The sequence below is a fragment of the Halobacillus aidingensis genome (assembly GCF_900104185.1).
GTDB lineage: Bacteria > Bacillota > Bacilli > Bacillales > Halobacillaceae > Halobacillus > Halobacillus aidingensis.
Genome location: NZ_FNIZ01000002.1, coordinates 172511 through 230181 on the forward strand (window position 1 = coordinate 172511; position 57671 = coordinate 230181).

The 57671-nt window shown below is 44.7% G+C and carries 56 protein-coding genes, 1 pseudogene and 1 other annotated feature (1 of these 58 cut by a window edge); of the genes and pseudogenes, 41 read left to right on the forward strand and 16 right to left on the reverse strand.

Features of this window, described 5'->3' with window-relative positions; all coding sequences use genetic code 11:
• Positions 1–111: 111 nt before the first annotated feature.
• From BLS23_RS02680 to BLS23_RS02690, 3 genes are read right to left on the reverse strand one after another with little or no spacing between them, the layout of a single operon-like run.
• On the reverse strand, positions 112–1905 hold the full coding sequence (locus BLS23_RS02680) for an LTA synthase family protein (RefSeq protein ID WP_089650983.1): 1794 nt from the start codon (positions 1903–1905) through the stop codon (positions 112–114).
• On the reverse strand, positions 1902–3491 hold the full coding sequence (locus tag BLS23_RS02685) for an aminotransferase class V-fold PLP-dependent enzyme (protein ID WP_089650984.1): 1590 nt from the start codon (positions 3489–3491) through the stop codon (positions 1902–1904). Before BLS23_RS02685 ends, BLS23_RS02680 begins: the two co-directional genes overlap by 4 nt.
• Positions 3488–4057, reverse strand: a complete 570-nt coding sequence (locus BLS23_RS02690) for a glycerol-3-phosphate acyltransferase (protein ID WP_167355988.1) — start codon at positions 4055–4057, stop codon at positions 3488–3490. The genes BLS23_RS02685 and BLS23_RS02690 overlap by 4 nt, the downstream gene beginning before the upstream one ends.
• 255 nt (positions 4058–4312) lie before the next feature.
• Between BLS23_RS02690 and BLS23_RS02695 the strand changes: the two genes are divergently transcribed.
• Positions 4313–4969 (forward strand): YdeI/OmpD-associated family protein, encoded by a 657-nt coding sequence (locus BLS23_RS02695; RefSeq protein WP_089650986.1) that lies wholly within the window; start codon positions 4313–4315, stop codon positions 4967–4969.
• Between the two features lie 42 nt (positions 4970–5011).
• Here the strand turns inward: BLS23_RS02695 and brnQ are convergent, their stop codons facing one another.
• Both brnQ and BLS23_RS02705 read right to left on the reverse strand, forming a co-directional pair.
• Positions 5012–6394 carry a branched-chain amino acid transport system II carrier protein gene (brnQ, locus tag BLS23_RS02700; RefSeq protein ID WP_089650987.1) on the reverse strand — a complete coding sequence of 461 codons (1383 nt, stop codon included), beginning with the start codon at positions 6392–6394 and terminating at the stop codon, positions 5012–5014.
• Between the two features lie 244 nt (positions 6395–6638).
• On the reverse strand, positions 6639–6818 hold the full coding sequence (locus BLS23_RS02705; protein ID WP_089650988.1) for a hypothetical protein: 180 nt from the start codon (positions 6816–6818) through the stop codon (positions 6639–6641).
• 318 nt (positions 6819–7136) lie between these two features.
• On the opposite strand from BLS23_RS02705, the gene BLS23_RS02710 reads away from it, so the two are divergent.
• The 3 genes from BLS23_RS02710 to BLS23_RS02720 are packed head-to-tail and all read left to right on the forward strand — an operon-like array spanning position 7137 to position 9173.
• The gene (locus BLS23_RS02710; RefSeq protein ID WP_089650989.1) at positions 7137–8222 is read left to right on the forward strand and encodes a hypothetical protein; all 1086 of its coding nucleotides are present in this window, start codon (positions 7137–7139) and stop codon (positions 8220–8222) included.
• A 35-nt stretch (positions 8223–8257) separates the two neighbouring features.
• Complete coding sequence (locus tag BLS23_RS02715) at positions 8258–8737, forward strand: GNAT family N-acetyltransferase (protein ID WP_089650990.1); 480 nt, start codon at positions 8258–8260, stop codon at positions 8735–8737.
• Positions 8738–8759: 22 nt separating this feature from the next.
• Positions 8760–9173 (forward strand): FAS1-like dehydratase domain-containing protein, encoded by a 414-nt coding sequence (locus tag BLS23_RS02720; protein ID WP_089650991.1) that lies wholly within the window; start codon positions 8760–8762, stop codon positions 9171–9173.
• A 165-nt stretch (positions 9174–9338) separates the two neighbouring features.
• Here the strand turns inward: BLS23_RS02720 and BLS23_RS02725 are convergent, their stop codons facing one another.
• Positions 9339–10094 (reverse strand): DeoR/GlpR family DNA-binding transcription regulator, encoded by a 756-nt coding sequence (locus tag BLS23_RS02725; RefSeq protein ID WP_089650992.1) that lies wholly within the window; start codon positions 10092–10094, stop codon positions 9339–9341.
• 181 nt (positions 10095–10275) lie between these two features.
• Between BLS23_RS02725 and BLS23_RS02730 the strand changes: the two genes are divergently transcribed.
• From BLS23_RS02730 to BLS23_RS02750, 5 genes are all read left to right on the forward strand, one after another.
• Positions 10276–10986 carry a ribulose-phosphate 3-epimerase gene (locus BLS23_RS02730; protein ID WP_089650993.1) on the forward strand — a complete coding sequence of 237 codons (711 nt, stop codon included), beginning with the start codon at positions 10276–10278 and terminating at the stop codon, positions 10984–10986.
• Positions 10979–11539, forward strand: coding sequence for a 6-phospho-3-hexuloisomerase (gene hxlB / locus BLS23_RS02735; protein WP_089650994.1), 561 nt, complete (start codon positions 10979–10981; stop codon positions 11537–11539). Before BLS23_RS02730 ends, hxlB begins: the two co-directional genes overlap by 8 nt.
• Positions 11540–11780: 241 nt before the next feature.
• The gene (locus BLS23_RS02740) at positions 11781–12944 is read left to right on the forward strand and encodes a mannitol-1-phosphate 5-dehydrogenase (RefSeq protein ID WP_089650995.1); all 1164 of its coding nucleotides are present in this window, start codon (positions 11781–11783) and stop codon (positions 12942–12944) included.
• Positions 12945–12964: 20 nt separating this feature from the next.
• Positions 12965–13402, forward strand: a complete 438-nt coding sequence (locus BLS23_RS02745; protein ID WP_089650996.1) for a PTS sugar transporter subunit IIA — start codon at positions 12965–12967, stop codon at positions 13400–13402.
• A 66-nt stretch (positions 13403–13468) separates the two neighbouring features.
• Positions 13469–14914 carry a PTS mannitol transporter subunit IIBC gene (locus tag BLS23_RS02750; RefSeq protein ID WP_089650997.1) on the forward strand — a complete coding sequence of 482 codons (1446 nt, stop codon included), beginning with the start codon at positions 13469–13471 and terminating at the stop codon, positions 14912–14914.
• Between the two features lie 348 nt (positions 14915–15262).
• On the opposite strand, the gene BLS23_RS02755 is transcribed toward BLS23_RS02750, so the two are convergent.
• The gene (locus BLS23_RS02755; RefSeq protein WP_089650998.1) at positions 15263–15844 is read right to left on the reverse strand and encodes a helix-turn-helix domain-containing protein; all 582 of its coding nucleotides are present in this window, start codon (positions 15842–15844) and stop codon (positions 15263–15265) included.
• 92 nt (positions 15845–15936) lie between these two features.
• Here BLS23_RS02755 and BLS23_RS02760 point away from each other — a divergent pair, with 92 nt between their 5' ends.
• The 3 genes from BLS23_RS02760 to BLS23_RS02770 all read left to right on the forward strand — a co-directional run bounded on the left by BLS23_RS02760 (position 15937) and on the right by BLS23_RS02770 (position 18204).
• The gene (locus tag BLS23_RS02760; RefSeq protein WP_089650999.1) at positions 15937–16911 is read left to right on the forward strand and encodes a DMT family transporter; all 975 of its coding nucleotides are present in this window, start codon (positions 15937–15939) and stop codon (positions 16909–16911) included.
• Between the two features lie 656 nt (positions 16912–17567).
• On the forward strand, positions 17568–17750 hold the full coding sequence (locus BLS23_RS02765; protein WP_089651000.1) for a hypothetical protein: 183 nt from the start codon (positions 17568–17570) through the stop codon (positions 17748–17750).
• A gap of 136 nt (positions 17751–17886) precedes the next feature.
• Positions 17887–18204, forward strand: coding sequence for a hypothetical protein (locus BLS23_RS02770; protein ID WP_089651001.1), 318 nt, complete (start codon positions 17887–17889; stop codon positions 18202–18204).
• A 148-nt stretch (positions 18205–18352) separates the two neighbouring features.
• On the opposite strand, the gene BLS23_RS02775 is transcribed toward BLS23_RS02770, so the two are convergent.
• The 5 genes from BLS23_RS02775 to BLS23_RS02790 form a co-directional block, all read right to left on the reverse strand.
• Positions 18353–18655 (reverse strand): hypothetical protein, encoded by a 303-nt coding sequence (locus tag BLS23_RS02775; protein ID WP_089651002.1) that lies wholly within the window; start codon positions 18653–18655, stop codon positions 18353–18355.
• 73 nt (positions 18656–18728) lie between these two features.
• Positions 18729–18872 carry a hypothetical protein gene (locus BLS23_RS21655; protein WP_167355989.1) on the reverse strand — a complete coding sequence of 48 codons (144 nt, stop codon included), beginning with the start codon at positions 18870–18872 and terminating at the stop codon, positions 18729–18731.
• A gap of 247 nt (positions 18873–19119) precedes the next feature.
• Entirely contained in the window at positions 19120–20466 is a 1347-nt protein-coding gene (locus tag BLS23_RS02780; protein WP_089651003.1) for a GntP family permease, read from the reverse strand.
• Positions 20467–20490: 24 nt separating this feature from the next.
• Positions 20491–22029, reverse strand: a complete 1539-nt coding sequence (gene gntK / locus BLS23_RS02785) for a gluconokinase (RefSeq protein WP_089651004.1) — start codon at positions 22027–22029, stop codon at positions 20491–20493.
• Positions 22022–22756 (reverse strand): GntR family transcriptional regulator, encoded by a 735-nt coding sequence (locus BLS23_RS02790; RefSeq protein WP_089651005.1) that lies wholly within the window; start codon positions 22754–22756, stop codon positions 22022–22024. Before BLS23_RS02790 ends, gntK begins: the two co-directional genes overlap by 8 nt.
• 309 nt (positions 22757–23065) lie before the next feature.
• Between BLS23_RS02790 and BLS23_RS02795 the strand changes: the two genes are divergently transcribed.
• From BLS23_RS02795 to BLS23_RS02830, 8 genes are all read left to right on the forward strand, one after another.
• The gene (locus tag BLS23_RS02795) at positions 23066–24046 is read left to right on the forward strand and encodes a Gfo/Idh/MocA family protein (protein WP_089651006.1); all 981 of its coding nucleotides are present in this window, start codon (positions 23066–23068) and stop codon (positions 24044–24046) included.
• Between the two features lie 167 nt (positions 24047–24213).
• Positions 24214–25422, forward strand: a complete 1209-nt coding sequence (locus BLS23_RS02800; RefSeq protein ID WP_089651007.1) for a Bcr/CflA family efflux MFS transporter — start codon at positions 24214–24216, stop codon at positions 25420–25422.
• A gap of 184 nt (positions 25423–25606) precedes the next feature.
• Entirely contained in the window at positions 25607–26182 is a 576-nt protein-coding gene (locus BLS23_RS02805) for a TetR/AcrR family transcriptional regulator (protein ID WP_089651008.1), read from the forward strand.
• Positions 26183–26262: 80 nt separating this feature from the next.
• Positions 26263–29418, forward strand: coding sequence for a bifunctional cytochrome P450/NADPH--P450 reductase (locus tag BLS23_RS02810; protein ID WP_089651009.1), 3156 nt, complete (start codon positions 26263–26265; stop codon positions 29416–29418).
• 287 nt (positions 29419–29705) lie between these two features.
• Entirely contained in the window at positions 29706–33047 is a 3342-nt protein-coding gene (locus BLS23_RS02815) for a phosphodiester glycosidase family protein (protein ID WP_089651010.1), read from the forward strand.
• A gap of 208 nt (positions 33048–33255) precedes the next feature.
• Entirely contained in the window at positions 33256–34356 is a 1101-nt protein-coding gene (locus tag BLS23_RS02820) for an NADH:flavin oxidoreductase (protein ID WP_089651011.1), read from the forward strand.
• Between the two features lie 349 nt (positions 34357–34705).
• On the forward strand, positions 34706–35542 hold the full coding sequence (locus BLS23_RS02825; protein WP_089651012.1) for an STAS domain-containing protein: 837 nt from the start codon (positions 34706–34708) through the stop codon (positions 35540–35542).
• A gap of 150 nt (positions 35543–35692) precedes the next feature.
• Complete coding sequence (locus tag BLS23_RS02830; RefSeq protein ID WP_089651013.1) at positions 35693–36046, forward strand: DUF2200 domain-containing protein; 354 nt, start codon at positions 35693–35695, stop codon at positions 36044–36046.
• 83 nt (positions 36047–36129) lie between these two features.
• On the opposite strand, the gene BLS23_RS02835 is transcribed toward BLS23_RS02830, so the two are convergent.
• The gene (locus tag BLS23_RS02835; RefSeq protein ID WP_089651014.1) at positions 36130–36999 is read right to left on the reverse strand and encodes a DMT family transporter; all 870 of its coding nucleotides are present in this window, start codon (positions 36997–36999) and stop codon (positions 36130–36132) included.
• A gap of 444 nt (positions 37000–37443) precedes the next feature.
• On the opposite strand from BLS23_RS02835, the gene BLS23_RS02840 reads away from it, so the two are divergent.
• From BLS23_RS02840 to BLS23_RS02850, 4 genes and pseudogenes are all read left to right on the forward strand, one after another.
• Positions 37444–38805, forward strand: a complete 1362-nt coding sequence (locus BLS23_RS02840) for a DUF2254 domain-containing protein (protein WP_167355990.1) — start codon at positions 37444–37446, stop codon at positions 38803–38805.
• Positions 38806–38933: 128 nt separating this feature from the next.
• A pseudogene (locus tag BLS23_RS21260) lies at positions 38934–39122 on the forward strand (N-acetyltransferase); the annotation flags it as partial.
• A 92-nt stretch (positions 39123–39214) separates the two neighbouring features.
• Positions 39215–39634 (forward strand): NUDIX hydrolase, encoded by a 420-nt coding sequence (locus BLS23_RS02845; RefSeq protein WP_089651016.1) that lies wholly within the window; start codon positions 39215–39217, stop codon positions 39632–39634.
• 155 nt (positions 39635–39789) lie between these two features.
• Positions 39790–40161 (forward strand): VOC family protein, encoded by a 372-nt coding sequence (locus BLS23_RS02850; RefSeq protein WP_089651017.1) that lies wholly within the window; start codon positions 39790–39792, stop codon positions 40159–40161.
• A gap of 190 nt (positions 40162–40351) precedes the next feature.
• On the opposite strand, the gene BLS23_RS02855 is transcribed toward BLS23_RS02850, so the two are convergent.
• Entirely contained in the window at positions 40352–41050 is a 699-nt protein-coding gene (locus tag BLS23_RS02855) for a YetF domain-containing protein (RefSeq protein ID WP_089651018.1), read from the reverse strand.
• Between the two features lie 280 nt (positions 41051–41330).
• Positions 41331–41578 (forward strand) — a binding site (T-box leader).
• 66 nt (positions 41579–41644) lie between these two features.
• Here BLS23_RS02855 and BLS23_RS02865 point away from each other — a divergent pair.
• The 5 genes from BLS23_RS02865 to BLS23_RS02885 all read left to right on the forward strand — a co-directional run bounded on the left by BLS23_RS02865 (position 41645) and on the right by BLS23_RS02885 (position 45021).
• On the forward strand, positions 41645–42865 hold the full coding sequence (locus BLS23_RS02865) for an MFS transporter (RefSeq protein ID WP_089651130.1): 1221 nt from the start codon (positions 41645–41647) through the stop codon (positions 42863–42865).
• Positions 42866–42989: 124 nt separating this feature from the next.
• A complete protein-coding gene (locus tag BLS23_RS02870; RefSeq protein ID WP_244157044.1) occupies positions 42990–43469 on the forward strand; it encodes a VanZ family protein in 480 nt (159 codons plus the stop codon).
• Positions 43462–44013, forward strand: a complete 552-nt coding sequence (locus tag BLS23_RS02875) for an AAA family ATPase (protein WP_089651020.1) — start codon at positions 43462–43464, stop codon at positions 44011–44013. The genes BLS23_RS02870 and BLS23_RS02875 overlap by 8 nt, the downstream gene beginning before the upstream one ends.
• Before the next feature lie 50 nt (positions 44014–44063).
• Positions 44064–44252 carry a hypothetical protein gene (locus BLS23_RS02880; RefSeq protein ID WP_089651021.1) on the forward strand — a complete coding sequence of 63 codons (189 nt, stop codon included), beginning with the start codon at positions 44064–44066 and terminating at the stop codon, positions 44250–44252.
• Positions 44253–44478: 226 nt separating this feature from the next.
• Positions 44479–45021 (forward strand): TetR/AcrR family transcriptional regulator, encoded by a 543-nt coding sequence (locus tag BLS23_RS02885; RefSeq protein WP_089651022.1) that lies wholly within the window; start codon positions 44479–44481, stop codon positions 45019–45021.
• Between the two features lie 72 nt (positions 45022–45093).
• Here the strand turns inward: BLS23_RS02885 and BLS23_RS02890 are convergent, their stop codons facing one another.
• The gene (locus BLS23_RS02890) at positions 45094–45495 is read right to left on the reverse strand and encodes a carboxymuconolactone decarboxylase family protein (protein ID WP_089651023.1); all 402 of its coding nucleotides are present in this window, start codon (positions 45493–45495) and stop codon (positions 45094–45096) included.
• Positions 45496–45511: 16 nt separating this feature from the next.
• Positions 45512–47056 carry a BCCT family transporter gene (locus BLS23_RS02895; RefSeq protein WP_089651024.1) on the reverse strand — a complete coding sequence of 515 codons (1545 nt, stop codon included), beginning with the start codon at positions 47054–47056 and terminating at the stop codon, positions 45512–45514.
• 363 nt (positions 47057–47419) lie between these two features.
• Between BLS23_RS02895 and BLS23_RS02900 the strand changes: the two genes are divergently transcribed.
• The 12 genes from BLS23_RS02900 to qoxC all read left to right on the forward strand — a co-directional run.
• Positions 47420–48310, forward strand: coding sequence for a beta-keto acid cleavage family enzyme (locus tag BLS23_RS02900; protein ID WP_089651025.1), 891 nt, complete (start codon positions 47420–47422; stop codon positions 48308–48310).
• A 2-nt stretch (positions 48311–48312) separates the two neighbouring features.
• Complete coding sequence (locus tag BLS23_RS02905) at positions 48313–49266, forward strand: 3-hydroxyacyl-CoA dehydrogenase NAD-binding domain-containing protein (protein WP_089651026.1); 954 nt, start codon at positions 48313–48315, stop codon at positions 49264–49266.
• A gap of 13 nt (positions 49267–49279) precedes the next feature.
• Positions 49280–49747, forward strand: a complete 468-nt coding sequence (locus BLS23_RS02910) for a thioesterase family protein (RefSeq protein ID WP_244157045.1) — start codon at positions 49280–49282, stop codon at positions 49745–49747.
• A 142-nt stretch (positions 49748–49889) separates the two neighbouring features.
• Positions 49890–50306 (forward strand): hypothetical protein, encoded by a 417-nt coding sequence (locus BLS23_RS02915; RefSeq protein ID WP_089651028.1) that lies wholly within the window; start codon positions 49890–49892, stop codon positions 50304–50306.
• A gap of 159 nt (positions 50307–50465) precedes the next feature.
• A complete protein-coding gene (locus tag BLS23_RS02920) occupies positions 50466–50846 on the forward strand; it encodes a hypothetical protein (protein ID WP_143015211.1) in 381 nt (126 codons plus the stop codon).
• Between the two features lie 235 nt (positions 50847–51081).
• Complete coding sequence (locus BLS23_RS02925) at positions 51082–51618, forward strand: GNAT family N-acetyltransferase (protein WP_089651030.1); 537 nt, start codon at positions 51082–51084, stop codon at positions 51616–51618.
• Positions 51619–51631: 13 nt separating this feature from the next.
• Positions 51632–52135, forward strand: a complete 504-nt coding sequence (locus BLS23_RS02930) for a DUF4188 domain-containing protein (RefSeq protein WP_089651031.1) — start codon at positions 51632–51634, stop codon at positions 52133–52135.
• A 184-nt stretch (positions 52136–52319) separates the two neighbouring features.
• Positions 52320–52760, forward strand: a complete 441-nt coding sequence (locus BLS23_RS02935) for a GyrI-like domain-containing protein (RefSeq protein WP_089651032.1) — start codon at positions 52320–52322, stop codon at positions 52758–52760.
• A gap of 101 nt (positions 52761–52861) precedes the next feature.
• Positions 52862–53896, forward strand: a complete 1035-nt coding sequence (locus tag BLS23_RS02940) for a zinc-binding dehydrogenase (protein ID WP_089651033.1) — start codon at positions 52862–52864, stop codon at positions 53894–53896.
• A gap of 431 nt (positions 53897–54327) precedes the next feature.
• Positions 54328–55275, forward strand: coding sequence for a cytochrome aa3 quinol oxidase subunit II (gene qoxA / locus BLS23_RS02945; RefSeq protein WP_089651034.1), 948 nt, complete (start codon positions 54328–54330; stop codon positions 55273–55275).
• Between the two features lie 24 nt (positions 55276–55299).
• Entirely contained in the window at positions 55300–57243 is a 1944-nt protein-coding gene (qoxB, locus tag BLS23_RS02950) for a cytochrome aa3 quinol oxidase subunit I (RefSeq protein ID WP_089651035.1), read from the forward strand.
• A 1-nt stretch (position 57244) separates the two neighbouring features.
• A protein-coding gene (gene qoxC / locus BLS23_RS02955) for a cytochrome aa3 quinol oxidase subunit III (RefSeq protein ID WP_089651036.1) crosses the window boundary here: on the forward strand, positions 57245–57671 show its 5' portion. Its footprint extends 179 nt past the window's final position; the window shows 427 of its 606 coding nt (coding positions 1–427); its start codon is at positions 57245–57247; its stop codon lies off the right edge, out of view.

Below are 57671 nucleotides of genomic sequence, written 5' to 3' on the forward strand. Positions count from 1 at the left end.
GAAGAGTGAGACGCGCGCAGGAAGAGTGAGACGCGCGCAAGAAGCGGTGGACCGCACGCAAGAAATCCCGAACCGCGCACATGAAAAAAGGAGCCATGATTTTATGGCTCCTTACTCTTTGTACCGCAGCCAATCTCCTTTGATCACTTGATCAGAGAGCTGCAGTTCGCTTCTGGCTTTGCTTCTTCCTTTTTCACATGCCTGGTTGGATAAGGGGGTACCTTTTTCTGTATCAAGGCATTGTCCTTTGACATACATCGTAGATTCAGAGATGTAATTGCCGTTGCGGAAGGTGACGAAGGCGTCGTGCTTCCGGGTGAGCAGGTTCTCGCTAAAGCTCATATAGTTCGCGCTCCGTTTTCCAAGAAGGTGTAGAACGGTCGCACGGATATCGATCTGGCCGGCGATTTCATCAAACACTTCTCCCTGTAGTCCGGGAATATGGATCAGGACAGGCACGCGCTGGTTTTTGATGTGGGAAAAAGTCGTCTCTGGCTGGTCGAGCAGTTCAAATAAACCATCCTCATATTCCGTCGAAACCCCGTAATGATCTCCATAAAGGATGAACATCGTATTTTCATACATCCCTTGTTCTTGCAATTTCTCCATAAAGGTTTCAACGGACTGATCCAAGTAGTGGACCGTTGACAGATAGCGGTTCACGACGGGTTCTGAGGTCACGTCCGTTTCAAACGTCTGATCCTCTTCATGGAGTAAAAAAGGGAAGTGGTTCGTCAACGTGATGAATTTGGCTAAATAAGGCGTGTCCAATTCCTTCAATTTAGGAATGGACTGCTCGAAGAAATGGTGATCCTCAAGACCATAGTTGATGGAGTTTTCTTCGGTGACCTTATAATCTCTTTCTGAAAAAAAGCGGTCATAGCCTAACGTTGCATACATTTCCGTCCGGTTCCAGAACGAACGCTCATTGCCGTGAAAAACGGCCGATTGGTAGTTTCCGAGAATCTCGGGAAGTCCGTGAAACGCATTGTCGGGACGGCGGACGAAGACGGAACCGCCGTCGAGCGGGTAGAGGCCGGTATCGATCATGAACTCGGCATCGGAACTTTTTCCCTGAGCGGTTTGTTCATAGAGGTTGGAAAAATAAAAGCTCTCGTTCTTGATTTTGTTTAAGAACGGGGTCACTTCCTGGCCATCAACTTCTAAGTCCAGTACAAAATTTTGTACGGATTCAAGCCCTATGAAAACGACATTCATTCCTTCAGCTTCCCCGAACCATTCGGTCATCTCCTTTTCCTGCTCCTTGACGTGTGCCTGCATCGGCTCCGCATCTCTAGGGTCTGACATCCATTTGAACAGCGGGGAGCGTATAGAATGTCCGACATCGAATAATTGATAAGTGAACAAACTCATTGTCTGCACAAATTGGGTGCGGTTGTAATTTTCCTTGAGAACATACGGCTTGTAGAGGAGGCCGGCCGCAAGCATGGTGATGGTCAAAAGACTTGCGACTCCAAGGTACCACTTTTTCGGGGGCAACTGGAATGTTTCTTTTTTGAACAACACCCAACCGACCACAAATATATCTAAAAATAAAAGTAGATCCCACGGGGAAAAAAGCTCCCACGTACTGCGGCTCAATCCGCCGACATTCCCGATTTGAAGCAGGATCGTCAAGGTCATAAAGTCTTCATAAAAACGATAGTACAGGAGGTGGGCATACATCCAGAACGTCGTGAGAAACAGGAGTGCAGGAGATACCCACTTCCTGTACCGGTCAGGTGTAAAAAGCGGCACGCTGAAAAGAAGCATCACAGGACCGATGATAGTCAGAATCATTAAAAGGTGCCCGGGCCAATGTGTCGGCTGCAGCTGAAAACCGATGTACATAAGAAGGATGATTTTGACCCAATAAAAGGCGATCAGTCCCGTGTACGCCTTCATGAAGAAATCCTTTTCTGTTCGGTCTCTTTCAAGCGTTTCATGGCATCAAGCAACCGGGTGATGTTCACATGAGAGACCGTTCCCATCAGGGCAATCTGCATCCAGTTCTGCTCTCGCAAATAGCTGCTTTCATAATTAACTAGAATCCCCTGCTTCTTCAACCGATCCCCATAGGTGACAGAAGATTGTGTTGAAGGGAGGGCGATGGTGATGATTCCATTTGAGTACGTCTTATCCCCAAGAACCGTCCAGCCTTGGTTTTCCAATTCCGATCGCAGCAGCCCCATCCATTCTGCCTTCGCTGGTCCATCAAGCTCCAATGCTTTTTTCAAAGCAAACAGAGAGTTCGATGAGTGGGTGAACGGTGTGCTTTTGTTTGATGCGTACAATCCTAAGTCCAAATATCTTGGAATCGTAGAATTCGGGAATGGCTTGTGATGATGAAAGACGATGGCGAGGCCGGGATAAGAGCCAAGCCCTTTCCCGCTCACACTTGAAGACAGGTACACACTACCAAGGTCCACCTCATCGACACCGAGGGAGCTGCATGCATCGATACATAGGTGAACATCATAGTCGGCTGCTACTTCTTTCAGTGTTCCAAGGTCATATAAATAGCCGGTGGACGTTTCGCAATGGACCGTCCATATCCAGCGGATGGTCGGGTGCTCATCCAACATGGAACGGACTTCTTCCATGGCGATGGCCGTGTTCCACTCTTTTTGGATGGTATGAAAAGGGAGGCCTGCTCTTTTAGCGTGATCGATCAGCCGCTCTCCGAACTCTCCATTGGACAAAATCAGTCCGTCCCCTTCAAGCTGCTTGATTTGCTGGGCCACAACATCATTGGCCAGTGTCCCCGTTCCAACAAGGATGGAAGCATGACGGGCGTTCGCTTTTTCAGTCAATAGAGACTGTACACTCGCCATCAGTTCCAAAAATTCATGGGAACGGTGCGATTGTGTCGCTCTGCTCAGTGATTGAGCCACATCTTCGTCCATCGGAACAGGTCCGGATAAAAAAGAAATCGGCTCGTAGCGGGCGAGAATGCGTTGATACGCCTGTGTCGCCTTGACGAAATTCTCTTTCGTCAGCTTCATCGGCTGAAATGCAGCTTCTTTCGTCCCTACAGTATGGGCAAACGGTTCAAAGCCCAGCTTTCGATACAAGACGTGCTCGCGTTCGGTACCGGAAATGAGCGCGACATCAAATTTTTGTTTCAGGCAGTAGCTTGCCAGCTGGTCAATCATACCGAAAAAGGTCGTCCGCTTCCGGTATTCCTTTTTCACCGATAACAAACGAATTTCACAGGGAGTGGATTCCTCTTCCAAATAGTCATCAATATTCGGTAACTTATGATCGAGAGAAAAGGGACGCTCCCCCCGGACGGCAATCATGCCGATGACTTCCTTTTCCTTTTTTGCAATAATATATGTATTTTCATTATGAAATTTATCTGTAAGTCTGCGAGATTCGTTCTGGTTATGTTGGGGAATCTCTTCGACGAAGGTCGCGTAATTCAACTGATGGATCTGTTCGTATTCTTCTTCTGTTGAAGCCACTTTATAGATGAACGGTTGTTTCATAGATGTTCCTCCTCTTTCATGCTGCCTGGATGTACAGGGTATAGATGGGAAAGGACGACCAATCCATACCCAATCAAAAGTCCGAAGCTTATACCTGGATTTCCTCGGAAAAAGGCACTGACCACAGGAATGATCATGGCGACTACCATCACTTTTGAAAAAGAGACGGGTAGGTATTTCGCGAGTAAAGCGGCTCCTCCAAAGATCAAAAGTCCCGGCCACTCCAGGACAAGTGTGCAGGCGAGATAGGCGACAACGCCCTTGCCGCCACACCCCTTCAGCCAAATCGACCAAATATGACCAGCCACCGCGGCAATGATCATCGCCGCAAGGATAACAGAAGAGATGCTTAGGTAAAGAGCAAGGCTGAGAGGAAGAATGGTTTTTAGTGCATCGATGACCACGGTCCAAATGAACGCCTGTTTACCCGCTACCCTTCCTGCATTCCTTGCCCCGCCTGTTCCACTTCCAAGCGTTGTAATATCTTTCTGGAGCTTATATTTCGTCATCACGTATGCGCCATTGATTCCAGCGAGCAAATAGCTGATGATCGGCCAAACCCACATGTCCCCACCCCTCATGGTTTCCAACATCTATCATACGATGCAGCCCTTCAAATCGTTTCATAACATGGAAAATTTATACGGTGACACCTGACATTTTACAATTATTTCAAAATGTCAGGTGGATGACAAAAGATTTGCTTTTCGGCAGCAGCCAGCTACTTTTTCTGGAAATATTCTTTATAATAGAAAGATAATAGTCGGGGAAAGGCGGATGCAGAAGGTCATTCCCTTTGACCTGAAAAGGAGGGGTTAATCGTGCCAACGATCAAGGACAAGTTAAAGTTATCGAAATATAAGAATCTGGCTGTCCTTCACCAGCCGGAAGACTATCATTTATTTGATGAGCAACCGACAACACTTTCTGAGCATCATGATGCGATTTTCATTTTTGTGAAAAACCTGGAGGAGATGAAAGAACACTTGCAAACGCTTCTTGATCATGAGGGAGTTTTAACAGAGAAAGGCTATGTTTTCTTTGCCTATCCGAAAAAGGGAAATACACGCTATGATACGTACATACACAGGGATGACATGTTTCCGGCATTGAGAATCGGGGAGGATAAGTACGTCGAAGGCAGTGACATCAAGTTTTCGCGTATGGTCAGTATGGATGACGTGTTCACGGTTGTCGGCATGAAGCGGGAGAAGAAAAAAGCACCGAAAACCACTCCACCCAGTCAGTGTGTCTCAGACTATGAACACAAGATAGAGGAAGTCGAAAACTTACTAAAGGATCATCCGTTCGAACAGGAATTTTACAGGAGCTTGACGCCAGGTTATAAACGCGATTGGGCGCGCCAGGTCTTTTCTGCGAAACAGCAATCGACTCGTGATAAACGGGCAAAACAGATGATTGAAGTCTTAGTGGAAGGATATAAATCACTGGATTTGTACCGTCGTAAGAAAAAATAGCTTAAAAAAAGACCAAACCCGTGGGGCTTGGTCTTTTCTTTATTAATGAGATAGGTGCTCAGCCTCACGCGTAAGGACAGAGGATTCGGATTTGTTTCCTTCTTTCAACAAGTAACCGATGACGGCGCCCATTAACGCGGGTAGGATCCAACCCAGTCCGATTCCGTATAAGGGAAGGTGTGAGCTATAAAAGCTGCTGATGGACTCCATCAGAGGATTAGCTGCACCTGGGATTGTTCCCAACAAAGCGTTATAGCCATCGATCGTACTGACGAAAAAGGTCAGCGTCATGGCTCCGGCATAGACCGTACGTTTATTCTGGAACAGTTTGGAGCTGAGCCCCAAAAGGATCAGGACGATCGCCATTGGGTATAAGAACATCAGCACAGGGATCGCGTACTGGATGATGTTCGTCAGACCGAAGTTTGCGATCATGAACGACATCAACGAAAGGAGCAGCACGAATGTTTTGTAGCTGATTTTCGGATAAACCGTATGGAAAAATTCACTACAGGCGATGATCAGTCCGATACTTGTTTTCAAACAGGCGAGGACAATGATGATGGCAAGTAAAATCGCTCCATAAGGACCGAAATAATGCTCGGCTACTGCAGCAAAGGTCAGACCACCATTCTCAAGATTCCCGACGACAGAAACGCTGGAGGCGCCCATGTAAGCAATGAGTCCATAAATGAGCATCATGAGCACCATGGCGAAAATTCCTGATTTCCATGTGGTTTGGGCGATTGCCTTCGTATCAGTGATTCCCATATTACGAATCGCAGTGATGACGACAATTCCAAGCGCCAACCCACCGAGGGCATCCATCGTATTATAACCTTCTGTGAACCCTGTCATGAAAGGGACCGAAGCATAATCGCCAGTCGGGGCACCGAAACCACCCATCGGTTTGACGATGGTGGTGATGATGAGTATGGATAAAAACAGTAAGAAAGTCGGTGTTAAATATTTTCCGACGATATCCATGACTTTAGCTGAGTTCAAAGAAAAATAATAAACGAGTGCGAAAAAGATAAAACTGAACACAGCAAGCCATAGTTGGGTCTGATCGGGTTGAATGAATGGCTCAAAGCCGACCACGAACGGGACAGTTGCAGTCCTTGGAATGGCGAAAAACGGTCCGATGGTCAAATAAAGTACGACGGCAAATGTCATGCCGAATAAAGGATGGACACGACCGGCCAGATCATTTAACCCGCGGCTTCCAGACAAAACGATCGCGAGAATTCCCATGAGAGGAAGAGCGATGGCTGTCACGAGAAAGCCGATTAATGCGGGCCAAAATGAAGTCCCTGCCATTTGTCCAAGTTGAATAGGGAAGATTAAATTACCAGCACCGAAGAAGAGGCCGAATAGCATCGTCCCGATGACGGCATAGGTAGAGAATGAGTTTTTCTGTTTCATAGGTTTGTTCCTTTCTTGATGTATTGGTTTGCTTTAAAGGAATAAAGATAATGCTAACAAGAATCTCCACAAGGGACAATAGACTTTCAGATATTTTTAGAAAATGTCCAGGTGACATCGCTTTCTTTATAAATGGAGGAGTTCATTTCTTAAATAAAAGTAAAAGGACTTCCTGATTAAGGAAGTCCTTTTGCTCTATTTGCTCATTATTAATGACAAGACTATGGAAAAGATCGCCCATCCTCTATTCATCTTTTTGAGTTAATTGATGATCATTGTTTCCACATTGTGGACACTGTGTCCAGATAACATAAGCCGTTTTATCTTCAAATTCTTTCGGAACGACTTTGATTACTTTTAGAACATTATGGTAGCAGCTTGTGCATCTTTCCATGATGGACTGCCCCACTTTTAATTCTGACATACGCTCACTCCTGATCACTATTTTTTATGAGTACCGAAGCCTCAAGAGTTTTTCTAGTATAACGTTTAAGAGGGAAAGAGTCAAAAAGTATATTTCTTCTAAATCATTTAAAGACGATAGGGAAGTTTTTTATGTTTCTTTTAGTGAAACGTTTAATTTAATTCAGATAATTCCGAATTCTATGTTAAAATATGTAAGGTTGCTTTACTTTCCTTTCCTGAATCATAGGGAGAGATTGGTCGAGATTAGAACAAAAACAAAAAGAAGTCTGCTGACATCAATCATAAGACACTTTTAATGAAACGAGGAGACGGAAACGTGGGATTTTTGACGAAACAATCGGTCACAGAGTTAGAACAGATTAACCGTGCGCTGGAAAACGAAGGGTTAAACTTATTGTCTGGAGAATCTGATATCAAACGCTTAGGGGAGGGCTCCTGGCATTATGCTTACTTGATTGAGAGTGAACAGCTTGTCCTCCGCATTCCGAAGAAGGTCGCTTATGATGAAGCCGTCGCCTTCAACCGTGATCAGTTGAAGGCGGAATATGGGTCTACCGAAGCTTTTTATAAGATAGCCAACGAAGCACAGAATGGCATGTGTCCTGAACAATTCCATTATTTCATTGATGAAGACCTTACTTATACGATTGAATCTTATGTGGGTAAAACGTTGGGGCTGGAAGGGCAGACGCAGCAGCAATCGAAGCAGTACGGAAGAGACATCGGCGAGTTCTTTCGCGCTCTTGAAGAGATCGATCCCCCTTATGAAGGGATCGGATATTTGGAAGTCGGAGAAAACGGGGAATTAAAAGGCGGCCTCGACATGGAATTGAGAGCGTGTATCGTCGAAGAGAGAGGAGAGTATGAAGAAGAATTTCATGCCCTGCTATCATATGCTCATGGATTCAATAAAGAAAGAGTTTCTGTCATCGGAAACGAATTAATCCCAAACCGGTCCATCGATCGGGAGAAGCAGATCTTTACCAATCAGGATACATCACCTGAAAATTTGATCTTCACGAAGGACGGCGTGAAAATGATCGACCCTGTTCCGCTTCTCTACACAGGAACATCCCTTGCCGCCAATCATGTCTTCAATTATCACACCTTTTTCCATACCGTCCACGACACACGAAGATATGGGAAAGGAAACTACCGTCGTCATGTCCCTCTTCTGAGAGCCCATGCGGATGGATTTGTGGAAGGATATACGCAAGATTCAAAACAGAAACGCATGGACTTACATATCGAAGTGTTTTTGAAACTTGTGACGATGGCTCATACTCATCTTGAGCTGCTGAAGGAAGAAACGTTAACAAAGGAACAGATCATCCGCTTTGGAACAAAAGACCAAATCGAAAAGCGTCTACACATCTATCTAACCGAATTAGAGAGTTTTTAAGGTGAAAGTGACAATTGGAGAGGGGGCGACGCCTTTTGAACAAAGAGGAAAACAAGCAGATCCTCTCCCTGGACATCCAGCCCTTACATGAAGCGGTTGAGGACGAAGCTAGAAATCTCATATTAGCGGGTTTTTTAGAGCGTTTTGGGTTCATTGATCATTCTCTCAATCCTGATCTGAAAGATATGATGGGTGCCTATAATAAGGAAGGAAATGGATTCTTTGTTGCTTTGGCTGAAGGTGAGCTTGTTGCGACAGGGGCCGTTACGAAGGAAGGTCATCGGGTGGGGAGAATTGAACGGATGTCGGTGAAGGGTACTTATAGAAGAAAGGGAATCGGGCAGAGGATGCTGGCGAAGCTTGAAGAAGCTGCTCGATCCAGTAAGTATGAAAGACTTGTGTTGGAGACGAACAACAGTTGGGAAAGTGCGATACAGCTTTATACATCGAATGGCTATCACCTTGTTTCGGATGATGGTCAGCGTTATCATTTTGAAAAAACATTAGAGGTCTGAGTTTGATAAGGAAGAATGGATGATGAAATGGACTGAATACCAATCATGTAAAGGGGAGAGGTCTTTGAAAACAGGGGATGTATACACTTGGAAGCGCACGTTTACGAATGAGGAAGTATTGGAGTTCGGTCGGATCTCCGGAGATCAGGGGAGACATCATGTAGAGCCTGATGAAGAGGGAAGGTTGATGGTCCAAGGCTTACTAACGGCGACCATCGGAACGAAGATCGGCGGCGATTTGCACTATATTGCAAGAGATATGGCCAATGAGTTTCTCCGCCCGGTTTTTACTGGAGATACGATTACCTGTGACGTGAGCTTGGAAAAGGTTGTTCAAGCGGATGGGCATAAGAAAGTGGAAATGAAGTCTGTCTATCGCAATCAAAAAGGGAAAGAAGTGTTGATTGGTTCGAGTCACGGTATCATACGGGATTAAAAATAAAAGCACATGGGAACCAGGCAAATGTTTATTACTCTTGATCCTAGCTACCACTTCAAGGAATAATCAATATGGAAAAAGCCAACCCTTTTAGGGTTGGCTTTTTTGAGGTTCATTTTTCTCAAGAATAAAGATCCTGACTTAGACTTCGAAGATAAATGGTTATGCGTGATCAATAATGTCTATGCCTTGTTTTTCATATAAGCGTTTAATTTCTGGATGCACATTTTCTGTGATTAAGTATGTTAAATGGTCGGTTGGACAGACAATATGATTGGAAACCGTATCTAACTTATCATTGGTCACCATACTTAACACTTCGGTGGAAATAGACGCCATTTTCCGTTTGATGAGTGCTTCTGACGAACGGGGGATGCTGATCCCTATTTCAGGATCTATGTTGTAAATTCCCATAATATAAAGATCGGCCCTCATCGAATTCAAAGCTTCATAGGTGTCGATTCCTAAATTCACCATCGACTGTTTAAATAAGGTGCCTCCGATCATGATGACCTCAATATCATTGTGGTTGGAAAGGGCCATCGCAATCGGAGGGCTGTTAGTAATGACGGTACCTTTTAAAGACAAAGGGAGCTGATGGACCAATTGTAAATTCGTTGTTCCTCCGTCAATCAACAGGACCATGTCATCTTCAATATATTGTAAGGCTTTGTTCGCTAGATTCGACTTCGTTTCATTGTAAATTTCCTGTCTTGTTGAAAAATCCTGGACGGGGGGGCCTTTTCTCAACGCCCCGCTGTGAACTCTCTTGATCACTCCTTGGCTGTCCAATTCTTTCAAGTCTCTTCTAATCGTATCTTCTGAAACAGACAGCCGTCTGCTTAAGTCGCTGGCAATGACTTTGTGCTCTTCATTAACGATATCGATAATGGTTTGTTGGCGTTCTTGTTTAAGCATACACAAAAGACTCCTTCTCTTAATTTCTTCCAGTATATCACGGATTTTTCCTTTCATAAATCGAAAAACAGCATCAAAGTGCAAATAAAAGCAAAAACATGCAAGAAAACGCTTTACTTTTTCTTGTTTGTGCCTTATTATTTTGACAAAGGCGCATAAACACAAACAAGGAGGCACAAACATGCAACGAAATATTACAATTGCACCGTCCATCATGTGTGCGGATCTCTGCAATCTTGAGAAAAGTGTCAGAGAAATAGAAGAAGCGGGCTTGGATACGTTACACATTGACATTATCGATGGAACCTTCAGTCCAAGCATGCCCTTGGGAATCGAGACCATTGAACAACTAAGAAAAATAACGGATATGAAATTCGATGTTCATATTATGGCCAATACGAATGAATTTTTCATACAAGAGATGCTGCGGATCGGGGTGGAACAAATCACCTTTCATGTGGAAACAAGTGTACACATAGACCGCTATATCAATTTAATCAAAAAGCATGACACCAAAGTAGGAATCGCCCTGAACCCAGCCACTCCATTATCGGTACTGGATTATGTATTACCGCAAATAGACACGGTCCTTCTAATGCTGATCAATCCTGGATTTGCAACAGATAAAGGAGAGAAGCAAGTGTCGTACGCTACGAAAAAAGTAGAGGATCTGGCTAGGTTGATCCGGTCCAAAGATTTGGATACGAAGATTGAAGTGGACGGCCGCGTGTCATTGAATACGATTCCGACACTGGTCAGAGCCGGGGCAGACATCTTAGTGGCTGGAAGCACGAGTTTGTTTGAAAAGAGCAATGGTTTGAAAGACAACAAAAAATTGATGGAATCACTGATACAAGAAGGATTGCATGAGGAGGTTGGAATCAATGGTTAACTATAAGGAAGCAGCAGGGGTCATTACAAATGAAATCACATCCACATTAACCAACGTGGACAGCCAGGAGATTGAACGATTGATCGAGCAAATCAATCAAGCAGAAAAAGTATTCTTCGTAGGCGTAGGGCGGGTGCTTTTATCATTGCAATCAATCGCTAAACGATTAGCGCACCTCGGTGTTCAAACTTACGTCGTTGGCCAGATCACAGAACCGGCCATGACGGAGAAGGACCTGCTGATCGTTGGATCTGGAAGCGGCGAAACAGCTTTTCCTCTCATCATTGCAAAAAAAGCGAAAGAACTAAACGCAACGGTCGCTCATATCGGTACGAACCCAAATAGTTCGATGAGCCAATATGCAGATGTGTTCGTCCGTCTCCCAATAAGCTCCAATCCGGAGACAGTAGAAGAAGTACAATCCCAGCAGCCGATGAAGAGTCTATTTGAACAGAGTCTTCTACTACTGGGAGATACCATCGCGTTAATGATTGTAAAAAAAGAGAACATCGAACTGCATTCGCTTTGGGAATACCATGCGAACTTAGAATAGTAGAAGGATGCAAATCCAAGCCCCTTTGATATAGAAAGGAAGATCAGAGGGGCCGGTCAAGGGAACCTCAGGCAAGTCCCAATCTATGGAAAAGATTATTGGATAATTTGTAAAATTATACAAAAAGGGTTATTTTTCTTTTTTCTCTATAGACGCTCTCCCATTGTCATATTATACTGATTTTTATGGTTTATTGGCGTTTGGGCGAATGAAGAGAACCTGACTTAAAGGAGGTCCACAAATGAAAGCGCTGCATTTTGGAGCGGGTAATATCGGGCGAGGTTTAATCGGATATCTCCTGAACAAGACGGAATATGAAATCTGCTTTGTGGATGCAGACCAACAGCTGGTTGAAAGCATCAACGACCGCAGACAGTATGTTATAGAATTGCTAGATGAAAATCACACGCAAGAAACCGTATCCCCTGTGAGAGCGTTGCATACAAGTGCTCAGAATGAGATTATCGAAGCTATTTTAGAAGCGGATATCATCACGACATCTGTAGGAGCACAAAATCTTTCAAGAATTGCTCCTATCCTATCCAAAGGCCTTCTAACAAGAAAGCAACAGAGCAAACCTCCCATCAATGTGATGGCCAATGAGAATACAATCAATGCTTCTTCTCAATTGAAAGAGGAAGTGAAAAGTGTAGTTTCTGCACATGATATGGAAGAAATCATGTCTTTTGTTGGATTTCCGAACTCGGCCATTGACCGTCTTTCTCTCTCTGAAAATAGGAGTGAAGGGGAAGTTGCTCTTGTAGAACCCTATTACGAATGGATCATCAACCGGTCGGAAATGGTGAATAAGGGTGTGCCTCCAATAAAAAACGCCACCTACGTGGATACGTTAAAACCCCATATTGAGCGCAAATTATACATGGTGAACATGGGGCACGCAGCTACAGCGTACATGGCGCACTTGAAAGGCTATCCAACCATTCAGCGTGCATTGCAGGATTCAAGCCTTGAGGAGTTCTTAAGAGCAACCCTTCAAGAGTCTGCCCGTTATTTCACTCACATCCACCACATGGACGAGCAGGAAATGGACGCGTTTATTGAAAAAACCGTCGATCGCTTCAAAAACGAAAATATCAGCGATGACATTTTACGAGTGGGAAGGTCACCGATCCGAAAGCTGGGGCCAGAGGAGCGGTTAATCAAACCAGCTAAAGTTCTTTTTGATTTGGACCTGCCGATCGAAAACCTGACCACTGCGATAGCGGCCGCGTTTTTATTTGATAACCCCGAAGATGAGGAGTCTGTGACGCTTCAAAACTATATGGATGATCAAGGAATCGAACAGGCCATCACTCATTTCACTGAATTAAAAGAAGCCACGATGGTATCGAAGATCAAGAGTCAATATTTGCAATTGAAAAAAGAACAAGCTTTAAAAAGCTGATTAGAAAGGGTGCTGACTATATGCTAAGCGAACAATTGAAAGGTAATATTCATTTTTTGAAATCTGTAAACTCTTGGGAGGAAGCGATCACAGAATCGGCGGCTCCATTACTGGATGACGGTTCCATAACTCCTGAATATGTAGAGGATATGATTGAGAACGTTCACAAAAATGGACCGTATATCGTCATCGTTCCAGGAATCGCTATGCCTCATGCCAAAAATGAAGGCGGCGTTGTGAAGACAGGGATTTCGCTTTTGAAGTTAGAAGAGGCCGTGCCATTTCCTGAAAACAAAAAGGTCAATCTTCTGTTCACATTAGCTGCTGAAGATACTTCCGGTCATTTGGATTTGATCTCAGATTTGTCTTCTTTACTGATCGAAGATGAGGTGCGTGAAAAACTCGAACAAGCCAACAGTGAAGAGGAGATCCTGGACTTGCTTCAGACGGTCGAATAAGTCCGGTCTCCTGATCATCATAGGCAGCGACGATTATTATTAAAAAATTGGAAAGGGATGATTCAGATGGCAAGTCCAGCTAAGGAAACGACGGATAGCAATGTAGTAGACATTAATCGTCCTTCTGCAAGGGCCAGAGTTCAAGCTTTCGGCGGCTTTTTAACCAATATGGTCCTGCCGAATATCGGCGCATTTATCGCCTGGGGTCTGTTGACCGCTTTGTTTATACCGACAGGATGGATTCCCAATGAGGAGCTTGCGCAAATTGTCGGTCCAGCCATTAAATTCTTGCTTCCTCTGCTTCTCGCGATCACCGGTGGTCGTATGGTCGGAGGTCAGCGTGGAGCTGTCATGGGGGCGATCGGGGCCATTGGTTTGATCGTCGGATCGGATATTCCGATGTTTTTAGGAGCGATGGTGATCGGTCCTTTGGGCGGCTTGATCATAAAGAAATTTGATCGCTTGGTTGAAAACAGAATTCCTGCCGGGTTTGAAATGATCGTGAACAATTTCTCCCTCGGGATTCTAGGATTCCTGCTGATGATCGTATCGTTCTTCTTTATCGGTCCAGTGATCGAATCGGCGAACAATTTTGTAACTACAGCTATCGAGGCTTTGGTGGCTACCGGCTTACTGCCTTTACTTTCTCTTATTAACGAACCAGCAAAAGTATTGTTTTTAAATAACGTGATCGACCAAGGGATTTATTACCCGCTCGGCATGCAGGCGGCGGCTGAAACAGGAAAGTCCATTTACTTTACTGTCGCGTCCAACCCTGGCCCAGGCCTTGGATTGCTGCTGGCGTTTACTTTCTTCGGGAAAAAGACGGCTCGACGAACAGCACCAGGTGCCATTATTATTCATTTCTTCGGCGGTATTCATGAACTATATTTCCCTTACGTATTAATGAAACCCCTTACAATTATTGGGATGATCGCAGGGGGCGCGACAGGGATCGGCGTGTTCAGTTTGTTTGATGCAGGACTCGTCGCAGGTCCAAGTCCCGGCTCGATCTTTGCCTATCTAGGACTGACTCCTAAAGGAAGCTTTATCGGTATTATCGCCGGCGTACTGGCTGCCGCGGCTGTAACCTTCTTGATCACATCGCTGATTTTAAAAATGGAGAAAAATAAAGATGAGGAAGAAGATGAGCTTTCCGATTCCATCGAAAAATCCAAAGCGATGAAACAACAAGGAAAACAAGTGGTGAACAGCAGTAAAAAAGATGAAAACATCGATAAAGTTTCCTTCGCTTGTGACGCTGGTGCAGGTAGTAGTGCATTAGGTGCCACGACGTTCAGAAAGAAACTGCAGAAGAGAGGAATCGACGGGATCGAAGTGAAACACTACAGAATTGAAGATGCCCCCCAAGATTCCAATATTATCGTCGTTCATAAAGATCTCTATGACCGAGCGAAACACGCTCATCAAGACAAAGAGATTATCACAATTGAAAACTATATTAGTGATCCCAACCTCGATGAATTGCTGGACAGGTTGGAAAATCGGTAAGTGATTGTTTAACAAATCTTTTAAAGAAGGTTCTTTTAGGAACCTTCTTTTTTTGGTTCCATCTCATTGTAATCATAAAAATGGTCTCTTTTCTTTTTGCAATCACTGATAATGAAAACAGTTGTGTCATATTTATCTTGAAACTGAGTCTTCAACAAAAGGGCAGGTTAGTTGAAGACTCGATTTCGAGATAATAGCCAGATTTGAAACAATAATGGTAATTTCAAATACGTTTAAGTATTTTCAAAGGTATATTTTTTTTGATGATCTTATTGTAAATGGTAACACGCTTTGACAGTTATTCGATCTCAACAAAGGAGAATAACGCTGCCGAATCGGCAGCTTTTTCTATGCCTGCGTATAGATCATCACGAAATGTAGAACGGCCCCAACTGAGTCTGGATTGATATAAGCATGATCTTGATCAGCCTGAAACTTGATCGAATCATAAAGTTCTAGCTCATAGATCTCATCCTGGACCCTTACGTTCACACGTCCTTCCATCACAGTGATGTACTCGATCACACCTTGCTGATGGGCATTTGCACTGTACTCGCTGAGCGGCTCAAGAAACGCTCGATGCGTTTCTAATGAACCGTACCCCTTCATGTTGAACATCGGTTCCAGGACTAAAGATTCATTTGCGCTAAGTACTTTCTGCCCTTCGTGTTTCTTCGATATTACCACGTCTTGTTTTTCAGCGAGCAGCGATGAAATTGGAATCGCGAGGCCATTTGCAATCTTCCAGATAATCGTTAACGATGGATTCGCTTCTCCTCTTTCAATTTTCCCTAACGTTAGATTGCTAACATCCGTTCGTTCTGCTAGATCTGATAACGAAAGGTTTCGTTCCTTCCTAATCGATCGTAGCGTTGCACCGACTTGCTTCGATAATTTCTCGGGATCTTCCCAGTTATTTTTTCCACTCATACGATACCCTCTCCATAAAAAATTTTACATTTCACTACATATAATATAATATACATATTATTAACTATACTATACAGAAAAGAGCGATTTTATTGAAAGAGATAGCCCTCGGTATTCTTTCGTCCATGTTTTTTGCCGTTACATTTATCTTGAACCGCTCAATGGAACTTGAAGGTGGAAGCTGGATGTGGAGTTCTTCCCTTCGTTTCCTCTTCATGGTTCCCTTTCTACTCCTCATTGTACTGATGAGAAGCAACCGAAAACAAGTTTTTATCGAACTAAAAAAAGAACCTTGGAAATGGCTGACGTGGAGTTTTGTAGGTTTCGTCCTGTTCTACGCCCCTCTAACGTACGCTGCAACATATGGACCAGGCTGGTTGGTGGCAGGCACATGGCAATTCACGATTATTGGTGGGATCCTCGTCGCTCCTTTCTTTTTCAAAGTAGAACGAACCTCCACTGGCATCGTGAAACGACGAAACCGCATCCAAACAAAATCCCTTGCCATTTCGCTTATCATCTTGATCGGAGTCCTATTGATTCAACAGCAAAAAGCGAGTGAGCTCACAATCGTTCAGGTTATGATCGGGATCGGTCCTGTCATCTTAGCAGCGTTCGCATACCCACTCGGAAACCGCAAGATGATGGAGTTATGTGAAGGAAAGCTCGATACGTTTCAGAGAATACTGGGCATGACGATCGCTAGTTTACCATTTTGGTTGATTATTAGCGGGGTAGCAGTCTCCAAAGTTGGCTTACCGAGCATGAGTCAAGTGACACAATCGTTTATCGTCGCGATCTGTTCAGGCATCATCGCGACAACGCTATTCTTCATCGCGACGAATCGCGTGAAGGATCACCAAGGAAAGCTCGCTACAGTGGAAGCTACTCAGTCGACGCAAATTCTGTTTGTGATCGCAGGTGAAATGCTAATGTTAGCGAGTCCGCTCCCTACAGGAATTGCTTTAGTAGGCGTTCTGTTCATTATCTTAGGAATTATTGTTCACACGTTTAATATGAAAAAGATGAATACAGTCACGGTTGCGAGAGCGTCGAAAGCACAATAAGAGGAAGAGGATTTACCCCTCTTCCTCTAACGGTCAATCTCCTAACCACTTCTCGGACTTTCGGCAGCAGCGGTAATAGGTAGCGATCGAATAAGAACACAACGACGATGGAAATTCCGACTAATGGCATCAGAATCCCAAGTACGAGCATGATCGCAAGTATGCCGCGCTGCACCGTTTTACTTTCTGTTTTCTTAGGTGCTCCTATCTTTCCTTTCAGGTTTTGATCTGGTTTTGTTAACTTATTAAGGTTCCACCAATACTCTAGCCATTAGGGGAACTAATGAAATTGGTTAGAACAATGTATTAATTTGGGAAGAGATAATGTATTTACCAAACGAGACGAAATCTTATTATACAGAAAGTGATGATACTCTAATGATGAGTTCGCGAATGAATGATATGGAATATGCTATAGACTTTAAAGGCAATGAATCATAAAGTGGAGATGAAATGATTAAAGTTGTTTCTTCGATCAAATAAATTCAGTACTATTTCCCGGATATACATAAGTACTTATTTACAAAACTCTTTACTGATATCTTGAATTCAACTCTTCAACTAAAGAGGGAAATTCTTTAATATAAGAATTGCGCCTTCTTAATGTTTTAAGTAGGTTAGTTGAAGACTCAGTCTCGAGAAAATAGAGTAATCTGATGGCAAAAGTAAAGTTGAGCTTATGGAGATTTTTTGAAATAATTGGAGCTATTTTGGGATTTAAAGAACAGAGGATACAAATGAAAACAGTAAAAAATTATTTAGTTTTAATGGTTTGTATATTTCTAATAGGATGTACTGAGCAAAAGTCTTTTGAAGAGCAATTCAGAAATAATGAATGATAAAAATAGCACTTACAACTTGTTTCACCATGAATTAAATGTTCTTGAAAAAAGGTGATGCTTTTGCCTTCTTTGAAGGGGAAGGAAAGGTCTGGACCTGATGCTCCTCACTTATGTATGATGACGTCCAGGGTGGGTGTTTGGTGGAGTAGCATCCAGAAGAATAGGTTATGGGAAAGTGATATTGCGCAAACGGATTGCCCTTGGAGATGGAGGTTGTGAAGTCGCGATTTACTTCAAGCCGACAGAGGAAGAAGACGAAATCGTATATGAAGATATCCCGATCACTCCTGAACAGGGAGATCCGTTCAACTGGGAAGAAGACGCGATCACTGCCTTGAATAATGAATTACGAAAGAGCGATGAGATGGTGATGGAGTTATTGAAAGAATTGGAGCGTCTCCGTGAGGAAGTAGAGGAGATGAAAGGGAATGTCTCCACATCGACTTCGTGAATAGCTCGTCACTTATTTATAAATCTGGACATATGAATGAAAAACGCTGGTCCATATGGATCAGCGTTTCTTTAGTTGGATATGGATGTCTTTTTTTTATATACAATGCGTTTGTTTTGGAGGGAGCCCTTTCTAATCATGCCCATTTTTAATTATCGGTTTTCTTTGTATGCTGAAGGCAATCGAGTTTCTCATTCAATGTTTTCAGTTCTGCAATCACTTCGTTCAACTTTTCTTCAAGTCCGGCAAATGTATGAGAACATGCTTTTGAAATATCCGTAATGATACTGGATAGATCCACGTCATTAGCTTCACCCGTTCCTGCCGTCTGTGACCACTGGCTCAATAATCCTTCTTGTTGAGTCAAGTTGGAGGCAAGCTTTAGAAGGCTATCAAAGTCTATATTGGTTTCATTTTTACCATGTTCTTCTTGTTGTTTTTTTCTTTTCATATGACTATCTCCTTTCAAATTAAAATAGTGAGAGGGCTATGTTTATGCACAGCCCTCTAAGCTAAATAAAGATTTAGCTAATGGTTCCAAGAATCTCATTAATACATGAGATGACAATTTGGCGTTGCTCACTTGATCCTAGTAGAACAGCGACCAAAAGCGCCAGCAAAAACAAGACAGCAATGACCACAGCGACTAAGTTTCTTAAGAAGTTCATCGTTTTTCCTCCTTCATCACAAGAATGTGTGTAGGAGACGTCTCTTACATAGATACTCTATGAAAATCTATCAAATGCGCTTGTACAATAGCCTCAATTAATAGAATACTCATTCATTTGGATGTTTGCCGCTGGTCATTTGAAGTGAATCGGAGGATGAGATCAGGCATCTGGTTTGCTGAAAAGATACTAAAAAGAAAGACTGTCGGGAAAGTCTCGACAGTCTTTCTTTTGTGCAGATTCAGTTTTATACAAACAAACTCAGTAATAGTGTAAAGGCAAGGCCAAGGACCGAGATGATCGTTTCAAGCAATGTCCATGTGGCGAACGTTTCCTTCATCGTGAGGCCGAAGTATTCTTTGAACATCCAGAACCCGGCGTCGTTGACGTGGGAGGCAACTAAGCTGCCTGCTCCTGTAGAAAGAACCATAAGAGCCAGATTGACGTCTGTCTGCCCTAATAGGGGGATGACAAGTCCGACCGTTGTCAAAGCAGCAACAGTGGCTGAACCTAAAGAAATCCTTAGAATAGCTGCAATCAACCATGCAAGTACAATCGGGGACATGGTAGACCCTTCGAAGAGTTCAGCGACATAATCACCGACTCCACCGTCGATCAATACTTGTTTGAACGCACCGCCACCCCCGATGATTAAGAGCATCATACCGATTTGAGATATGGCTGTCGAGCAGGATTCCATGACGGTTTTCACAGGGATATTTCGCGCAATCCCCATCGTGTACATAGCCACAAGCAGGGAAATGACCATTGCCGTGGAGGCGTTACCGATTAAATTGATAATGGATAAGAACGCGTTTGTTTCAATCCCGGCCATCTCTTGAATCAATGTAATGATCGTGGAAATAGCGATAAGAATAACCGGAAGCATAGCCGTGAAGACACTGATGCCGAACTTCGGTGTATCCTTTAGGTCGAATTTCTTTTGTTCTCCTAATGAAGTGATGTCCCCTTGTTTGGTAAACGAATCGGGCACGATTTTTTGAGCCATCTTCGTGAAAAGGGGTCCCGCTACGATAACGATCGGGATGGAAATGATGATTCCGTAAAGCAAAACTTCCCCAAGGTCTGCGCCATATTCACCGGCGATTACAGTTGGACCCGGGTGAGGCGGCAGGAATCCATGGGTGACCGACAAAGCAGCGGCCATCGGGATCCCTAAATAAAGAATAGAGACTTTCAATTCTCTTGAAATCGCAAAAACAATAGGAATGAGAAGGACAAGTCCTACTTCAAAGAAGAGCGCAATTCCGATGACGAAGGAGGCAGAAACGACCGCCCATTGAATGTTCTTCTCACCAAATTTGTTTACAAACGTCATGGCAATACGCTGTGCACCGCCAGCATCTGTAATCAGCTTACCGAGCATCGCACCAAGACCAAAGATCAGTGCCAGGTGTCCGAGTGTACCGCCTAATCCGGTTTCAATCGTTCCGACAATATCTTCAAGCGGCATTCCGAGCAGGATAGCTACACCAAAAGAAACAATAATCAAAGAAACAAATGTATTCAGTTTTAGCCCCATAATTAAGATCAACAGGGCGACAATTCCTATAGCAACCATTACTAATGGCATGATGATCCCTCCATGTTGTGTGTTTTACTTGTGAATTAAACTTCTTTGGTATTCTGCAATTCTTGTATAATCGCTGCTCAGCCTTCTGGATAAATCAATGAAGATTGGCAGCAATTGCCGGTATTCGTGTGAAGCTTCCTCTACCGGTGTGTGTTGATGGGTATTTCCAATCATCTCGGAAGCCACTTCAAACGATTCTACTTTTCCTGTGGCATAGAGTCCTAGAATACAAGCCCCGAGACAAGAGCTTTCATAGCTTTCCGGTACAGCAACCTCTGATTCAAAAATATCAGCCATCATCTGGCGCCATACGTGAGAACGGGCAAAACCACCCGTCGCCTGAATCCGGGTTACTGGTGTGTCCATACATTCCACAAGGGCGAGGTAGACGGTGTACAGGTTGTAAATGATTCCTTCCAGGGCCGCGCGGATCATATGCTCTTTCTTATGGGACATGGTAAGCCCAAAGAATGACCCACGGACATCCGGATTCCAAAGCGGTGCCCGCTCCCCAGCTAAATAAGGATGGAAAATCAATCCTTCTGCGCCTGGTCTCACACCATCGGCGATTTTTGTCAGGACTTCATAAGGATCGATGCCGAGACGCTTCGCCGTTTCAATTTCAGCGGCAGCGAATTCGTCTTTGATCCAGCGCAGAATCATTCCGCCATTGTTGACAGGCCCACCGATGACCCAGTGATTCTCTGTCAGTGCGTAACAAAAGATTCTTCCTTTTTCATCGGTCTGCGGCTGATCGATGATCGTTCGGATCGCACCGCTCGTCCCGATCGTGACCGCGATTTCTCCTTTTCCGATAGCGTTTACACCAAGGTTTGATAAAACACCATCACTCGCACCGATAATAAATGGCGTTTCAGGGTTCAATCCGATTTTCTTTGCCAGTGAACGGTTGCAGGAAGTAAAAGCTTCCGTGGTTGGTACAAGCCTTGATAACTTATCCCGGGAAATCCCTGCGATGTGGAGTGCTTCCTCATCCCAGTCCAATTTCTCCAAGTTCATCATTCCAGTGGCGGAAGCAAGAGAATGATCAAGGACATACTCGTCGAAAAACTTATGGAAAATGTATTCTTTAATTCCAATGTACTTGCTGGTGGTGGAATCGATTTCAGGATGCTCCTGAACCATCCATGTCACTTTACTTAAAGGGGACATGGGATGAATCGGAGTGCCTGTACGTCTGTAAACGTCATGACCATTCCATTCGTGTTTGATTTTCTGCGTCCATGCTTCACTTCTGTTATCCGCCCAGGTGATACATGGGGTCAGGGGATGGCCGTCTTTGTCTACGGCAATCAGACTGTGCATGGCACTACTGAATGACACAAACGAGAGATTCTTGTCTTTATGATCATTCATAATGGCGGTCATGACAGTGACAACCGCCTGGAAAATTTCATCCGGATCTTGTTCAGCCGTTGAGATATCCGGTGTATGCAAGGGGTAGCCCTTGCTTTCCTTTTGAATGACATCGCCTTTTTCACTGAATAATACGGCTTTTGTACTTGTGGTACCGATGTCGATACCGAGCATGTAGTTAGTCATCTTCTTTTTCGACTCCTTTAGTAAAGGTTTCCTGCGCCATCCATAGTTCTTCGACCCGGCCTTTGGCGACATCATCGAAATTCTGGTGCAGGGATTGAACCATAAGGTCGCGATCTTTCTTGCGAATGGCTTCAATGTATAATTCGTGGTTCTCTATGATTCTTTCAAAGTCTCCATACATCTCTTCAAACCTGTATCTCATGGAAAGGAGGACGAGGCTTTCGAGTGTGGGTTTCAGGTTGTTCCAAATCATCTGAATATGAGAATGACCGATCGAGCGGATGATCGTATCGTGAAATTCCAGGTCCTGCTTGGAAAATTCATCGGCATCCTTGTATTGAATCGCTATTTTCATCATTTCAAAAATCTTGCTGAGATCTTTGACCAGTTCTTCTGTCTCCATATGGACGAGCCGTTCAAAAACGAAACTCTCAATGAGTAACCGAACATCGTACATTTCCTGGATTTCTTTCTCCGTGATATCGAGAACCCGTGCACCCATCCTTTCCAATCGGATGAGATTTTCCGAAGCAAGGGCTTTCAATGCATCCCTTACGGGGGAGCGGCTTACGGAGAATTCGGAAGCCAGCCGATTCTCAGATAGGATTGAACCGCTTTCAACAGTGCCCGAAATGATACGCATTCGGAGCTCGCAGGCCACACGTTCACCAGCGGATGCTTTTGATAACCATTGGAGCGGGTACAGAAATTCATTGGAATCCTTCATCTATTCACCTCATTTGTGTAACTTTGTATACTTGTATACAAGTAGTGTAGTACAACTTTTCAATTTTGAAAACGCTTTTTATATAAAATGTCGAAAAAAATCGAATCGATGATTCATGGAAAAGGAACCACTCCTTTGCCATGCCCTTGTAATATACGGGGAATGGCCTTCACGAAAAATATCGGACTCGGATTCTTCTTAAAGGGGGAGGCTTCCATATTTTAGTGTCTGTCCCTATTATGCTAAAGTTGTAACGGAATAGTAGTTATGTATCGAATTCTAAGAAAAGAAATGCGGGGAGGAATTCAGATGGAAACGATCAGATGGGGAATTATAGGATGCGGGGACGTGACAGAAGTAAAAAGTGGTCCAGCTTTTCAGTTGATCGAACAAAGTTCACTTCAAGCTGTTATGAGAAGAAATGGAGAGAAAGCGAAAGACTACGCCGAGCGTCATAGAGTGCCTCAATGGTATGACAAGGCAGAGGATTTAATCCATGATGACGAAGTGGATGCGGTGTATATTGCCACGCCACCTTCTTCCCATAAAGAATATACAATCATGGCAGCCAAAGCAGGAAAGCCTGTCTATGTGGAAAAACCGATGGCAAATAGTCTGGAAGAATGTGAAGAAATGGTCCGAGTTTGCGAAACGTATGGTGTGCCTTTATTTGTTGCTTATTATCGGAGATCCCTGCCGAGGTTCTTAAAAGTAAAAGAACTTTTGGAAGAAGGAGCCATCGGAGATGTACGATTCGCTTCAATGCAGCAGACCCAGAAGATTGTGCAAAAGGATGAGCATGGGAATTGGCCATGGCGAGTGATTCCGGAAAAAAGCGGGGCAGGATTATTTTACGATGTCGGTTCTCATACGTTAGACGTTTTCGACTACCTGCTTGGACCTTTGAATGATGTGAGAGGATTTGGGCTGAACCTTGCTGATTCCTATCCAGCTGAAGACACGGTCAGCGGTGTATGGAAATTTGAGAGCGGAGCTGTCGGAACAGGGATATGGAATTTTTCTTCTTATAAGAATGAGGATGATAACCGAATTGTTGGAACAAAAGGAGAAATACAGTTTTCCACCTTTGATGACAAGCCGGTTGTCCTTGTCACCGATTCAGGGGAAGAATCTTTTTACTTCGAGCGTCCGAAACATATTCAACAGGCTCATATTCAAACAATCGTTGATGAGCTGCTGGGAGAAGGAACTTGTCCAAGCACGGGAAAAACAGCGCTTCGAACCAATAGGGTGATGGGGGAGCTTGTTAAAGAGTATTATCAAGGATAAGATCCCAACCGTTCCATGTCTGTTTTATGGAACGGTTTTTCTATGCTGATGAATAGACTTCCTTCGTGAATAAAGATAAAATCATAGTTTAACAGCTTAGAGAACGTGGGGATATTACTCAGGGGTCTTTTAAAAAAAGTAGATAGAATAGAAGAAGGTGTTTAATTATGTTGCATAATCCAAAAGGAAAAGAAAGAATTGGCCTGGCGTTCCTACTCGGAATGCTTGGAATTCTAGGTCCATTGAACATTGATATGTATCTGCCAAGCTTCCCGGGGATCGCATCCGATTTAGAGACAAACGCGTCCCTTGTTCAGCTTAGCTTAACGACCTGTTTGATCGGTCTTGCCGTCGGTCAAATCGTCGTAGGCCCGGTCAGTGATTCGCAAGGGAGGAAGAAACCACTCATCATTTTCCTTTCCCTCTTCGCACTGGCGTCCTTTCTTTGTGCGCTTGCGCCTAATATCCTTGTGCTCGTCATCGCTCGTTTCCTCCAGGGCTTCACAGCTTCTGCCGGGGTCGTCCTTTCGCGGGCCGTCGTGCGAGACGTGTTTTCAGGGAGAGAGCTGACGAAATTTTTCGCCTTACTCATGGTGATCAATGCGACAGCTCCGATGATTGCCCCGATGACAGGGGGAGCGATTTTACTTTTACCATTCGCTACATGGGAGACGATCTTTTTCGTTTTAAGTATTTTAGGTGTAGCAATCGTTTTAACCGTTGCAGGAAAATTACCGGAGACCCTTCCCGTAGAAAAGCGGATCCCAAGCTCTGTGAAAGAATCGATTCTGACCATCGGCCGCCTGCTGAAGGACCGCTCGTTCATCGGGTACGCCCTGACCATCGGTTTTGTCCATGGGGGAAGTTTCGCTTATGTATCCGGAACACCGTTCGTTTATCAGGGCATTTATGGCGTGTCCCCTCAAGCATTTAGTGTGCTATTCGGGATTAATGGCCTGGCAATCATTACAGGAAGCTTTTTAGTCGGGCGTCTCGGGGGGATCTTCCATGAAAGAAGTCTGCTTCGGACCGCTGTACTCGTTGCTGTCATTGCGACGAGTTTCCTTTTAGTGATGACAATTGTCGAAGGACCGTTGTATTCCATCGTCATTCCTATCTTCATTTACATGACAGCGATGGGAATGGTTTTGACAAGTACGTTTACCTTGGCGATGGAGCATCAAGGCCACCGAGCAGGAAGTGCCAGTGCGGTGCTCGGGATGCTGCCATTGTTGTTTGGCGCGACAGTATCTCCGCTTGTCGGTCTTGATGAGACGACGGCTGTACCGATGGGAGCGATCTTATTTACGACAGCTTCGATTGGTGCGGTAATCTTTTTTACGTTGACGACGAAAAAACAACAGGCCACTGCATGATTGCTGTTTGGAATCGGTGCCAGAACCAAGCTCTTTTACAATAGTAACGGAGCGGGGACAGGCACCGATTTTTTATTAAATGAACGAATAATTATGAGACCTTCGATTGATTGAAAGAAGAGGTGAAATATACTAAGCTGATTAGGAATGAATGTTCATTCCGCATAGGAGGGAGGAAGTTTTTATGCCGACAACAACAAGTAAACGTGATCATATTTTCCAAAGCGCGCTGTCCCTATTCGCAGAACGCGGTTTCGATGCCACAACGATTCCGATGATCGCGAGTGATGCGAAAGTGGGAGCTGGAACGATCTACCGCTATTTCGAGAATAAAGAAGTTCTCGTCAATACATTGTTTCAACATTACGCGGCTTTGTTCACGAAGACGCTTGAAGAAGATTACCCTAAAGACGCGGGGATTCGTGATCAATTCCATCATCTGTTCCAAGGGATGGTACGTTTTACAAATGAGCATGAGCACGCGCTTTATTTTATAAAAACTCATAACGCCGCCTATTTCCTTGATGAGACAAGCCGGAGTCAATTCAATCATCTGTTGATGATTCTTGAAGGCTTTATCGATGAGGGGAAGGAGAAAGAGCAAATCAGGGATCTGCCATCAAAGGCGTTAATTGCGATTATTTTCGGCGGATTTCTTGAGCTATTCAAATTAATCCGTGCAGGTGAGATCGAAGCGACGGATGAATTATTAGCAGGTGTCGAGGAAAGTTGCTGGGATGCTGTGCGTCATCATGAGTGATGAGGCAGAGCTTTCTTCTCCTATAAGCGGAATGAATATTCATTCCGGTATCTTCAATACGATCAAAGAGGTGTTTGTCCATGAATCATACAGAAAATCTTCCACAACCGAAATCTTATGGACCGCTCGGGAATTTACCGGGCATTGACAAAGAAAAACCCGTGCAGTCGTTTATGAAGCATGCCCGGGAACTTGGTCCGATCTATCAACTCCAATTTCCGGGCCGGGTCAGTACATTTATTTCTAACGCACGTTTTGCTGCTGAAATCTGTGACGAGACGCGTTTTGATAAAAAAGTAGGGCCTGCCCTCCAAAAAGTACGCGCTTTTGGCGGTGATGGTTTGTTCACAAGTGGAACGGAAGAACCGAATTGGAAGAAGGCTCATAATATCCTGCTGCCAAGCTTCAGCCAGCAAGCCATGAAGGGCTATCATGAAAAAATGATCGACCTTTCTTCCCAGCTGATCCAAAAATGGGCGAGGCTGAATCCGAATGAAGAAGTTGATGTACCTGATGATATGACACGCCTGACGCTTGATACCATCGGTTTGTGCGGATTCAATTACCGTTTCAACAGCTTCTACCGGGAAGATTCGCATCCTTTCATAGAAAAAATGGTGCGTGCGCTTGATGAATCGATGAGCCAGACGCAGCGCCTGGGGATCCAGGATAAGCTGATGGTCCGTTCCAAACGACAATTCAAAGAAGATATCGATTACATGTTCAACTTAGTCGATCAATTAATTGAAGAAAGGAAACAGGCAGGAGATCAAGGGGAGGACGACCTGCTTGGTCACATGCTGAAAGGGAAAGATCCTGAAACAGGGGAAGCGCTGGATGATGAGAATATCCGCTTTCAAATCATCACCTTCCTCATCGCCGGACACGAAACGACGAGTGGACTCCTTTCTTTTGCCATGTACTATTTGTTGAAACATCCGGATAAGTTACAGAAGGCGTATGAAGAAGTGGATGAAGTGCTTGGTGACGATACCCCTTCCTATAAACAAGTGAAACAGTTGAAATACGTACGGATGATCTTGAACGAAGCTTTACGCCTATGGCCGACCGCTCCAGCGTTTTCTGTGTATGCCAAGGAAGATACAACGCTTGATGGCGAATACGAGGTGGAAAAAGGGGATACGTTCACCCTGCTTATTCCGGAGCTTCACCGGGATACGACCGTCTGGGGAGACGATGCGGAGGAATTCAATCCGGAACGCTTTGAAAATCCAGCGAGCATCCCACATCATGCGTATAAGCCTTTTGGCAATGGACAAAGAGCGTGCATCGGGCAGCAGTTCGCCCTCCATGAAGCGACCCTCGTTCTCGGCATGGTTTTGCAGCATTTCGATCTTGAAGATCATACCGATTATGAACTGGATGTCAAAGAAACGTTGACGTTCAAGCCTGACGGACTGACGATGAAAGTGAAAACGAGAAGAGAATTCAACGGGTTCAAGCCTCAAGACGTTGATGAAAAGGAAGATACGAAGGATATCCCCGCACGTGAGTCCCATGGCACTCCATTCCTTGTATTGTTCGGGTCGAACATGGGGACAGCAGAAGGAGTGGCCCGGGAACTTGCAGAAACCGCCCGCCATCAAGGGTTTTCCGTAACGACGGCTCCACTGGATGAATGGACAGGGAGTCTTCCGAAAGAAGGAGCTACCTTGATCGTATCTGCCTCCTACAATGGCAATCCGCCAGACAACGCGACCTCTTTCGTCCAATGGCTGACTTCTGCTAAGGAAGCAGACCTTGACGGGGTAACTTACGCCGTTTTTGGCTGTGGAGACCGCAATTGGGCGAGCACTTATCAACGGGTTCCTGCAACGATCGATCACGAGCTCGATGCGAAAGGAGCTGTCCGCCTGCTTGAACGAGGAGAAGGTGATGCCAGCGAAGACTTTGATGGTGATTTGGAAAAATGGGAAGAGAAGCTATGGCCGGCTCTAGCCGACCATTTTAAATTGGATTTGGAAGAAGGACAGGATGCCTCAAGCCCCGTTTCCATGGAGTTCGTCAGTGGAACGAGCTACACGCCTGTCGCTCGTACCTATGACGCCTTCACAGCTGTTGTGCTTGAAAACAGGGAGCTGTTGAAGTCTGATGAGCGCAGCACCCGACACGTGGAGGTTGAACTTCCTGCAGGCATGACTTTCAAAGAAGGAGATCACTTGGGTGTCGTGCCGGAAAATACGCAGGCCCTTATCAACAGGGTTTTGGACCGGTTCGGAATCAAAGGAGAAGAGCACGTAATTTTGAGCGAAGGAACCGGCCGGGCTTCCCATCTGCCTACAGGCCAACCCGTTCAACTCCACCAATTGTTATCGTCTTACGTGGAATTGCAGGAACCGGCGACTCGTGCACAAATCCGTGCACTCGCAGCGAGTAATCCTTGCCCGCCTCACAAAATCGAGCTGGAACAACTCGTAGAGGATGAAAACTATAAAACTGAGATTCTGGAAAAACGTTTAACGATGCTTGAGCTGTTGGAAGCCTATTCTTCTTGTGAAATGGAGTTCGAACAATTCATTTCCCTGCTTCCAGCTTTGAAAGTCCGTTATTATTCGATTTCCAGTTCCCCTCGTGTTGATGCACATCAACCGAGTGTGACGGTGAGTGTTGTTCGAGGAGAGGCTTGGAGCGGCAAAGGAAATTATGAGGGTGTGGCTTCGAACTATCTCGCATCAAGAGATATCGGAGACAAAATCGCCTGTTTCGTCCGCACACCTCAATCCGATTTCCAACTGCCGGAAGATCCTGAAACCCCGATGATCCTTGTCGGACCGGGAACTGGAATCGCTCCCTTCCGAGGATTCATTCAGGCTCGTAAAGCGATGCAGCAGGAAGGAACAACGCTTGGTGAAGCCCACCTTTATTTCGGGTGCCGTCATCCAGAACAGGACTTTCTGTACGAAGAGGAATTGAAAGAAGCGGAACGTTTAGGATTGATTGACCTGCATACCGCTTTTTCAAGACATAAGCATGGTGAAAAGGTTTATGTCCAACATATGATGAAGGAAAATGCGGAAGCGATCCTTTCTCTATTGGATCAAGGAGGCCGTCTCTATATTTGTGGGGATGGAAGCAAAATGGCTCCCGAGGTAACGAATACGCTTATCGCGTGTTACCAGGACCTCCATCAAGTAAGCGAGCAGGAAGCTGTTTCATGGTTGGATGAGCTTGAGCGATCCGGCCGACTGGCGAAAGATGTCTGGGCGGGTTCCTAATTGGTTTGATCGTAAGCGAATGTAACAAGTTGCAAGGATATATATGCCATTTCAATAAAACCCCTGATTTTCTTGAAGGAGATCAGGGGTTTTTTGAGGCATTTGATATGTAAAATCTATCCGGCTCCTATTTTAGTCACATAAGTAGTTTGCCCCCCTCCAGATGCATCAATTTTCTTTGCAAAACGATTACCCCGGGTTTACGTCCTATTTATAGTTCTCCTTTATCGTTTATAGTAGATTCATATGTTACATTACAAATTCATACATAAAGGGGAGAAAGTTACGTGAAGTACAAGCCGTTTTTATCCACCATGCTTGCCGCCACAATGCTCATGCCTACGACCACCGTCCTTGCCAATGAACAACAAAGTTCAGACACTCCGGTAACAGAAGCCACATCCTCTGATTCTCAGAAAGTCCTTCACCCAGTCATTCATGAAGAAAAAGAAACGACTTCCATTGCTCTAGGATTGACATTAACTCAAATCGACCGTTTTGATGTAGCGGGGTGGCTTCGTGCGGATGTGATGAAAGCCAACTTATCAGAAAATACTCTTTCTACTCATCTACTAACACCTGGAAATGTGACAGATAAAGCTCCCATCAGTGAACAAATGGAAGAATCCGGAGCGACTGCTGGTGTGAACGGCGACTTTTTTGACATTAGTAATACAAACGCTCCAATCGGAACCATGGTACAAGACGGAAAACTTATGAAAAGCGGCAATGGTCGTACCTATGCCTCCGTTTCAAATGACCGTATTGGTTCGATCGCCCATGCGCTTCTCAAAGGGGAAGTGAAAACCGATGTTGGTTCATGGACACTGGATGGCATCAATCAGCCCACCGTTTATGTTAATGAAACGGTCATGTACACCTCCGCATGGGGAGAGGCCAGCCGTACCCACATGATGACTGGTTCTGACCATTATACGGAAGTGCTGATTCGAGACCAGCAAGTAGTAGAAATATTAAGCAACCAAGTCTACAATCAGCCCCTTGAAAAAAACGAAACTCTGATCGTTGGTAAGGGAGAACAAGCCTTTCCTTTGAAAGAGCTAGCGGTTGGCGATCAAGTCCAAGTTTCCTACTCCACGTCTCCAGATTATCAGGATATGAAATTTGCCATTGGAGGAAGTGCCCAACTTCTCAAGGATGGAGAAATAAATACAAGCGATAACGGTGATCGCCATCCAAGAACGGCTGTTGGATTCTCTGAAGATGGCAAGGAGATGATTCTTGTCACCATTGATGGAAGGCAAACGGACAGCCGCGGAATGACCATGCTTGAACTCGCTCACTTTATGAAAGAACAAGGGGCTTACAATGCTCTTAATTTAGACGGCGGTGGCTCTTCTACTCTTGTCGCAAGAGAACTTGGTAAGGACAATTTGAATGTTTTCAACAGTCCTTCCGATGGCAGTGAACGAGCAGTGCCGAATGGGATCGGTATTTACAGTACGGCTTCCACAGGCGATTTGGATGGGTTCAACATTGAAACCGACTCGACCCGAGTGTTCAAAGGCTTCAGCCGAGTGTTTCAAGCCTCTGGGTATGATACGGCTTATGCTCCTATTGATATCGATCAAACTGATGTCAAATGGCAAGGTGGAAACGCAGGGTCCTTTGACGGGAATATCTTTACTGCTAAGCACGCTGGAGAAAACCAAGTCCGGGCTAAATATAGGGGCGATGATACGTACAAAGATATTCAAGTCCTCGGTGAGCCTGTAGAACTCGCCATCGAGCCTTTTCAAATGGGGTTGGAAAAGGGAGAAACGACGACGTTCATGGTCACAGGGAAAGATGAGGAAGGTTATGAAACACATTTGGAACCGCGGGATGTTCAGCTGACTTATAATCAGGATCAATTGAAAATCAATCCGAATAAGGATGGTTCCTTTACCATTCAAGCCCTTGTTGATTCGGGAGCATCTATCGTAAAAGCAGAAGCCGGAGAACTGAGCACGAATCTCGGTATAACGATCGGGTTAAAAACGGAAATGGCGGAAACGTTTGATGAGAAGTCTAATCCATGGACCGTTTTTAAATATCCATCCAGCGTGGGGGCAGAACTAAACTACATCAACAATCATTTAACCGATGGGAACGCTCTTAGATTGGATTATGATTTCACCACAACGACAAGAACAAGAGCCGCTTATATGTTTCCTCCAGATCGTCGTCTTGAAATGAACGGGGATGTGAAGAAAATCGGGGTCAATGTTTATGGGTCAGAAGGAAATGGCCATTGGCTCCGTGCGAGAGTCAAGGACAGCAATAATGTCTATCATACATTGAACCTGGACTACAGTGTAGACTGGGATGGCTGGAAATACGTCGAAGCAGAACTTCCAAACGGTGTAGAGTACCCTGTGGTTTTGGACAGAATCTACCTAGTGGAAACAGATCGCAATAAACAAGATAAAGGGTCCATCATCATTGATGATATCCAGGCAAAAGTAGCCCAGAAGTTGGAAATGCCTGAAGAAGAGAAAACAGAAGACCCGCTTATTTTGGATTATGGACAACTCCCAGAAGAAGATTGGCAGTTTGCCGTCATTTCTGATATGCAGTTGATCAGTGCCAATGAAGACAGCAAAGAAATTCAAAACTCCGAGGAAGTGCTGCAGGCAATCAACGAACAAGATGTGGATTTTGTTTTGTTTAACGGAGATGTTGTTGATTTTGACACAGATGAAGAGTACCAATTCGCCAAGGACTTAATTGAAGAAAACCTTGATAAACCCTACTATGTCGCACCAGGAAACCATGAAGTTTATGGGTCAGGCAACCTCGACAATTTCAAGGAATTCTTTGGCCCGGACCATCAAGTCTTCGATCATAAAGGAACGAGATTCATCCAAATCAACACTTCTAAAGGTGGACTTAGAATCAGCAATGCAGAACAATGGTTCACGATCAAATCAGCACTTGATGAAGCAGAAAAAGATCCAACCATCAACAATGTATTCGTCTATGGTCACCACCCATTAGAAGATCCACTTCCTGATGCTGCCCATGCGTTATCCGATCAAAAAGAAGCAGACCTCTTAGAGGATTGGCTGACAGATTACCGTGAAGATAGTGGAAAACCGGCCATGGTTATGTCCGCCCATGCTTCGCTAGTCAACCTTGATCGCAGAGACGGTATTCCTTATATGATTACAGGGCCGATAGGAAAAGGAACATACGGTGCGCCGGATGATGGAGGATTCTTCAATTACGCAGTAATGAGTATCGATCCTGACTATCAACCAGACCACCGCCTCCACCACCCGTCCTATCAAGGATTGGAGAAAAACCCGTGGATTCATGCTGACATCCGCCCCATTTTGCAGGATGTGACAGTGGATCAAACGATTTATCCTTTAAATGAAACGGTGGAAGTAGAATTGACCGGCCACCAATCAGCTGGTTGGGAGTTCCCTCTGGACTACCCTGCAACCATTCGATATGAAGGATCGGAAAATCTCTTGATTTCAGAAGAAGGCACAAAAAATACGGATGCCACAGCTGTGTTCAACCGTGAAGATCAGACCATCACTTTCTTAAAAGAAGGAAAGGTATCTCTAACTGTAAAAGCTGGTGATTATAAAGAAACGTTTGAATTTGCAGCAGAATAACGGCATTCCAAAAGCTGAGAGTGAAAAGAACTCTCAGCTTTTTTTATCCTATTATTATAGCAAGCTAAGTATGGATTCTATGGATAGATCATACACCGTCTGAGCATCCTTCCATTTCCACTTCAATGTGCTGGATCGAAGCAGATTTCTTTCGTTCCCCTTTTTGATCTGTGATAATGACAGACATCGTTGAAAAGGAGGCAGATCAATGACAAACCAAACAACAACGAAACCTTTATTCGAAACATTTACGAGTGATAAATTAAATCTTCCGAACCGTACCGTCATGGCTCCAATGACACGCGGGTTCTCACCTGGCAACATTCCTAATGAGGAAGTGGCCGCGTATTACCGCAGACGTGCGGAGAATGAAGTCGGGTTAATCATTACGGAAGGAACAGGGATTGACCATCCAGCTTCTGTATCTGGTGCGAATATTCCTGTGTTTCATGGAGAGAAGGCGTTGAACGGCTGGGCTGATGTCGTGAACCAAGTACATGAGGCCGGCGGTAAAATTGCCCCGCAGCTGTGGCATGTAGGAATGACTCGCAGCAAAGGGGATCTTCCCAATGAAGAAGCATCGCCTGTGGGACCATCAGGCTTGAGTCTGGATGGAGAGAAAGTGAATGAACCATTATCGACAGAAAAGGTAGAGGCATTGGTGGAATCCTATGCCAAAGCAGCAGCGGATGCCAAGCGCCTCGGTTTTGATGCGATTGAAATCCACGGGGCTCATGGGTACTTGATCGACCAGTTCTTCTGGGAAAACACTAATAAACGCACCGACCGTTATGGCGGCGATTTCGTTGGGCGTACACAGTTTGCCGTAGAGATCGTGGAAGCATGCCGTCGTGAAGTCGGGGAAGATTTCCCTATCATTTTCCGTTTCTCTCAATGGAAGATGAATGACTTCCAAGCGAAATTGGTTCACACGCCTGATGAGCTGGAGCAGTTCTTACAGCCGCTTGTAGAAGCAGGCGTGGATCTTTTCCACTGCTCAACCCGAAGATTCTGGGAGCCTGAATTTGAAGGTTCTGATTTAAACCTTGCAGGCTGGACGAAGAAGCTGTCCGGCAAACCAGTGATTTCTGTCGGTTCTGTCGGTCTTGATGGTGTCTTCACAGACTTCTCTGGTGCTGGTACAACAAGTCTTGACGGTTTAGTGGACAAGCTGGATCGTGAGGAGTTCGACCTTGTGGCCATTGGCCGTTCCTTATTAATGGACCCCGAGTGGGTGAAGAAAGTTCATGAAGGTAGAGCAGATGATCTTCTAGCTTTCAATAAAGATGCACTGCAAAAACTATATTAATGGTAAAACAGGCGTCCTCCTGCCAGGGCGTCTGTTTTTTGTTCAATTTTAAAAAATGAAAGCATCCTTCTATAGTAAACACAGCTGAAATTAGGGTTTTTAGCTATATAATTTATTCGCCATATAAGGGAGGCGGATTAATTTCAAGGTGAAGTGATGGTAGAATGATAGATATCCAATTCACGAATATCCTCATGTACTTAAAGTTTATTATTTCCTCTCGATTTCTTAAACTCATTATTGTAATATATTAATGGATGTCATTTGGGGATTAAAAAGGGTTAAAGATCAGGAACTATTAAAAGAGGATAATGTTAATCATTCAACCCATTTTTGAGGAGGAGAATAAATGACGGCGGCAAAGTCAGGAACATTGAAGCCTGTAATGGCTACAATACTTGAACAAAAAGAACAGCTGGCTCGGGCGGTTGCTATACCAAGTGAGATAGGCAAAGGAGTTTCAGAACAATTAATTACTTGGAGAATGGAATTAATTGAAGCTTACGCCAACTCTTTAAGTCAGGATTTCGATGGGGTTACTCAAAATCTGGGTAAGTGGAGCGATCAGGTCTCAGAGCAACTCGTAGAACTAAGACTGCCTTTGAACTTGGCGCTAGTAGAAATAAGTGAGTATAGGCAAGTTATAGGCGCAATGCTCAAAAACGGAGCAAAGGAACAGAATCTATCCTTTGATGAATTTTACGAGATTCTTACTCCGTTTAATCAAGCAGTTGACCAAGCGCTACAATTCGTGAGTCGATCCTATATGGATGATTTTGAGAATACGATACAAACCGCTAATTATGCGGTGGATGAACTTTCCGTTCCTATTGTCCGTGTTACAGAGACGGTCGGCGTTATACCGATCGTTGGAGAAATAGATACGAAAAGGGCCCAACTATTAATGGAAAATGCCTTGAAACAAGGGGAAGAGTTTGAACTTGAAACGATTATTTTGGATTTATCTGGTGTGAGTATCATCGATACAATGGTAGCACATCAATTATTTAAAGTGATCAATTCCTTAAAGCTTACGGGTGTGAATGGTATCATGAGCGGTATTCGTCCGGATATTGTACAGACAATGGTGAGCCTGGGAATTGATATGAAAGGAATCCATACGTTCAGCAGTCTTCACAGAGCCATTCAATCATTGCAATTGTTTGATGGAAAAGTCAACGTTTAGTGTTGGCTTTTTTATTTTTTTGATGCCTGGTCCTCTCCATGATTAAGCGTTAGCAGAGGGCTCGTGGACCGACACAAAGAACATAGAGAAGAATTCTAATGGTAATATAGAAACGAATGATTCTACAATCTTGGAAAGGGAGGATGGATCATGACCAAACATAAGATCTATACGATGAGTTTCGCAAGCGTCTATCCGCATTATGTGAAGAAGGCAGAGAAAAAAGGCCGTACGAAAACGGAAGTCGACGAAATCATCCGATGGTTGACAGGTTATAGTCAAGAAGAGTTAGAGGTGCATTTGGAAAAAAAGACAGACTTTGAAACCTTTTTTGCAGAAGCTCCGGAACTCAATCCTTCACGAGCCATGATTAAAGGTGTCATCTGCGGGGTGCGGGTGGAAGACATTGAAGAGCCGACGATGCAGGAAATCCGCTACATGGATAAGCTGATCGATGAGCTGGCCAAGGGGAAAGCGATGGAGAAGATTTTACGGAAATCCTAAAGGATAATGAAAAACACGGCCTCTTAACGGATAGAGGCCGTGTTTTTTTGTGAAACGGCTAAACGTGCCTGCACTAAATTCCTTCAGTCGGACTGCTTCACGCTTAGAGTTGTGATCGTAAACAGGATCAGACCCATTCCAACAAGCTGGATCATGCCCAATTGATCCCCTAGGAGCAGCACACCGAATAATGACGCTGTGACGGGTTCGACCATAGCGACCATCGAAGCTGTGGACGGTGCCGTCTTGCGTATACCGATAATATAGAGGATGAAGGAAACTCCAGCCCCGACGAGCCCTAACAGAATGAACCATCCGATGTCGCTGGACGTCAACGCATCGGTCATTTCCTGCTTGTCTGTAAAAACAAAGAGAATGACACAAAAGAAGAAAAAGGCGGTGGCTAACGCTGTCTCCACGCTGCCCTTATGAGAAGCCTTTTTAAATCCGAATATAAACACCGCATAGCAGATTCCGGCCCCAAGTCCAGCGGCTGTCCCTAGAAAACTCGCGGACAGCGTTTCGATATTGTAGGCACCTGTAAGAAGGATGATCCCAATGAGTACGCCGACGATACATCCCCATTTCAACCATGATGAACGTTCAATCCCTAATACAAAGGAGATTAAAAGGACAAAGACGGGTGCGGTGTACATCAGAGTAGCAGCTACAGCCACGCTTGAAGCTTCGATACTTAGAAAATATAAAGTGAAATTACCAGCAACCCCCACACCAGCCAACAGGGACCAGAGATATAAGTGGCTGGTGTATACCCACTTTCTGCTAAAGCGGATAATAAACCATACAAAAAAACATAAGAATCCAACGGCGCCTCTGTAAAAGGAAATGGTAATAGGGTCCCAGCCCTTATTCATCAAAATATCTGCAATTCCTCCACTAATGCCCCAGCAAATAGCGGCTAGTATAACCAATCCTACACCTGCATACCTCATGATGTGCCTCCTAAATATTAAGTCATCGTAATTTTCTTAGATCAAAAGAAAGTGAGCTTATACACGTAAATGGATGGGGCGCCCCATCCATTTAAGGTGCTGTGTGTTTTTATTTAACGTGTTAAAGGTAGTTCCTCAAATTTTTTCCACCTAAACGTGAATTTCATTGCATGGAATAGGAAAGCTAATTTGAAAGAATAAAGGAAATAACAAGAGACGAGGTCTCTACTGAATTGAATAATTTTCTATATTCAATGGGGTTTGAATAGTTCTAGGTTCATGAGCCCAGGGATGATTTCGATATTTATCCCTATTTTTGATGGAAACACAAAAAAACAGGTTCACCTCCTTCTTTGCAGGGTAGGAATTAGAAGGATTCAAAAGTCTTAAGAAAAGATTGGGGATCATATGGGGATCTTTTACTATATAAAGAAATATTTTAAGATGTCGAGACGACAACGGAAGAGTGAATTAAAGTCAACGCTATGGTTTATGCCTTTTTGGTATATCGTGGGAGCGATCGGTTTATCTGCTTTCACCTTTTATCTTGATTATGTGGTGGATGTCGGTTTATATCTGCCAGCAGCCATCGGTTTCAGCGGCCAGACACTGCAGGTGCTTCTGAGTGCACTTGTCGGTGGGGTACTGACCTTGAGCGCGTTTACCATTAACTCCCTGCTCGTCGCTCTGACGACGTTCAGCGGCCAATTTTCATCGAAGATGCTTGTGAACTTTGTCAGTGACCGGGCGACCCAGCATGTGCTTGGTATTTTTAACGGAAGTTTCATTTATGTGCTGTTGAATTTCTTGTACGTTACGCATGAAGAAGAGGAGTATATTGTTGCAACACCGGTTTTATCCATCCTCACAGCGATTACAGCTGCGGTGACGTTCATTTATTTTATCAACCATACGACCACCTGGATGCAGGTCCATAACATCAGTTTTAATATGAATACCAAGTCGAAACAGGTCCAGGCTTCTCTGGAAAAAGAATTAAAGCCCTACCACCTTGAGAAGGAGATTGAGGTAGAGTCACTTCCCGCTGATGTGGATGGGAAGGTGATCAAGACCCGCCAGTCTGGTTATCTTCAAGTCGCTGACTTTTCAAGATTGATTAAGCAGGCGAAGAGTGACGATAGCCTTCTTAGGTTCGATGTCAGAATCGGCGAGTTTGTTTTAGAAGGAACACCGATCCTTACGTATTGGGAACACGGTCAAACCATTCATCCCGACCGCTATTTGAAGTCGATGGAGATCGGGGTCAAACAAACAGAAATTCAAGACCTGGAGTACGGGCTCAATAAGCTTGCCGAGGTAGCCATCAAGGCTTTAGGTCATAATGACCCGCTTACGGTGACAAATACGATTCACCAGATTGCGGATCTGTTGAAAAGCATCGGTCAGTCTACCAATTTCTCTCCCTATCTTTTTGACAATGAAGAGGAGCTTCGGATCATTTTGAATCAAAAAACTTTCCGGTATTACCTTCATAGGGGGTTCGCCTCCATCCGCGAGTACGCGGACCAGAACTCGACCGTGATGACAGAGCTTTTGACCATGATCTCGCTCCTCAGTAAAACGATGGATCAGAATGTTCACGAAGATCTATGGGAATTTGCCCGTCAGACGATCCTAGGGTTTGATAACTACAGTCTGTACGAAAATGATTGCCTGTATATTTTAGAACAGTTAGCCGAACTTGCTCAAAACACAGGCCATCAGCAGGATTATCTTTTCCTGCTTGAATATATGTTGAAGCGGGTGAGTTCGAAGAGTGCCTCTGAAGATCCTGCTTCTCTTTAAAAAGGAAAAGCGCATGCCCTACTTTTGAGTAAGGCAGGCGCTTTTTATGGTTGGAGGTATAGTCTTTCACCTTTCATCAAACGGGAATGTTATACTAACGCGGTTAAATCAACAAATGTTAAAGGCTTGGATTTTGGAAGTATCTGTTGAATGAAGCTGTGAAAATTGCGTTGGAACGTAATAAAAAGAAGATATAGCTGGGTGGGAAAGAAATGAGAATGCTATAATTTTCTACAAGAAGATGGGGGCATTCTTTTTTTATGGGAGATGAAGAACAGACGGACGTAATCATGGTGAAAATTCTCTATCTCCTTTGATCAACGTCGTTTATGGTGTTAAGAAAACTTATAGAGTGGCAGCTGTCCGATTAGGATAACCGCACCTTTGGGAATCAGGAGGATATCATAGAGTGACTTCTATCAAAAAAGCATATGGGTATGTAACGAGAACAATAGAAGGTCGACCGCAAGTATTAGTGTTTAAGCATCCTGTCGCTGAAGCAGGGATTCAAATACCCAAGGGCACGGTGCAGCCGGGTGAAGAAACACAGGATGCCGTCCTAAGAGAAATGGAAGAAGAAACGGGATTAAGAAACCTTAAAGTTGAACAACTCCTTGCTGAAGATTTGTGGGAAAATGATGATGGTTCTATCCATCACCGATTTTTTTATGAATTACCGGTTTGTAATGTGGATGATGGATGGGACAACGATCCAACAGGTGGAGGAGAAGAAGAGGGGCTTACCTTTCATTTCTTTTGGATCTCTTCGATCGATGAGGTTGAACTGATCAGGGGCCATGGAGATTATTTGCACCTAATTTTCAACTGAACATATCCTCACTTGTGGACGGTCCTGTCTTTATTTGTTCTTTCTGGCCAAAACGTCTTCCGCTTCATTAACCATATAGAAAAGAAATGGCAGGTTTTTTACCTTGCCAAAGCGAACATGTTACAGGATAGGGTAAAATTAAAGGGGGATATGAAATGGAACTTGGTGCATTTTCAGTAAGTTTAACGGTGAAAGACATCAACAAATCCAAAGCTTTTTATGAAAAATTAGGATTTCAATCTTTTGGAGGAGATTCTTCGCAAAACTGGCTCATCATGAAAAATGGAAGCTGTGTCATTGGATTATTTCAAGGGATGTTTGAGAAAAACATACTGACTTTCAATCCTGGTTGGAATCAACAAGCAGAAAATATCGATTCATTTACAGATGTACGGGAATTACAAAACCAGTTGAAACAAAAAGGAATTGAAATCCTATCAGAAGCAGATGAAACGAGCGAAGGACCGGAAAGTTTTACAATTGAAGACCCTGATGGTAATCCGATACTTATCGATCAACATAGATAGGCTTCTTTTATTTTTAAAGGGTTGAATAGATTGATTAGAAAAAGCGACAAAGTGCTTCCCATCCACTCTTCGACTTCTTATGTGATAGGGGGAAATCTCAGAATTGAAATGGATGGGGAACACTCAGCCCCCCTGCGTGCAAAAGGAAGCATGACTTGCGCCTAGTGCCGTTTGGAACATACCTCATCCCTTAATGAATGTCATCGCTGTATGCGTCCACATACAGCGATCCATCATTTTTGACTTCTGCGTAAAATACATCATCCAAAGAGTTGAAACCATTGGCAGCCAGTTGCGCTTCAAGATTCTCAAGGTCCAAATGTAACCGTTTCAAATGTTCATGATTCACTTTTCCATCCTTGATCACAACGGAGGAGTCGGGAGAAGATGCAACCGGGTGATAAGGCGTATGAACATCTTCTTTTGTTGCCGGACGTTTTCCTTGTTTTTGCAGAACGGAAAGCGTACCATCAGTTTCAAAAATCGCATAATCGACATCAGCGACAGAAAACACATTCTTTTTCCTTAAGAGTACGTTTAGCTCGTCCAAATCCAGGCGGGTCTTTTTCATTTCTTCTTCTAGAATCTTTCCTTTTTTGATCAAGATGATGGGTTCACCGTCTAAAGTTTTCCGTGCGCTGCTTGATTTGATATCAAGAACTCCCATGAGAATGGTGAACGCACTCCATACGGCAAGGGCGATGAGCCCGTTTCTTACACTTAATGTGGAATCAATGGCAAGAGAGGCGCCGATTGTACCGATGGAAATGGCAGAAATGAAATTGAAGAAGGTCATTTGGGAAATCTCTTTTCTTCCCATGAGCCTGGCGAGAATCAGCAATGTGAAAAAAGCGATCGTAAGGCGTACCAACAAAACACTGATGGACAAGATAACCGTCTCCTTTGAAATAAAAATCAATCTTATTCTCTGAGGGTGTATGACAATTTATACGTGGCTTATTTGTTCCGGCGGGGAAAGGCACCACCAGTTTCGTGGATACTCGCGATCTTGCAGAGGTGGCCATTCATGCTTTCAGAAATACGAGCCACGTCATTACCGGTGAGAAGGCCTTCGATTTTTATGAGGTAGCTGAGATTATGACTGCTATTTTCGAATAAAGATGATCCTTTACAAATAAGGAATATTCTAGCATAGTATAGAGAAATGAAAAACGGCGTTGAAGAGAAGAGTAGATAAGTAGAAGCCTTCACAGAGAGCTCCGCGTGCTGAAAAGGGGCAAGGATTCTTTTATCGAAACAAACCTCTGAGCTTCTCATGGGAACCAGCCTGGCGATCATGAGACGGGAGCTCCCGTTACAGAGATAGGGTATGAAGCGCGTACCCGATGAGCTGGGTGTGGCGACACATCCATGAAACTGGGGTGGCACCGCGGATGAAATAGACCTCGCCCCCAAGACTTACACGTCTTGGGGGTGAGTTTTTTTATTTCTTAAAACATCTGCGAGGAGGCTGCGTATGGAAATGAAAAAGAGGTTTCGTTCGTGGAAGTACCCGTTACTATTGCTATCAGGGGTAGGTCTTTCGAACGTCGGAGATTGGATCTATTTGATTTCCTTGAATTTGATCGTGCTTGAAATGACGGGTTCTCCACTGGCCGTAGCTGTTTTGTATTTGCTGAAGCCGGTGGCGACGCTTTTGACAAATGTGTGGGCAGGGTCTCTGGTGGACAGGGTGAATCAGCGGAATCTTATGATTGGGCTCGATGTGTTCAGGGCTCTCTTGCTTGGCGTTCTCCCTGCTTTGTCTTCGCTCTCGGCCATGTACACACTTGTCCTGTTTGTGAATATGGCAGGTTCTATTTTTGAACCTGCTTCGATGACATATGTGACGAAACTGATTCCGAGCAATCAGCGGAAACGATTCAATGCGTTAAGAAGTTTGATTGATTCGGGAGGGTTTCTGATCGGACCAGCGATTGCGGGCGTTCTCTTCATAATCGGAACTCCTGAGCTGGCGATTTATTTTAATGCCTGGACGTTTTTCATTTCAGGGATCATTTCTTTCCTGCTTCCCCGCTTGGAAACAAAGGTTGAAAAAGAAAGGGAATCATGGTCAGGGGCCTTGCTGAAAAAAGATTGGAGCATTGTGCGGTCGTTTACGAAGCATCATGCTTTGATCATGACGATTTATTTTCTGTTCGGACTGATGATGGTGATGGCGGCAGCGCTTGATTCGTTGGAAGCCGCTTTTTCAAAAGAAGTCCTGCAGTTGACGGACGCAGCGTATGGTTTTCTTGTCAGTATTGCGGGAGCAGGCATCGCTGTTGGGGCTATATTCCTTACATGGTTCGGAAATCATCTGTCGACGAAGATTCTTCTCACTGGCGGCGGGTTGTTTGTAGCGGCCGGCTATTTGATTTACGCCTTTTCGGTGGATTTTTCAGGAGCGGCGGTCGGGTTCTTCTTGTTATCGTTGGCGCTTGCTTTTGCGAATACAGGCTTTCACACGTTCTACCAGGAGTGGATCCCTGTTCATGTAATGGGGAGAGTGACGAGTGTGTTCGGCTTATTGGAAAGTGTGCTCGTCATCTTTGCGACCGTCGTTATAGGAGCGGCTGCAGAGTGGGTTTCGATAAAAGCGGCGGTTGTAGGAGGATCGTTGATGATGCTTTTGGTAACATTAGCTTTAGGTTATTACAATCGGCAGTGGAAAGAGAAGAAAGTGAATCAAACGGCGATATAGCTCGTGCTTTTTTAATGATGGAATGTTACATCTTCATGAAAAGGTCGGCGGGATGGTTTGGTTTGTCATTGCTCCGGGGTATGGTTAGGGAATATATAGATGAGAAAAGTTGGTGGAGGTTCTTATGTCAAAGGTTCAACGCATCATTATGAGTTTAGGTTTTATCGGGTATATCCTCTTTCTCGTGTTTTATATGTTTTTCCAATCACGCGGGGCAGCGGGGATGTCCTTGAGTCTATTTGAATATATACAAAGCCGCTCGAATCTGATTCCGTTTAAAACCATCGCTAATTATATAACCGCCCTACAGGAAGGAACAATGAATACGTGGACGGCTGTTAAAAATCTGCTCGGGAATGTGCTGGTCTTCACACCCATGGGTATTTTCCTGCCTGCCCTGTTTAGAAAATTGGACCGACTGCGTGCCTTCTTGCTCGCCTTCGTGTTGATCATTCTCTCAGCAGAAGTCGCGCAATTACTCACCCAAAGGGGTAGCTTTGATATCGATGATTTTATTCTGAATCTATTCGGTGCCTGGCTTGGATTTAAAGTGTGGGTAACATCACTCGTCCAAAAATGGGTAGGGAGGGGAAGTTATGAATAGATATGTGGTGATGACTGTCGGAATGACCCACAGTGGAAAGTCAACGTTTGCGAGAATGCTGGAGGAAACGGTGAAAAACACGGTCGTGGTTGACCAGGATGATCAGGCGGCGTTTTTGAATACACATTATTCCCGGCTCGTCCCTGAAGATGGACCGAATACGATTAAACACAGCATGACGAAAATGATCGTCGATTATGTGATAGAAGAAACGGATCTGCATCTCATCATCTGTAATTCGAACCGGAATCCAAAGGCAAGGAAAGCGCTGCTGGATGAGTTTAAAAGAAAAGGTTTTTCTACGATTCTTGTAAATTTTGATGTGCCATTCATTCTACTTGAAAAACGCGTAGCAGATAGAAAGCGGGATTCATCGGTGTTGCGGACCGTTTCTTCTTTTGCTGAAGTACTGAAGCGGCAGCAGGAAGAATCGCCGCATATCCAGCCACCGTCTGATGAGGAGGCGGACCACTTTTTTACCATTAAAAAAGAGGGAGAGGTCATGGATGTGACCAGGAGGATCGCTGATCTCCTCTCGTCCTAGTATAAGAGTCTCGTATTCTGGCTATGCTAGTGATAGAAAGGATGATGAGCATGCAATACATGGAGAAGACGAACAAAGTGATGGCCGATCTGATTTCAGGCAAACGTCGTCATTTCGGAAATTATTCTTATCATCAGTCGGTGTTTACGGATGGCGTGAAGGAAGTTCCTGAATGGGAAGTGCGCCAATTCGTGCTCAATTATTTTATGGCGTTGGAAAATGTGAAAAGTCACGCATGAATCAAGGTGGACGCTTTTATCGGATTGAATAGAAAAGGTACACACTTATGAAAACAGGTGTGTACCTTTTGTTGTTTCGCCAATCCTGGCGATTGCAGGCAGCTATGTCGTCGGGAATACATACGAAAAGAAGCAGCAAAGGAAGGAATATGGTGCTCACTCAAATTGAAAACCCCCATGAATACTGATAATATGAAGAGAAAATGAACGTAAATGAGGGAAGCACATGCCAAGAGTATCGAAACGGCAAAAGATTTTGGAAGCAGCCGCACTCATTGTGCGCGAGCAGGGAAGCGATGCGCTCACATTGGACGCTGTCGCTAAGCGCGCAGAAGTGAGCAAAGGCGGATTGCTGTATCACTTTTCCACAAAAGAAGCGCTCGTGGAAGGGCTCGTCCAATACATGAACGATGTCTACCGGGAGAACGTGGAAGAATTAGTAGAAAACGATGATGCGGAGATGGGGAGATGGGCACGGTCGTTCATTAACGTCATGCATGATAAAAGTACGGAAAACCGACCGCTCAGTTCAGGGATGCTGGCCGCTCAAGGGATCAATCCCAAGTTGTTGAAACCTCTTCAGGATACATATGCGGACTGGCAGAATCATATCGAGCATGACGGCCTTGATCAAGTCGATGCGACGATTTTAAGACTTGCTGTCGATGGGTTGTGGCTGTCCGAAATTTTCGGGCTCGGGACTTTGCCACCGACGCTTAGAAAACAAGTTCTTGAACGATTGAACGAGCAAACATACAAACCTAAATAAAAATCACCAGCTCTTTGGGAGAGCTGGTGATTTTTATTTGGCTACAGAAGTCTGGATTATGATGAAGAAAATTCAGGCGAAAGCTTCTTCGGTGCGTTCCTGGAACACTTTTCGTGCCTGTGTGAGCGCATTGATGACCGATGGGAAGCCTACATAAGGGATCAGCTGCATCATGGATTCAATGATTTCTTGTTCGGAAAGTCCGGCATTTAGAGCGGTATTGATGTGCAGCTCAAGCTGCGGCAGACTGCCGGAGCCTTGGGTGACAAGGCTCGACAATACCGTCAGTGCTCGGGATTGTTTGCTTAGGTGATCGCGGTTGTAAATATCGCCATAGGCAAACTCGATGATGTATTTTCCGAGGTCCGGGGCGATATCTTCCAGTGCTTTCATAAGTTCAAAATGGTTGGTGCCTTTTTCTTCATCTGTATAGGAACGGAGGGTTTCCAATCCTTTTTCATAACGTGTATTCATGGTGTCTCTTCCTCTCTTAAGATGCTTTCTTGTTTTCTTTTTCTTCTTTCGCGCGGTCTTCGTTGACCATTTTAATGAAGGACCAGCCGAGGATCGGCAGAATAATCAGAAGCGGGAAACCGCCGACGATGCTGATTGTCTGGAGTGTCGTCAGTCCGCCCATGTTCATGAAAATCATCGGCAGAATGGATAAGGCCAGAGCCCAGAACAGACGGTTCCATTTAAGTGGCTCACCTTCGACGTGTTTTTGTACAACGGATGCGATGACATACGATCCAGAGTCATAGGTCGTCGATAAGAAAATGGTGGCGAGCAAAATGAAGACGATGATTGCAAGTGTGGCGAGCGGCAGTTCAGTCAAGGTACCGATGATGGCAGCAGGTGCGCCTTGTTGGTTCAAGGTTTCAATGACCGGATACTGACCACTCAATTCCAAGTACATGGAATAGTTTCCTAAGATTCCGAAGAAAAGGATTGTTCCTAAGCTTCCGAACAGTACGGTTCCGAAAACGACTTGGCGGATGGTCCTTCCTTTAGAGATTCGAGCGATGAACAACCCGACAAATGGAGCATACACAATCCACCATGCCCAGTAGAAGACGGTCCAGCCTTCAGGGAATCCCGTTCTTGTGAATGAGGCAAGGTCATTGAACGGTTCTGCCCATAAGCTCATCAGGAAGAAGTTGTCCATCATCCGGCCGAGGGCTGAAGTCGTCGATTCAGTAATGAATGTCGTCGGCCCGACGGTGAAAATGAAAATCAACAGGATGAACGCGAGCCACAAGTTGATATCACTTAGAACGCGAATTCCTTTTTGCAGACCCGAATAAGCACTCAATCCGAAGATCAACGTACAGAAAAGCAGAATGATCGATTTCGTCGTCATTGTATCTGGAATGCCAACCAAGTTGTTCAGACCAGCTGAAATGATCGGTGCGGAAAGCGCAAGTCCTGTTCCGCCCCCACCTAAAAGACCGAACATGAACAGTATGTCGACAAGGCGTCCGACCCAGCCGTCGGTGTATTTACCGAGCACTGGACGACACGCTTCACTGATTTTGAAAACATCGGTTTTTTTCACAAAAAACATGTAACCGATCGGAAGAGCTGGAATGGCGAACATCGCCCAGGCGATCGGTCCCCAATGGAAAAATCCGTACGTGGATGCCCACTGGATCGCCTCATTGGAACCTGCTTCAACACCGAAGGGAGGTCCTTGATAGTAGTAGGCCCATTCAATCACGCCCCAATAAAGAATTCCCGTTCCAATTCCACTCGTAAACAGCATCGCTGCCCAGGAGCTCGTTTTAAATTCCGCTTTTGTTTCGGCGTCTCCGAGCTTGATATCTCCATAGCGGCTCACTCCGACAAACAATAGGAAAAGCAGCATGATTAATCCGACTGATAAAAATAAGAATCCTAATCGTTGCGTGACGACCTCATTCGCCGCCAGCACAATTTCTTTACCTTGTTCAGGGAAAATGATCAGAGGCAGGGATACAAATAGTAATAAGGCAAGAGCCCCTCCGAACGTTTTCCAATCCATGAGTTGTTTCTTCATGGGTATTCCTCCTTTATTCAGATGCGATTGTTTCGTATGTGACTTTTTAAACTGTACAATCTGGACGGTTTTGTTTCAAAACACGGATGAGGGTGTAAATGGGAGAATATTAAGCAATATTCAAGGAATGATAGGGTGTGAAGTTATATTTCACTTATTTTCATATGTTTTAAGTATTAGTGACCGTTCATCCATTGTATAAAGTGAAAATTGGCGGAATGGCTAATTGTGCATGCCTGTCGTATAGGGGAAGAAAAAAGAATCTAAATAAAAATCCATAAAAAGTATTTGAAACTAAACAGTCCGGATGGTATAGTTTATGATGGTTGATTAAACAAACGAATTCAAAGGAGGACCTTTGGAATGAAAAATAAAGTATTGCTGACATCTGCCGTGACAGGAGCGGGAGATACGATGAAGAAAAATCCACATGTCCCTGTGACACCGAAAGAGATCGCTGAATCTGCGATTGAATCGGCCAAAGCAGGAGCGACGGTCGCTCACGTCCATGCCCGTGACCCAAAAACGGGTGGCATCAGTCATAACTTGGAGCACTATCGTGAAATCGTCGATCGCATTCGTGAATCAGAAACGGATGTCGTCATTAATATTACGTCCGGAGGCGGCGGTGATTTTATTCCGAGTTTGAGTACACCGGCAGCTGGTGGCGATGGGACAGACATCCAAACACCGGCAGAGCGTCATGAACCCGTAGGAGAACTTTTGCCGGAAATGTGCACGCTTGACTGTGGAAGTACGAACTTCGGTAACATGATCTACATGAGCCCGACGGACTGGCTAAGGGATCAAGCGAAAATGATCCAGGAAAGTGGTGTGAAGCCTGAGCTCGAATGCTTTGATACTGGGCACATCCGTTTTGCTAATCAATTAGTGGAAGAAGGACTGATTGATGGGGATCCGATGTATCAGTTCTGTCTTGGCATTCCTTGGGGAGCGGCAGCCGATGCGGAAACGATGTTATATATGAAAAATCGTATTCCGGAAAATGCGCATTGGTCTGCGTTCGGCATCGGCCGTATGCAAATGCCGATGGCGTCCCAGGCGGCGATGCTCGGCGGAAACGTACGTGTTGGACTGGAAGATAACATCTACCTTTCTAAAGGTGTGGTGGCACGAAACGAGCAACTCGTAGACAAAGCGGTGACGATGCTCCGGGGCCTTGACCTTGAGCCAATGACGCCGCAGGAAGCACGTGAATACTACAATCTTAGAAATCCGCACGGAGGGAAGTAAACATGAGAGTACAAAAAGTAGCCGTTGTCGGCACAGGAGTCATCGGAAACGGCTGGATCGCCCGCATGCTTGCACAGGGGTATGACGTTGTCGCAACAGATCCAGCGGAAGGGGCAGAAGAGCGCATGCGCCGTGCGGTCGATCAGTCGTGGCCTTATGTTGAAGCGCTTGGACTTGCCGAAGGAGCATCTAAAGACCGTTTGACGTTTGAAAAAGAATTGGCGGATGCCGTGAAGGATGCGGATTTTATCCAGGAAAACGTACCGGAAGTGGAAGAGTTGAAGCAGACCGTCCTTCAGAACATCGATCAGCATGCAAAACCTGATGCCTTGATCGGATCCAGTACTTCCGGCATCATGCCTTCCGAGCTGCAGGTGAATTTGCAGCATCCGGAACGCGTAGTTGTCGCCCATCCGTTCCACCCAGTGTATATTCTGCCGCTTGTGGAAGTCGTGGCAGGAAAACAGACGACGACGGAGAACGTAGACAAAGCGAAGGCTTTTTACGAAAGCTTGAACATGAGTGTATTGCTTGTGCGTCATGAAATTGAAGGGCACATTGCTGACCGCCTGATTGAAGCGATTTGGAGAGAATCCCTGCATATCGTGAACGAAGGGATTGCAACGACAGAAGAAGTGGACAAAGCCTTCACCCATGGGGCAGGCATGCGCTATGCGCAGTACGGGCCGTTCCTCACTTTCCACTTGGCTGGTGGAGAAGGCGGCATGCGTCACATGTTGAAGCAATTCGGCCCGGCATTGAAAAAACCGTGGACGAAGCTTGAAGCACCAGAACTTACGGATGAGCTTTATGAAAAGGTCGTGTCCGGCTGTGAAGAGCAGGCGAACGGCATGAGCATGTCTGAACTCGATCAGAACCGTAATGAATTCTTGATCCGTCTGTATGATCTCGTCCAGGAATACTGGCCAAAAGAGACAGAAAAAACAAAAGCGTAAAGGAGGGGTTTTTGTGTCATCCTTTTCTTACAAACAGACCGTTCCGAGCGACTGGGTCGATTACAACGGTCATATGAATGATGCCGAGTACAATCGTGCCTTCAGCCTTGCTACGGATGCGTTCATCGATTATATCGGACTCGATGAAAAAGGACGCGAGCAGTTCCAGTACACGGTTTTTACGCTGGAGACGCACACGTGCTACTTGAAAGAGATGCATGAAGGGGCAGGTTTTGATATGTCTGCCCGCGTATTGGACTTTGATGCGAAGCGGATCCATCTGTTTTTGGAGATGCACAATGCTGAGGGGGAAGTTGTCGCGACGATCGAAGAAATGCTTATGGGCATCAATCAGAACGAAGGTCGTCCTGCACCTCTTCCGGAAGAAGTTGCTGCCAACGTGAAAGCAGCGTTTGATTCGACTTCCGACCGAGAACAACCCAAACAAGTCGGCCGCACCATCGGCATTCGTAGGAAGTAATCAGATATGGAATAATCTGCAAGACCTGGTCACCCAATTTTTGGGTGACCAGGTCTTACTTTTATTGGGAATAAAACTGGAGTTATTCACATCTTTTGATATAATTGGTAATGATTTCTTGATGAGAGGTAGGCTTTTATTTATGATACGAAGTTTGTCAACGAGTCTTTTGTTAGTCTTAGGTTTCTTTATCGCGGGAGTCGCTATCTTACATCAATGGTTGATCACTTCGGATATTCCTGTGTCTTATACAGCTGCAGAAGCCTTGACTACCCATGTGATGTTTGCTTTATCCACTGTGTTGTTCCTTATTGCCTCTGTGGTGTTTGAGGAAAGAAACGGTAATCTCCTTTTAGGGGTCATATTTTCCGCGATCTTTATTGCAAACATGGTTATCTTCAATCACCATCTAGGTGCAGAATATTACAATCATTCTTTTGCTCAGCTTCAAGGGGCCAGCATGTTGTACACTGGAATTGTGATGGTACTTAATTTATATTTGGCTGTGACGAAATTTAAGGTTAGGGCGCATTCTTCTAAGAGTGTGAAAAATAATTGAATAAAAAATAGCCATCCACCTCCTTCGATAGAGGAGTGATTATTTTGTTTATGGAATAATATGTAAGACCTGGTCACCTAGGAAATTGATGACCAGGTCTTACATATGTTGGTTTTAGTATTATTAAAGGAAGGAAATATTCGGGAAGGTTGGATTTGTATGAAGAAGGTCGTATTTCTACTATCTGTATTATTTCTTTCGGCTTGTTCATCGGATAGTGATGAAATAAAACTAGACACAGTTCCCGAAGAAGGTAATACCGTATATGAAAAAACAATAAACGATAAAAAGCAGGTGAAAGAACTTCAAACCCTCATCGATGGCTTGGGAGATAGAAAGATTAATGAATTTTCCAGTTGGAGTGGAAATAGAAAGTTTTCTTTTGATTATTCGGGGCAATCCGGTTCCATTTATGTAAAAGACGATGACGACGGAGGGGCTTTTTATATAGGAGAGGGGATGCATTATGAATTGGACGAAGAAACTCTGGATGAGATCTATTCCATTTTGAATTTGAACGAAGATAAAGTAGAAAAATAATATCAATTATTCGTGCTTTCTTTTAGCTAGCTTACTACTTCTGGAGCGGGTAATAGATGAGATCTTGATAGGGAGTAATCTGTGTGAAGTGATTGGAAGAAAAAGTAAGACCTGGTCACCCAATTTTTGGGTGACCAGGTCTTACTTTTTCTTCCATCCAATAATCGTTCACGAATCATGCTATAATTAAGTAAATATTTAGAATTCTATGAGATTGGCAGGGTGTGTGGAAAAGATGGAAAGTCGTACATATGTTGTTCGGGGTCTGTCCTATGTTGTAAGAGTCGCTCAAGAAACGGATGCAAAGGAGCTTTCAGAAGTTCGGCATCTTATTGACGGTGAAACCGAATACCTGGATCGAGAACAGGGAGAAGGCCACTTAAGTGAATGGGATTTCAAAGAGCTCATCAAAAAAGATGCAGATGAGAACAACCATTTGTTCCTGGTTGCCGAAACAGAAGGGACCATCATTGGTTTCAGTCGGTGTGCCGGCAGTGATTTGAAAAGGCTCTCCCATCAAGTGGAGTTCGGTGTAGGAGTGTTAGAGGAATATTGGGGCTACCGTGTCGGAAAAGAGCTTTTGCAGCAGTCGATCCGCTGGGCGGAAAGAAGCGGAATATTGAAAATGACCCTGCGTGTTCTTGAAACAAACGAGAAAGCGATTGAAATGTATAAGCGTTTCGGTTTTGAGGTGGAAGGTGTGCTGAAAAAAGATAAGCGACTTTCTGATGGTAAATATTATTCGACGATCTTGATGGCACGTTTTACATAAAAGGAGGAAGCTCATGGCCGCTAAAATATTTCCAGGTCGTTATACAGCCAAAGCTGATGATGAAGTGATTGTGTTTTTGATTGGGATGAGGATTAACAAATGGCTGGCTGTACATAAATGGCTGCCCGTTCTTCTGGCGATGCCGCCAATGGTTCAGGAGCTCTATTCACAAAAGGACAATGGTTTCTTTTCCCTAGAGAATTTCATAAACTTCCGAACAACATTGATGATCCAGTATTGGCGTTCGGAAAACGAACTTTATGCTTATGCCAGAGCTCCGAAGCATTTGAAGGCGTGGAGAAACTTCAATCGCAAAGTGAAAGATAACCCGGCTGTCGGAATCTTCCATGAAACATACAAAGTGAAGGATGGGGCGCATGAAGTCATTTACGGGAATATGCCCTTGTTTGGTCTCGCCAAAGCCTACCAGCATGTCCCCGTCCTACCCAACACGGCTTCAGCGAAACAAAGATTGAGAAAAAAGGAAAGAGAGCCGTTTGCGAATTCCCGTTCATAAAGCGGTAGACGCTTTCCATCTCTGAACATGTGAAGAAAGATAATTAATGGAAGAAACTCGTCTAAAAGTGAATCGAAGATAAGAAAATGATGGAGCTGAAAAAATGAGACTACCAACATAAAAACTTTAAAGAAGGATCTTTAAGCAGTATTCAAAAAGCTCCTTCAGAACGGAGAGTTCTACCATGATCACGTTGAAACGAACCTTTCGAATCGTCGCCATCAAAGGCCACGGAGCTTTTGAAAATTTTGCAACCGAAGTCCCGGACTTTGCGAGACAGCTTTTACATCGGACGAGGGAAATCGAAAACCATGCCAATATCGAAATCGCTCTCTTTGAGCCTAAGAGGGGGGAGGATCACCTCGAGGGTCACTATTATGTTGGGGTCCTTGTAAAAGATAAGCCGAGTCAGGTGCCGAAAGGGATGGAGTATTTAGAGGTTTCCGGAACTTATGCTTCATCTAGAGGACCCATCAATCATGTAGATGTCCTTTATAAGGAAGTGGGGGAGTGGACATATCAACAGCAACTCACCCGGGATTGGCTGACCTATATTGTAGAAACTTATCACCCTACGGAAAACGGGGAAGACGTTGAAGTATTCCTGCCTATACTCGATTCATGAATGCATACTGTGAGCGGATGACTTGATACAGGCCATGAATAACCTTATTATGAATGTCGCATATTAGTTGAGAAAAGCGAATCGGAAAGAGGTGCCTTAAGATGAAAGCTGTTCAAGTAACTGGATATGGCGATGTCGATCAGTTGAAGCTGGTGGACATTCCCACTCCAGAACCGAAAGAAAATGAAGTGCTCGTGCAGGTGAAAGCTTGTGCTATCAATAATACGGAAATCTGGATGAGGGAAGGAGCTTACGGCCAAGGCGGCAAGTCAGGCTGGCGTCCGGAAGGCGTTCAATTCCCACGTACCCCTGGTTCTGATATTACCGGCAAAGTGGTCCAGGTTGGTGAGCAAGTCGATGAAACGATGATGGGGAAAGACGTCGTTCTTTTTCCGTTCACGTCCAGTGGCCCGGATGGCCAAGAACACATCTCGGAAGACATGTCCTTCATCGGTTCTGAATATGATGGTGGGTATGCTGAGTATGTTGTGTGGCCCGCAGAGCTTTGCTTTGATATGCCGCTTGAAGATTACACCGAAAGCTGTGTGTTTTCCGTAAGTGGTATGACGGCCTGGCATATGGTCGAACAAGTGCAGCCGAAACCTGGTGAAACGGTGATGGTCACAGGCGCAAACGGCGGTGTCGGCTCGCTCAACGTCCAGATCGCATCGAAAGTCTTCGGAGCGGATGTCATTGCACTCGTTGGAGATTTGAGTATGGAAGAGAGAATGAAAGAACTCGGAGCGACACATGTGCTGTCTTATAAATCCGAGAATCTGGAAGAAGAAATTTTGGAAGCCAACGGTGGTCCCATTGATACCGTGCTTGACGTCGTCGGAGATGCGCTGTTCTCCACGGCCTTGACCGTGCTTAAAAAGGGCGGAAAATTTTGCACATCCGGCTCATCCGGGGGTCAAAAAACAGAACTCGATTTCCGCACCCTTTATTTGAAACACATCACGATGTACGGATCGGTCTTAGGTACACGGGAAGAATTCAAACGGATGTTAAAAGCGATCTCTGAACAGAAAATACAGCCTGTGATCGACCGGACGTTTCCATTAGAGGAAGCAAAGGAAGCGCAGCAATATTTCAAAGAGTCGGGTAAAAAAGGAAAAATCGTCCTTCTTCCATAAAAGGTGTTTCATCCATTTAAAGAACCTGTTTCACTTTTATAGTGAAACAGGTTCTTATTTTTTTGCCTGAAAGTTGAAACGTGCAGGAGCCGGTATTGGCTGAACAAGGTTTCACTACATCTGGAAGAAGGGTAAGGAGAGTGGGAAGCTCACCATCCCCGATTGTTCTTGTTTTTTCGACGTTTGAAAGTGCCAATCCCTTCCTGGTTGTCCATCCTATTTTTTATTAAATTGTTAGTAATTTCCTTGAAAGCGTCCATCATGTGGCGGATTTATTAAAAGTTCGTGAACGATGTATGACAAAGTTGTGAACTTGTATTTCTAATTCCGCAAAATCTGATATAATCAGTCAAGCCCTGATACGTATAACAGCTCCTAGTTTCCGAGTTTTATACTTATAATTTAACAGATTGATAGGAGGGTTAAGATTCATGAAAGCTAAACATCTCCGTAATAGATGGTTAGGTTTGCTGCCGCTCGGCTTGATTCTTTTCTTAAGTGGGTGCGGGCAGTTGGAAATGACTGTGCTCGATCCCAAAGGGCCGGTCGCTCAAAGTCAATATGACCTGATTGTATACTCCCTTTGGTTCATGCTTGGTATCATTGTTGTCGTGTTTGCTCTGTTTGCCTACATGCTCATCAAGTACCGTGAGAACCGACCGGGACGTAAAGAAAGTGACTATGACCCGAATCTGCATGGGAATACGACCATCGAGGTCATCTGGACGGTCATTCCGTTCATCATTGTCATTCTTTTATCCATCCCGACCGTAACGACATTATTCGACCTGGAGAAAGCTCCGGAACCAGCAGCTGGGGAAGAGGAGAAGGAACCTCTGGTTGTTTACGCAACGACGGCGGATTGGAAATGGTTCTTCAGTTATCCGGAACAGGATATTGAAACCGTGAACTACTTACACATCCCGACCGATCGTCCGATTGAATTCCGCTTATCATCGGCAGATTCGATGTCAGCGCTATGGATTCCGGCACTCGGTGGGCAGAAGTACAACATGGCGGGTATGATGACAAAATTGTATCTGCAGGCAGATGAAGAAGGGGTTTACGACGGGCGTAACTCCAACTTCAATGGAGAAGGTTTCGCTGCTCAAACCTTTAAAGTACATGCCGAAAGTGAAGAAGACTTCAACACATGGGCAGAGGAAATTAACAATGAAGCACCAGAGCTGACAGCTGAACGTTATGATGAGCTGCTTGCACCTGGACTGACTGACAAACAATCCTATTCCAGCACACACTTGGATTATGTGAAGCACCATACGAGAGAAGATATGGGCTATGTTGTCGATAAATACCGTGAACAATTCAAAGAAAAGCTTCATTTGTATGAAATTGAAAAACAAGAAAGCTTCCAATAGAACGTAAAGAAAGCAGGTGAAGACATGCACATTACAGATATTCTAGTCACCGGTGAACCGATCATCTATGGTGCCATGGTATCAATGGCCTTAGTTGGGATCGCCCTCCTTTTCATTCTGACGTATTTCAAAAAATGGAAATGGCTGTGGAGCGAATGGTTGACGACCGTTGACCACAAGAAAATCGGTGTCATGTATATTTTAAGTGCCCTTCTCATGTTATTCCGTGGTGGCGTCGACGCCATGATGATGAGGGTGCAGCTGGCATTCCCTGATTTGGGATTCTTGAACTCCCAGCACTATAATGAAATTTTCACAACGCACGGAACGATCATGATCATTTTCATGGCGATGCCGTTCTTGATCGGACTCATGAACATCATCGTTCCATTGCAGATCGGAGCGCGTGACTTCGCGTTTCCGTATTTGAACGCCTTAAGTTTCTGGTCCTTCTTCTTCGGAATGGCGCTCTTCAACATTTCCTTCGTCATCGGAGGATCTCCGGATGCCGGGTGGACAAGTTATACCCCACTTTCCGGTGCAGCGATGAGCCCTGGACCTGGACAAAACTTCTATCTGATGGGACTGCAGCTATCAGGAATTGGTACCCTTGCTACAGGGATCAACTTGATGGTGACGATCTTGAAAATGCGTGCCCCTGGCATGAAGCTTTTCCATATGCCGATCTTCACATGGTCGACATTGGTCACATGTTTCATCATCGTGTTCGCATTCCCGATTTTGACAGTAGCTCTTGCACTACTTACGATTGATCGTATTTTCGGTGCACAATTCTTTACTTTGACAGGAGAAGGCCTGCCGATGATGTGGGCGAACCTGTTCTGGATGTGGGGACACCCGGAAGTGTACATCGTTATCCTTCCTGCCTTCGGTATTTTCTCCGAAGTCATTGCCACATTCGCGAAAAAACGTCTGTTTGGCTACAATGTGATGGTTTGGTCGATGATCGTCATTGCATTGCTTAGTTTCTTAGTATGGGTCCACCACTTCTTCACGATGGGTGCCGGCGCATTCGTTAACTCCGTCTTCTCCGTTTCGACGATGTTGATCGCCGTACCGACCGGAGTGAAGATTTTCAACTGGCTCGCGACCTTATATAAATCGAAAATCGAGTTCACTGTACCGATGCTTTGGTCCCTGGCCTTCATCCCAAGTTTCATCCTTGGTGGTGTCACAGGTGTCATGCTCGGTATGGCAGCAGCGGACTATCAGTTCCACAACTCGTACTTCCTGATCGCGCACTTCCACTACGTGCTGATCGCAGGTACCGTATTCGCCTGTTTCGCAGGTCTTGTTTTCTGGTATCCGAAAATGTTCGGTCACAAGATGAACGAGCGTTTGGGTAAATGGGCATTCTGGTTGTTCTTCTTCGGCTTCCATGTGTGCTTCTTCCCACAATATTTCCTAGGCTTAGACGGCATGCCGCGTCGTTTGTTCATCACGAACGTCGCCGAGTGGCTTCCATTGAACGTCATTTCAACCGTTGGTGCTTTCGGAATGGGACTTGGTTTCATCGTGTTCGTTTACAACGTCTACTACAGCTTCCGTTACAGTGCGCGCGAAACAACAGGCGACTCCTGGAATGGAAACGGTCGTACGCTTGAATGGGCGACAACGACACCAGTTCCTTATTACAACTTTGCAACGGTGCCATATGTCGATGAAATCGATCCATATATCCGTATGAAAGAAGAAGGCAAAACGACGTTTGAAGAAGACAAAGTGAAGCCGATCCACATGCCGAGTTATACAGGACAGCCGTTTATTATGATGGCCTTCCTTGGACTTGCCAGTTTCGGTCTTGTCTTTGAATGGATGTATGTCGCTGTCTTCGGATTAATCGGTGCGGTGTTCATGATGATCCGCCGTTCCTTCGATTATGACGACGGTTATTATGTACCGGTTGAAGAAATCAAACGAACAGAGAAAAAAGCGAGGGGGTTATGATATGGCTGCGGAAGAACTGAAAACAGGTCCTTTAGAATATCGCACCCAAGAAGGTCAGATGGGCATCATGGGCTTCTGGATTTTCCTCGGAGCCGAAGTCGTCCTCTTCGCGACCCTTTTCGCAACATATGCCGTGTTGTTCGGACGTACAGCTGATGCACCACTGCCAAGCGAACTGTTTGAGCCGGGCATCGTTCTTGTCATGACCTTCCTGCTTCTTACAAGTAGTTTCACTTGTGGACTTGCGATTCACGAAATGAGAAGGGGATCGGTCAAAGGGCTGATCCTTTGGATGGTCATTACACTAGCTCTTGGTCTTGGATTCCTTGGTTTTGAAATTTACGAATTCGTTCACTATGCACATGAAGGCGCAACGATCCAGTCCAGTGCATTCTGGTCGGCGTTCTTTATCCTTGCCGGAACACACG

Bases quoted from the DNA above. Each gene is read 5' to 3' on its own strand.
- BLS23_RS02905 (WP_089651026.1), top strand. From the start codon at position 48,313: ATGAGAGTACAAAAAGTAGCCGTTGTCGGCACAGGAGTCATCGGAAAC.
- BLS23_RS02835 (WP_089651014.1), bottom strand. From the start codon at position 36,999: ATGAGGTATGCAGGTGTAGGATTGGTTATACTAGCCGCTATTTGCTGG.
- qoxB (WP_089651035.1), top strand. From the start codon at position 55,300: ATGCACATTACAGATATTCTAGTCACCGGTGAACCGATCATCTATGGT.
- BLS23_RS02830 (WP_089651013.1), top strand. From the start codon at position 35,693: ATGACCAAACATAAGATCTATACGATGAGTTTCGCAAGCGTCTATCCG.
- BLS23_RS02825 (WP_089651012.1), top strand. From the start codon at position 34,706: ATGACGGCGGCAAAGTCAGGAACATTGAAGCCTGTAATGGCTACAATA.
- BLS23_RS02870 (WP_244157044.1), top strand. From the start codon at position 42,990: ATGTCAAAGGTTCAACGCATCATTATGAGTTTAGGTTTTATCGGGTAT.
- hxlB (WP_089650994.1), top strand. From the start codon at position 10,979: ATGGTTAACTATAAGGAAGCAGCAGGGGTCATTACAAATGAAATCACA.
- BLS23_RS02930 (WP_089651031.1), top strand. From the start codon at position 51,632: ATGGCCGCTAAAATATTTCCAGGTCGTTATACAGCCAAAGCTGATGAT.
- BLS23_RS02730 (WP_089650993.1), top strand. From the start codon at position 10,276: ATGCAACGAAATATTACAATTGCACCGTCCATCATGTGTGCGGATCTC.
- BLS23_RS02765 (WP_089651000.1), top strand. From the start codon at position 17,568: ATGGCAAAAGTAAAGTTGAGCTTATGGAGATTTTTTGAAATAATTGGA.
- BLS23_RS02880 (WP_089651021.1), top strand. From the start codon at position 44,064: ATGCAATACATGGAGAAGACGAACAAAGTGATGGCCGATCTGATTTCA.
- BLS23_RS02810 (WP_089651009.1), top strand. From the start codon at position 26,263: ATGAATCATACAGAAAATCTTCCACAACCGAAATCTTATGGACCGCTC.
- BLS23_RS02775 (WP_089651002.1), bottom strand. From the start codon at position 18,655: ATGAAAAGAAAAAAACAACAAGAAGAACATGGTAAAAATGAAACCAAT.
- qoxA (WP_089651034.1), top strand. From the start codon at position 54,328: ATGAAAGCTAAACATCTCCGTAATAGATGGTTAGGTTTGCTGCCGCTC.
- BLS23_RS02890 (WP_089651023.1), bottom strand. From the start codon at position 45,495: ATGAATACACGTTATGAAAAAGGATTGGAAACCCTCCGTTCCTATACA.
- BLS23_RS02915 (WP_089651028.1), top strand. From the start codon at position 49,890: ATGATACGAAGTTTGTCAACGAGTCTTTTGTTAGTCTTAGGTTTCTTT.
- BLS23_RS02740 (WP_089650995.1), top strand. From the start codon at position 11,781: ATGAAAGCGCTGCATTTTGGAGCGGGTAATATCGGGCGAGGTTTAATC.
- BLS23_RS02795 (WP_089651006.1), top strand. From the start codon at position 23,066: ATGGAAACGATCAGATGGGGAATTATAGGATGCGGGGACGTGACAGAA.
- BLS23_RS02805 (WP_089651008.1), top strand. From the start codon at position 25,607: ATGCCGACAACAACAAGTAAACGTGATCATATTTTCCAAAGCGCGCTG.
- BLS23_RS02705 (WP_089650988.1), bottom strand. From the start codon at position 6,818: ATGTCAGAATTAAAAGTGGGGCAGTCCATCATGGAAAGATGCACAAGC.
- BLS23_RS02790 (WP_089651005.1), bottom strand. From the start codon at position 22,756: ATGAAGGATTCCAATGAATTTCTGTACCCGCTCCAATGGTTATCAAAA.
- BLS23_RS02820 (WP_089651011.1), top strand. From the start codon at position 33,256: ATGACAAACCAAACAACAACGAAACCTTTATTCGAAACATTTACGAGT.
- BLS23_RS02935 (WP_089651032.1), top strand. From the start codon at position 52,320: ATGATCACGTTGAAACGAACCTTTCGAATCGTCGCCATCAAAGGCCAC.
- BLS23_RS02900 (WP_089651025.1), top strand. From the start codon at position 47,420: ATGAAAAATAAAGTATTGCTGACATCTGCCGTGACAGGAGCGGGAGAT.
- BLS23_RS02755 (WP_089650998.1), bottom strand. From the start codon at position 15,844: ATGAGTGGAAAAAATAACTGGGAAGATCCCGAGAAATTATCGAAGCAA.
- BLS23_RS02940 (WP_089651033.1), top strand. From the start codon at position 52,862: ATGAAAGCTGTTCAAGTAACTGGATATGGCGATGTCGATCAGTTGAAG.
- BLS23_RS02925 (WP_089651030.1), top strand. From the start codon at position 51,082: ATGGAAAGTCGTACATATGTTGTTCGGGGTCTGTCCTATGTTGTAAGA.
- BLS23_RS02720 (WP_089650991.1), top strand. From the start codon at position 8,760: ATGAAATGGACTGAATACCAATCATGTAAAGGGGAGAGGTCTTTGAAA.
- BLS23_RS02865 (WP_089651130.1), top strand. From the start codon at position 41,645: ATGAAAAAGAGGTTTCGTTCGTGGAAGTACCCGTTACTATTGCTATCA.
- BLS23_RS21655 (WP_167355989.1), bottom strand. From the start codon at position 18,872: ATGAACTTCTTAAGAAACTTAGTCGCTGTGGTCATTGCTGTCTTGTTT.
- BLS23_RS02850 (WP_089651017.1), top strand. From the start codon at position 39,790: ATGGAACTTGGTGCATTTTCAGTAAGTTTAACGGTGAAAGACATCAAC.
- BLS23_RS02725 (WP_089650992.1), bottom strand. From the start codon at position 10,094: ATGCTTAAACAAGAACGCCAACAAACCATTATCGATATCGTTAATGAA.
- BLS23_RS02875 (WP_089651020.1), top strand. From the start codon at position 43,462: ATGAATAGATATGTGGTGATGACTGTCGGAATGACCCACAGTGGAAAG.
- BLS23_RS02920 (WP_143015211.1), top strand. From the start codon at position 50,466: ATGAAGAAGGTCGTATTTCTACTATCTGTATTATTTCTTTCGGCTTGT.
- BLS23_RS02680 (WP_089650983.1), bottom strand. From the start codon at position 1,905: ATGAAGGCGTACACGGGACTGATCGCCTTTTATTGGGTCAAAATCATC.
- brnQ (WP_089650987.1), bottom strand. From the start codon at position 6,394: ATGAAACAGAAAAACTCATTCTCTACCTATGCCGTCATCGGGACGATG.
- BLS23_RS02690 (WP_167355988.1), bottom strand. From the start codon at position 4,057: ATGTGGGTTTGGCCGATCATCAGCTATTTGCTCGCTGGAATCAATGGC.
- gntK (WP_089651004.1), bottom strand. From the start codon at position 22,029: ATGACTAACTACATGCTCGGTATCGACATCGGTACCACAAGTACAAAA.
- BLS23_RS02685 (WP_089650984.1), bottom strand. From the start codon at position 3,491: ATGAAACAACCGTTCATCTATAAAGTGGCTTCAACAGAAGAAGAATAC.
- BLS23_RS02885 (WP_089651022.1), top strand. From the start codon at position 44,479: ATGCCAAGAGTATCGAAACGGCAAAAGATTTTGGAAGCAGCCGCACTC.
- BLS23_RS02780 (WP_089651003.1), bottom strand. From the start codon at position 20,466: ATGCCATTAGTAATGGTTGCTATAGGAATTGTCGCCCTGTTGATCTTA.
- BLS23_RS02840 (WP_167355990.1), top strand. From the start codon at position 37,444: ATGTCGAGACGACAACGGAAGAGTGAATTAAAGTCAACGCTATGGTTT.
- BLS23_RS02800 (WP_089651007.1), top strand. From the start codon at position 24,214: ATGTTGCATAATCCAAAAGGAAAAGAAAGAATTGGCCTGGCGTTCCTA.
- BLS23_RS02750 (WP_089650997.1), top strand. From the start codon at position 13,469: ATGGCAAGTCCAGCTAAGGAAACGACGGATAGCAATGTAGTAGACATT.
- BLS23_RS02895 (WP_089651024.1), bottom strand. From the start codon at position 47,056: ATGAAGAAACAACTCATGGATTGGAAAACGTTCGGAGGGGCTCTTGCC.
- BLS23_RS02745 (WP_089650996.1), top strand. From the start codon at position 12,965: ATGCTAAGCGAACAATTGAAAGGTAATATTCATTTTTTGAAATCTGTA.